The sequence below is a fragment of the Rhodococcus sp. WWJCD1 genome, assembly GCF_002258735.1.
Taxonomy (GTDB): Bacteria; Actinomycetota; Actinomycetes; order Mycobacteriales; family Mycobacteriaceae; genus Rhodococcoides.
The window spans coordinates 1-56,115 of record NZ_NOXY01000023.1 but is presented as its reverse complement, the minus strand read 5'-3'; the positions used below and the strand labels follow the sequence as shown (position 1 = coordinate 56,115).

Annotated in this window: 56 protein-coding genes, 1 tRNA gene, 1 rRNA gene and 1 riboswitch (1 of these 59 only partly in view); of the genes, 25 read left to right on the top strand and 33 right to left on the bottom strand. The window is 63.6% G+C overall.

Going from position 1 to position 56,115, the window contains the following annotated elements; genetic code table 11:
• The 3 genes from CH286_RS16665 to CH286_RS16655 form a co-directional block, all read left to right on the top strand.
• Positions 1-493, top strand: partial view of a class I SAM-dependent methyltransferase gene (locus CH286_RS16665; RefSeq protein ID WP_094609801.1) — the 3' portion only. Its footprint begins 95 nt before the window's first position; the window shows 493 of its 588 coding nt (coding positions 96-588); its start codon lies beyond the left edge, outside the window; its stop codon occupies positions 491-493.
• Positions 494-1,209: 716 nt separating this feature from the next.
• A complete protein-coding gene (locus CH286_RS27660) occupies positions 1,210-1,527 on the top strand; it encodes a hypothetical protein (RefSeq protein ID WP_141215855.1) in 318 nt (105 codons plus the stop codon).
• Complete coding sequence (locus CH286_RS16655; RefSeq protein ID WP_094609799.1) at positions 1,524-2,330, top strand: hypothetical protein; 807 nt, start codon at positions 1,524-1,526, stop codon at positions 2,328-2,330. The genes CH286_RS27660 and CH286_RS16655 overlap by 4 nt, the downstream gene beginning before the upstream one ends.
• A gap of 741 nt (positions 2,331-3,071) precedes the next feature.
• Here the strand turns inward: CH286_RS16655 and CH286_RS16645 are convergent.
• Positions 3,072-3,142: transfer RNA gene (locus tag CH286_RS16645), tRNA-Cys, on the bottom strand.
• Positions 3,143-3,248: 106 nt separating this feature from the next.
• Here CH286_RS16645 and CH286_RS16640 point away from each other — a divergent pair.
• The 3 genes from CH286_RS16640 (at position 3,249) to CH286_RS16630 (ending at position 6,087) form a co-directional block, all read left to right on the top strand.
• Positions 3,249-4,592 (top strand): DUF2254 domain-containing protein, encoded by a 1,344-nt coding sequence (locus CH286_RS16640; protein WP_094609810.1) that lies wholly within the window; start codon positions 3,249-3,251, stop codon positions 4,590-4,592.
• A 35-nt stretch (positions 4,593-4,627) separates the two neighbouring features.
• On the top strand, positions 4,628-5,164 hold the full coding sequence (locus CH286_RS16635) for a MarR family winged helix-turn-helix transcriptional regulator (protein ID WP_032402876.1): 537 nt from the start codon (positions 4,628-4,630) through the stop codon (positions 5,162-5,164).
• A gap of 98 nt (positions 5,165-5,262) precedes the next feature.
• A complete protein-coding gene (locus CH286_RS16630) occupies positions 5,263-6,087 on the top strand; it encodes a hypothetical protein (RefSeq protein WP_037154550.1) in 825 nt (274 codons plus the stop codon).
• Positions 6,088-6,099: 12 nt separating this feature from the next.
• On the opposite strand, the gene CH286_RS16625 is transcribed toward CH286_RS16630, so the two are convergent.
• The 7 genes from CH286_RS16625 to CH286_RS16595 form a co-directional block, all read right to left on the bottom strand.
• Positions 6,100-6,876 (bottom strand): enoyl-CoA hydratase, encoded by a 777-nt coding sequence (locus tag CH286_RS16625; RefSeq protein ID WP_037154553.1) that lies wholly within the window; start codon positions 6,874-6,876, stop codon positions 6,100-6,102.
• Positions 6,873-7,781, bottom strand: coding sequence for a 3-hydroxyisobutyrate dehydrogenase (gene mmsB / locus CH286_RS16620; protein ID WP_032402879.1), 909 nt, complete (start codon positions 7,779-7,781; stop codon positions 6,873-6,875). Before mmsB ends, CH286_RS16625 begins: the two co-directional genes overlap by 4 nt.
• Positions 7,778-8,836, bottom strand: coding sequence for an enoyl-CoA hydratase/isomerase family protein (locus tag CH286_RS16615; protein WP_094609797.1), 1,059 nt, complete (start codon positions 8,834-8,836; stop codon positions 7,778-7,780). Before CH286_RS16615 ends, mmsB begins: the two co-directional genes overlap by 4 nt.
• Complete coding sequence (locus CH286_RS16610) at positions 8,833-9,972, bottom strand: isobutyryl-CoA dehydrogenase (protein WP_037154562.1); 1,140 nt, start codon at positions 9,970-9,972, stop codon at positions 8,833-8,835. Before CH286_RS16610 ends, CH286_RS16615 begins: the two co-directional genes overlap by 4 nt.
• Positions 9,973-9,978: 6 nt before the next feature.
• Complete coding sequence (locus CH286_RS16605) at positions 9,979-11,487, bottom strand: CoA-acylating methylmalonate-semialdehyde dehydrogenase (RefSeq protein WP_032402882.1); 1,509 nt, start codon at positions 11,485-11,487, stop codon at positions 9,979-9,981.
• A gap of 78 nt (positions 11,488-11,565) precedes the next feature.
• Positions 11,566-12,318: an SWIM zinc finger family protein gene (locus CH286_RS16600; RefSeq protein ID WP_032378907.1), complete on the bottom strand. Its 753-nt coding sequence runs from the start codon at positions 12,316-12,318 to the stop codon at positions 11,566-11,568.
• A complete protein-coding gene (locus CH286_RS16595) occupies positions 12,318-15,170 on the bottom strand; it encodes a DEAD/DEAH box helicase (RefSeq protein WP_094609796.1) in 2,853 nt (950 codons plus the stop codon). The genes CH286_RS16600 and CH286_RS16595 overlap by 1 nt, the downstream gene beginning before the upstream one ends.
• Before the next feature lie 103 nt (positions 15,171-15,273).
• Between CH286_RS16595 and CH286_RS16590 the strand changes: the two genes are divergently transcribed.
• The 3 genes from CH286_RS16590 to CH286_RS16580 all read left to right on the top strand — a co-directional run bounded on the left by CH286_RS16590 (position 15,274) and on the right by CH286_RS16580 (position 17,836).
• Entirely contained in the window at positions 15,274-16,179 is a 906-nt protein-coding gene (locus tag CH286_RS16590; protein WP_094609795.1) for an NADP-dependent oxidoreductase, read from the top strand.
• 96 nt (positions 16,180-16,275) lie between these two features.
• Entirely contained in the window at positions 16,276-16,998 is a 723-nt protein-coding gene (locus CH286_RS16585; protein ID WP_441347126.1) for an HNH endonuclease family protein, read from the top strand.
• A 10-nt stretch (positions 16,999-17,008) separates the two neighbouring features.
• A complete protein-coding gene (locus CH286_RS16580) occupies positions 17,009-17,836 on the top strand; it encodes a shikimate 5-dehydrogenase (protein ID WP_094609794.1) in 828 nt (275 codons plus the stop codon).
• A gap of 18 nt (positions 17,837-17,854) precedes the next feature.
• Here the strand turns inward: CH286_RS16580 and nagB are convergent, their stop codons facing one another.
• From nagB to CH286_RS16565, 3 genes are read right to left on the bottom strand one after another with little or no spacing between them, the layout of a single operon-like run.
• Positions 17,855-18,643: a glucosamine-6-phosphate deaminase gene (gene nagB, locus CH286_RS16575; RefSeq protein ID WP_032402887.1), complete on the bottom strand. Its 789-nt coding sequence runs from the start codon at positions 18,641-18,643 to the stop codon at positions 17,855-17,857.
• Positions 18,644-19,825 (bottom strand): N-acetylglucosamine-6-phosphate deacetylase, encoded by a 1,182-nt coding sequence (locus CH286_RS16570; protein ID WP_094609793.1) that lies wholly within the window; start codon positions 19,823-19,825, stop codon positions 18,644-18,646.
• Positions 19,822-21,069, bottom strand: a complete 1,248-nt coding sequence (locus tag CH286_RS16565; RefSeq protein ID WP_052077587.1) for a PTS transporter subunit EIIC — start codon at positions 21,067-21,069, stop codon at positions 19,822-19,824. Before CH286_RS16565 ends, CH286_RS16570 begins: the two co-directional genes overlap by 4 nt.
• 179 nt (positions 21,070-21,248) lie before the next feature.
• Between CH286_RS16565 and CH286_RS16560 the strand changes: the two genes are divergently transcribed.
• Together CH286_RS16560 and CH286_RS16555 are read left to right on the top strand one after the other, a co-directional pair.
• On the top strand, positions 21,249-21,479 hold the full coding sequence (locus tag CH286_RS16560; protein WP_032378914.1) for a glucose PTS transporter subunit EIIB: 231 nt from the start codon (positions 21,249-21,251) through the stop codon (positions 21,477-21,479).
• A complete protein-coding gene (locus CH286_RS16555) occupies positions 21,476-21,940 on the top strand; it encodes a PTS sugar transporter subunit IIA (RefSeq protein WP_032378915.1) in 465 nt (154 codons plus the stop codon). The genes CH286_RS16560 and CH286_RS16555 overlap by 4 nt, the downstream gene beginning before the upstream one ends.
• Positions 21,941-21,942: 2 nt before the next feature.
• Here the strand turns inward: CH286_RS16555 and CH286_RS16550 are convergent, their stop codons facing one another.
• Positions 21,943-22,689, bottom strand: coding sequence for a GntR family transcriptional regulator (locus CH286_RS16550; RefSeq protein ID WP_032379495.1), 747 nt, complete (start codon positions 22,687-22,689; stop codon positions 21,943-21,945).
• Positions 22,690-22,868: 179 nt separating this feature from the next.
• On the opposite strand from CH286_RS16550, the gene CH286_RS16545 reads away from it, so the two are divergent.
• Positions 22,869-24,086, top strand: coding sequence for a benzoate/H(+) symporter BenE family transporter (locus CH286_RS16545; RefSeq protein WP_032402890.1), 1,218 nt, complete (start codon positions 22,869-22,871; stop codon positions 24,084-24,086).
• 10 nt (positions 24,087-24,096) lie between these two features.
• Complete coding sequence (locus tag CH286_RS16540) at positions 24,097-24,570, top strand: acyl-CoA thioesterase (protein ID WP_094609792.1); 474 nt, start codon at positions 24,097-24,099, stop codon at positions 24,568-24,570.
• 4 nt (positions 24,571-24,574) lie between these two features.
• Here CH286_RS16540 and CH286_RS16535 read toward each other — a convergent pair whose 3' ends face one another.
• The gene (locus tag CH286_RS16535) at positions 24,575-25,600 is read right to left on the bottom strand and encodes a phosphotransferase family protein (protein WP_094609791.1); all 1,026 of its coding nucleotides are present in this window, start codon (positions 25,598-25,600) and stop codon (positions 24,575-24,577) included.
• Positions 25,601-25,704: 104 nt separating this feature from the next.
• Positions 25,705-26,031: a hypothetical protein gene (locus CH286_RS16530; RefSeq protein ID WP_141215854.1), complete on the bottom strand. Its 327-nt coding sequence runs from the start codon at positions 26,029-26,031 to the stop codon at positions 25,705-25,707.
• Between the two features lie 581 nt (positions 26,032-26,612).
• On the opposite strand from CH286_RS16530, the gene CH286_RS16525 reads away from it, so the two are divergent.
• Entirely contained in the window at positions 26,613-27,326 is a 714-nt protein-coding gene (locus CH286_RS16525; protein WP_094609789.1) for a hypothetical protein, read from the top strand.
• A gap of 52 nt (positions 27,327-27,378) precedes the next feature.
• On the opposite strand, the gene CH286_RS16520 is transcribed toward CH286_RS16525, so the two are convergent.
• The 3 genes from CH286_RS16520 to CH286_RS16510 are packed head-to-tail and all read right to left on the bottom strand — an operon-like array spanning position 27,379 to position 30,241.
• Positions 27,379-28,800: an NAD(P)(+) transhydrogenase (Re/Si-specific) subunit beta gene (locus CH286_RS16520; RefSeq protein WP_032402893.1), complete on the bottom strand. Its 1,422-nt coding sequence runs from the start codon at positions 28,798-28,800 to the stop codon at positions 27,379-27,381.
• A complete protein-coding gene (locus tag CH286_RS16515; RefSeq protein WP_032378920.1) occupies positions 28,800-29,123 on the bottom strand; it encodes an NAD(P) transhydrogenase subunit alpha in 324 nt (107 codons plus the stop codon). Before CH286_RS16515 ends, CH286_RS16520 begins: the two co-directional genes overlap by 1 nt.
• Positions 29,123-30,241 carry a Re/Si-specific NAD(P)(+) transhydrogenase subunit alpha gene (locus tag CH286_RS16510; protein WP_032378921.1) on the bottom strand — a complete coding sequence of 373 codons (1,119 nt, stop codon included), beginning with the start codon at positions 30,239-30,241 and terminating at the stop codon, positions 29,123-29,125. The genes CH286_RS16515 and CH286_RS16510 overlap by 1 nt, the downstream gene beginning before the upstream one ends.
• A 253-nt stretch (positions 30,242-30,494) precedes the next feature.
• Here CH286_RS16510 and CH286_RS16505 point away from each other — a divergent pair, with 253 nt between their 5' ends.
• Entirely contained in the window at positions 30,495-30,935 is a 441-nt protein-coding gene (locus CH286_RS16505) for an HIT family protein (RefSeq protein WP_094609788.1), read from the top strand.
• Complete coding sequence (locus CH286_RS16500) at positions 30,932-31,576, top strand: Type 1 glutamine amidotransferase-like domain-containing protein (RefSeq protein ID WP_094609787.1); 645 nt, start codon at positions 30,932-30,934, stop codon at positions 31,574-31,576. Before CH286_RS16505 ends, CH286_RS16500 begins: the two co-directional genes overlap by 4 nt.
• Before the next feature lie 7 nt (positions 31,577-31,583).
• Here the strand turns inward: CH286_RS16500 and CH286_RS16495 are convergent, their stop codons facing one another.
• A complete protein-coding gene (locus CH286_RS16495) occupies positions 31,584-31,895 on the bottom strand; it encodes a hypothetical protein (protein WP_032378924.1) in 312 nt (103 codons plus the stop codon).
• Positions 31,896-32,127: 232 nt separating this feature from the next.
• Between CH286_RS16495 and CH286_RS16490 the strand changes: the two genes are divergently transcribed.
• Positions 32,128-33,510, top strand: coding sequence for an FAD-binding oxidoreductase (locus CH286_RS16490; RefSeq protein WP_032378925.1), 1,383 nt, complete (start codon positions 32,128-32,130; stop codon positions 33,508-33,510).
• On the opposite strand, the gene CH286_RS16485 is transcribed toward CH286_RS16490, so the two are convergent.
• The 10 genes from CH286_RS16485 to CH286_RS16440 form a co-directional block, all read right to left on the bottom strand.
• Positions 33,511-34,821 (bottom strand): aspartate aminotransferase family protein, encoded by a 1,311-nt coding sequence (locus CH286_RS16485; protein ID WP_094609786.1) that lies wholly within the window; start codon positions 34,819-34,821, stop codon positions 33,511-33,513.
• The gene (locus tag CH286_RS16480; RefSeq protein ID WP_094609808.1) at positions 34,822-35,964 is read right to left on the bottom strand and encodes an ABC transporter substrate-binding protein; all 1,143 of its coding nucleotides are present in this window, start codon (positions 35,962-35,964) and stop codon (positions 34,822-34,824) included. It abuts the gene before it with no gap.
• A 9-nt stretch (positions 35,965-35,973) separates the two neighbouring features.
• Entirely contained in the window at positions 35,974-36,717 is a 744-nt protein-coding gene (locus CH286_RS16475; protein WP_037154589.1) for an ABC transporter permease, read from the bottom strand.
• On the bottom strand, positions 36,714-37,493 hold the full coding sequence (locus CH286_RS16470; RefSeq protein ID WP_032378929.1) for an ABC transporter ATP-binding protein: 780 nt from the start codon (positions 37,491-37,493) through the stop codon (positions 36,714-36,716). Before CH286_RS16470 ends, CH286_RS16475 begins: the two co-directional genes overlap by 4 nt.
• On the bottom strand, positions 37,490-38,425 hold the full coding sequence (locus CH286_RS16465) for an ABC transporter permease (protein WP_094609785.1): 936 nt from the start codon (positions 38,423-38,425) through the stop codon (positions 37,490-37,492). The genes CH286_RS16470 and CH286_RS16465 overlap by 4 nt, the downstream gene beginning before the upstream one ends.
• On the bottom strand, positions 38,422-39,453 hold the full coding sequence (locus tag CH286_RS16460) for a TIGR03842 family LLM class F420-dependent oxidoreductase (protein WP_037154594.1): 1,032 nt from the start codon (positions 39,451-39,453) through the stop codon (positions 38,422-38,424). Before CH286_RS16460 ends, CH286_RS16465 begins: the two co-directional genes overlap by 4 nt.
• Before the next feature lie 3 nt (positions 39,454-39,456).
• Positions 39,457-40,878 (bottom strand): dihydropyrimidinase, encoded by a 1,422-nt coding sequence (hydA, locus tag CH286_RS16455; protein ID WP_032402903.1) that lies wholly within the window; start codon positions 40,876-40,878, stop codon positions 39,457-39,459.
• Positions 40,878-41,717 carry a nitrilase-related carbon-nitrogen hydrolase gene (locus CH286_RS16450; protein WP_197914655.1) on the bottom strand — a complete coding sequence of 280 codons (840 nt, stop codon included), beginning with the start codon at positions 41,715-41,717 and terminating at the stop codon, positions 40,878-40,880. Before CH286_RS16450 ends, hydA begins: the two co-directional genes overlap by 1 nt.
• Positions 41,718-41,836: 119 nt before the next feature.
• A complete protein-coding gene (locus CH286_RS16445; RefSeq protein WP_094609784.1) occupies positions 41,837-43,354 on the bottom strand; it encodes an ATP-dependent DNA ligase in 1,518 nt (505 codons plus the stop codon).
• Between the two features lie 129 nt (positions 43,355-43,483).
• Positions 43,484-45,061, bottom strand: a complete 1,578-nt coding sequence (locus tag CH286_RS16440; RefSeq protein ID WP_094609783.1) for a carboxylesterase/lipase family protein — start codon at positions 45,059-45,061, stop codon at positions 43,484-43,486.
• Between the two features lie 98 nt (positions 45,062-45,159).
• Between CH286_RS16440 and CH286_RS28235 the strand changes: the two genes are divergently transcribed.
• The 6 genes from CH286_RS28235 to CH286_RS16410 all read left to right on the top strand — a co-directional run bounded on the left by CH286_RS28235 (position 45,160) and on the right by CH286_RS16410 (position 50,754).
• Positions 45,160-45,801, top strand: a complete 642-nt coding sequence (locus CH286_RS28235) for a hypothetical protein (protein WP_255182680.1) — start codon at positions 45,160-45,162, stop codon at positions 45,799-45,801.
• A 118-nt stretch (positions 45,802-45,919) separates the two neighbouring features.
• On the top strand, positions 45,920-47,317 hold the full coding sequence (locus CH286_RS16430; RefSeq protein ID WP_094609782.1) for a sugar porter family MFS transporter: 1,398 nt from the start codon (positions 45,920-45,922) through the stop codon (positions 47,315-47,317).
• A 64-nt stretch (positions 47,318-47,381) separates the two neighbouring features.
• Positions 47,382-47,481, top strand: a riboswitch (TPP riboswitch).
• The gene (locus CH286_RS16425; protein ID WP_032378937.1) at positions 47,475-48,197 is read left to right on the top strand and encodes a TenA family protein; all 723 of its coding nucleotides are present in this window, start codon (positions 47,475-47,477) and stop codon (positions 48,195-48,197) included. (Overlaps the previous riboswitch by 7 nt.)
• Positions 48,194-49,207, top strand: a complete 1,014-nt coding sequence (locus CH286_RS16420; protein ID WP_037154609.1) for an ABC transporter substrate-binding protein — start codon at positions 48,194-48,196, stop codon at positions 49,205-49,207. Before CH286_RS16425 ends, CH286_RS16420 begins: the two co-directional genes overlap by 4 nt.
• The gene (locus CH286_RS16415; protein WP_032378939.1) at positions 49,185-50,021 is read left to right on the top strand and encodes an ABC transporter permease; all 837 of its coding nucleotides are present in this window, start codon (positions 49,185-49,187) and stop codon (positions 50,019-50,021) included. The genes CH286_RS16420 and CH286_RS16415 overlap by 23 nt, the downstream gene beginning before the upstream one ends.
• Positions 50,014-50,754 carry an ABC transporter ATP-binding protein gene (locus tag CH286_RS16410; protein ID WP_094609781.1) on the top strand — a complete coding sequence of 247 codons (741 nt, stop codon included), beginning with the start codon at positions 50,014-50,016 and terminating at the stop codon, positions 50,752-50,754. The genes CH286_RS16415 and CH286_RS16410 overlap by 8 nt, the downstream gene beginning before the upstream one ends.
• Positions 50,755-50,802: 48 nt before the next feature.
• Here the strand turns inward: CH286_RS16410 and CH286_RS16405 are convergent, their stop codons facing one another.
• Entirely contained in the window at positions 50,803-52,080 is a 1,278-nt protein-coding gene (locus CH286_RS16405; RefSeq protein WP_094609780.1) for an LCP family protein, read from the bottom strand.
• 20 nt (positions 52,081-52,100) lie between these two features.
• Entirely contained in the window at positions 52,101-52,757 is a 657-nt protein-coding gene (locus CH286_RS16400) for an FMN-dependent NADH-azoreductase (RefSeq protein ID WP_052077590.1), read from the bottom strand.
• Between the two features lie 65 nt (positions 52,758-52,822).
• Here CH286_RS16400 and CH286_RS16395 point away from each other — a divergent pair, with 65 nt between their 5' ends.
• Positions 52,823-53,185: a helix-turn-helix domain-containing protein gene (locus CH286_RS16395; RefSeq protein ID WP_032402910.1), complete on the top strand. Its 363-nt coding sequence runs from the start codon at positions 52,823-52,825 to the stop codon at positions 53,183-53,185.
• Between the two features lie 15 nt (positions 53,186-53,200).
• Here the strand turns inward: CH286_RS16395 and CH286_RS16390 are convergent, their stop codons facing one another.
• Positions 53,201-53,521 (bottom strand): hypothetical protein, encoded by a 321-nt coding sequence (locus CH286_RS16390; protein WP_032379500.1) that lies wholly within the window; start codon positions 53,519-53,521, stop codon positions 53,201-53,203.
• 230 nt (positions 53,522-53,751) lie between these two features.
• Positions 53,752-54,522 (bottom strand): hypothetical protein, encoded by a 771-nt coding sequence (locus CH286_RS16385; RefSeq protein ID WP_032402911.1) that lies wholly within the window; start codon positions 54,520-54,522, stop codon positions 53,752-53,754.
• 186 nt (positions 54,523-54,708) lie between these two features.
• Here CH286_RS16385 and CH286_RS16380 point away from each other — a divergent pair, with 186 nt between their 5' ends.
• Complete coding sequence (locus CH286_RS16380; RefSeq protein WP_037154620.1) at positions 54,709-54,993, top strand: GNAT family N-acetyltransferase; 285 nt, start codon at positions 54,709-54,711, stop codon at positions 54,991-54,993.
• A gap of 1,025 nt (positions 54,994-56,018) precedes the next feature.
• Here the strand turns inward: CH286_RS16380 and rrf are convergent.
• Positions 56,019-56,115, bottom strand: a 5S ribosomal RNA gene (gene rrf / locus CH286_RS16375); the annotation flags it as partial.

The window sequence follows — 56,115 nt, the reverse complement described above, 5'->3', positions numbered from 1 at the left end:
CGGTGAGGCCCGCATGGTCGACGCGTTGGTCTCCCCCGCGTCGAGCATTCTCGATGCCGGATGCGGTACCGGCAGACTCGGTGCCGAACTGGCTCGCCGCGGACACCGGGTGACCGCAGTGGATCTCGATCCGGTCCTGGCCGAGGCCGCGCGAGCGCACCCCGAACTCGACGTGCATGTCGCCGATCTGACGACGCTGGATCTCGGACGGACATTCGACGCAGCAGTCGCGGCAGGCAACGTTCTCGTCTACATGAAGCCGGGCACCGAACGGGAAGCGCTGGAACGTATCTGGGCCCACCTGACCGACAGCGGGGTGTTCGTCACGGGCTTTGCCACTGATCGCGACTACACCGTCGACGTGCTCGACGAGGATCTGGCGGCCGTCGGTTTCGTCGTCGAGCATCGATTCGCGACGTGGGATCTGCGGCCCTGGCGCGCCGACGCGGACTGGGCCGTCACCGTGGCACGAAAGCCCGCGCTGCTGGCCTGATGGGACACGAATCGAGACCTACCATTGCTGGTCGACCTCGATCGAACAGAGCGAGCGACGGGATCCGAACCCGTGTGAACGGCTTTGCATACCGGTTGACCTATCTAACGCACCGGTAGCGCCAGCTACATAACCACAGGCCAGCACGTCAATCCGTGACGCGGCTCCACGGCCCAGCTCAATCGGTACCTCCGCCCTCCCCCCGCGAAACGCAACGTGACGGTAGTTTCCACGGATTCCGAGGCTTGCCCGTCCTGGAACAACGATGAGCCAGAAACTCGCGACATTTGCGTACGGACTGCGTGGTTTGTCGCATTGACGTGGGACAATCTCTCCGATCCTGGTCACAGCCGGGAAGGTGGGATATCCGACACGAGTGAGGCAAAGCTTTGGACGTAGGACAAGTACTCAAGGATGCCTGGCAAGCCGTGGAGGACTCGGGTGTCCCCAACGAACTTCACCGGTACGCATTCGAGCGCGCATTGGACCTTCTAGTCGCACCTGCCCCAGTGCAGTCGGCCGAACCGGCTCCGCCTAACAACACTCCGACGACTCCGCCTAACGGAAACGGCGGTAGCGCCGCACAGGTGGGAAATGGACCTGGAGCAGACGAGGGCAACGATGAAGACAGGTTCTACGCCAAACTCGCAACTGCGACACAGGTTCCTCGGTTGCGCCTAGAAGGTTTGGTTCACCTTGAGGACGGCGAGCCCAAGATGGCAGTGCACACGAGCACGCTGCCAAAGGGCAAGAAGCCGGGCCAGCTATTCATCGCCCGGGTAATTCTCACGGCGCGATTCGTCTGGTTGTCTGAAACAGAGGTCGCTGTCAAGACCGTACGCAGCGAGTGCGATCGATATGGCGTTCAAGACAGCAACTTTGCGGTCAACTTCAAATCGCTGAATGGGGCGGGGATCACGATCTCAGGATCCGGCGCCGGACAGAAGGCAAAAGTTCGACAGTCATACATCGATGGTTTCGCGCAGTTCCTGCGCGACACACTCGGAACCGAAGAAGGAACGGCCACTTCTTGACGAAGCGTGTTAACAGTATCCTGGGCGATATTCGCCTCGGTTTCCAGAGCACAGGGATACCGAATCAGCTGATTGACGCCCTATTTGATGCCTATACAGAGGCCAAGCGCCGTTTTTACCTCGGCGATCACCGACCGAACGAGGTCGAAGGTGGGCGCTTCGTGGAGGCTGCAATTCGCATTCTGGAACTTAAAGTTTTCGGGGCAAGTACGCCTATCGGAAAACAGCTCCCCGCGGTAGACGGTTTGATCAGAAAGCTAGAAAGCACTGGCGGTCACGACCCCGCACTGACTATTCATATACCCCGTCAACTATTGCCGCTATACACCATTCGGAACAAGCGAGACGTTGCCCACCTGGGTCCTGATATTAGCCCGAATTTGCAAGATGCGACCGCCGTTGTGAACGGAATGGACTGGATAATGGCGGAATTTGTCCGCCTTTACCACCAGGTAAGCAATACCGATGCGCAGCGCATCATCAATGACCTGGTGACCCGAGAAGTACCCGCAATACAGGTCTTCGGCTCGTATCCGAAGTTACTGAAACAGATAACTCTCCCCGAACACCTACTTGTCTTGCTGTACTGGCGTGGAACTGAAGGTGCGACCCGCGAAGAACTTTCGACCTGGACCGCCAAGGCCGCTACCCGGGCTGCAACCGCTGGCGAAAAAGCAAACGTGTCAAGGGCCCTCCGTCGTTTGGACGGAAGTTCCGAAGTGCATATTGATGGACTAAGCGCTCAAATAACCCAGAAGGGTCAAAAGCGGGTAGAGGTTCAACGGCTGATAGAACCGATCTAGCCTGCCCGTATCGGCAGGACGTTGTACGCGACAGCAGTCTGGCCGACGGCTCCCAGTGCGGCCATCGCATTGGTGTTGTCGTCCTCGAAGAGGTGGGCAAATACGCTGAGCCGACCTCCGGCTGCACCTCCCCCGAGCGACGACCCGGCTTCCGCTCACCCTCTGCGAGAGGGCCGTGCTCCTCAAGCACCGTACGACGTCCGTGCTCCGCGCCGGGAGCGTCGGGCGATTCTCCGGCGGTAGCTCCAACTCCCCGATCTGCAGTCCGGCGAGCTCGGCAGCGCGTAGGCCCGTCCACGCGGTGACGTGCACAGCTACGTCGTATGGCCACTGCATGGCGTCAAACAATGGGAAATTTGACCCGCCGTGAGGAACTGCGCCCGGTCCACCACCCCGTCTACCGACGATGTCGTGGAGGCGACCGCCGTCAGCTCGGGTGAGCAAGGTGACGTGCGCACAGGGATTGGCATGAAGCAGACCGTCGGGAATGGCCTGTCCAGCACCTGCTTGAGAACGAAGTACTGATGTAGAACCGTACTGGATCGCTTGCCCTCGGCCGTACGGCGTGCGATCCACTCGGAGTCCAGCACTCGAGTGATCTTGTTGAACGGGTACCCGCTGAACGTCTTGTCCAGATTGGCTCCGCCGGAGCACCACGGCAACACGGCACACCCAACCGCCAGATAGTCCATGGAACAGAAAACATGGAACCGCCAGATCGTGTGTCTGGCGGTCCCTTCGAGCGAGCGACGGGATTCGAACCCGTGTGAACGGCTTTGCAGGCCGGTGCCTAGCCACTCGGCCACACCCGCATCACCGATGACGATGCCGTGTCGGCCGACCGAAGCCTACGGTTGCGATCATCGTGATTCGAACGCCGAAGGGTTGATTCGGACACGCCGGGGAAGACTGTCGCTCATGAAGGAACACATGGCCAAGTTGCGGGAGTCGTTCTGGTTCATTCCCGCAGTCCTGGGAGTCTTTGCGCTCCTACTCGCGCAAGCACTCGTCAGCCTCGACCGCTACCTACTCGACGCCCGAGTGGATCTGACGGGTTCGCTGCTCTATCACGTCGGGGCCAGTGGCAGCCGGGATATTCTCGGCGCGATCGGCGGCTCGATGTTGGGTGTGGCCGCGACGTCGTTCTCCATCACCATCTCCGTACTCGCCACTGCCAGTTCGTCGTACGGCCCCCGCCTGGTACGCAACTTCATGGCCGACCGGGGAAATCAGGTGGTACTCGGCATCTTCGGGGCAACGTTCCTGTACTCGCTGATGGTCCTGCGCTCGATCCGATCGATCGAATCCGATGGTTCGGTGTTCGTCCCCGACATTGCCGTCAACGTTGCCGTGGCGCTCGCGGTCGTCGACGTCGGTGTACTCGTCTACTTCATCCATCACATCGCGCAATCCATCCAGGTTGCGACGCTGTCCGCCCGGGTTCGCGACGAGCTTTCCGAGTCCGTCGACGCGCTGTATCCACTGGAGCAACCCGAGGACGCGGCATCGGCGGACGGTATCTCCAGGCCACCCGTCTACACAACGGTTCTCGCCGAGGAGTCCGGGGTGATCATCGACATCGACGAGGACGCGCTGCTGGGCATCGCGGCCGACAACGGCACGCTGATCGAGATTCATCGGGTGCCGGGCGATCACGTCGTTTCCGGCGAGCCGCTCGTCGACATTCTTGCCGACCGCTCGGCCGACATCTCCCCAGAGTCGATCGACCGCGTCCGTGAGTCTTTCGACATCGGTACCAGCAGGACGCCTCGCCACGACATCGCGTTCGCCGTCGAGCAGATGACGGAGATGGCGGTCCGGGCGCTGTCCACCGGGGTGAACGATCCCTACACGGCACGCAACGCCATCGACGATCTCTCGGTCGGACTCGTGGCGGTAGTCCAACGCCCAGTACCCTGCCGTGCACGGCGCGACTCCGACGGCACCGTGCGACTGATCATTCGCCGCGTGGCCGTCTCGTCGCTGATCGACCACGCGCTCGATGCAGTGCGCATCTACGGGACCGGCAGTCCCATGGTGGTCCAGGCCGGAATCCGCCTCGCCGAGAGAGTCGGCCGTGCTGCGCGCTCCACCGATGATGTCGACTCCGTGCTGGCGCAATTGAGTCTGCTGGACGCAGCCCTGACCGTCGACGAGACCGACAACGCGCGCACAGCCGATGCCCGCGAGCAGATTTCACGGACCCGAGCAGCGATCACCGATCGAGTGCCGCTCGCCGTACTTCGCACCGTCATTCGGTAGACGCACGAACCGGACACCGTGGGAGGATGGTATGTATGCCAGCACCTTCGCCGCTTCCCCTCGACCCCATTGCAGAGGCCCACCGTCAGTGGACCAAGCACGGGTGGTCCGATGCCGCCGACGGTATGGCCGCTGTCACCTCGCTCATGCGCGCGCAGCAGATCATGCTGGCCCGGGTCGAGGAAGCGTTGAAGCCGACGGGACTGACCTTTTCACGGTACGAACTGCTGACGTTGTTGACGTTCACCAAGAACGGCGCGCTACCGATGGCGAAAGCCAGTGCTCGACTGCAGGTGCACCCCACCAGTGTGACCAATGCGGTGGACCGCCTCGAATCCGTCGGATACGTGCGCCGCATTCCTCACCCCAGCGATCGACGCACCACATTGGTCGAAATCACCGAGCAGGGGCGCACGTTGGCGGTCGAAGCCACCGAGCGCCTGAACACGCTGGTATTCGCCAAGCCCGGGCTCGCGCGTGACAAGCTGATGGCCCTGGTTCGGATCCTTGCGGAACTGCGTTCGGATGCAGGCGATTTCGACAGTGATGACATCACCACATCGTTTCGATAATGATCGTGACTCGTCACAAGTAAATGGAACACCCGTACCGTTCGTGGTGAAATGGCACTGCGCGCAGGGCGAGGCGGATCTGTCGAAGGGCGGGGCGGGTGCTGGTGTTGGGGGTCGGAGCGGGTGCACACGGTGCACGTGCGATTCTGACGTATCTGGACAGTCCGCATCGCACACCGATCGTGTCGAGAACGGTGCGCCGCGCGCCCGGCCAGCCCTTGGCCACGACGATCGCCACCGGAGTCGACGCTATCCATTCCATCGCGGCGACAATGTCGCTGCCGGTGCAGTTCTCGGCCATCGCGTACCGGGTGGCCACCGATCCCGGTTCGGTCGCTACCCGCGGCACCGCCCGCACGGCGTCACTCGTACCGGAAACCGCTGCGCAAGTGCGTTATCTGCGTTTCATCGGGCTGGTACCGAACCACGGGGTCACCGCCCTGTGCGATATCGGTAGCACCGGAACCACAGTCACCGTAGTCGATCTCGCGTCGTCCCGGACGCTGATGACGCGGCGTACCGCCACGTTCTGCGGAGACGATCTCGATCACTCGGTCCGTCGACTGCTCTCCGCCAACGGGGTTCGCGTCGGAATAGATGCCAGCCGATCCATCAAGGAGCAACTGAGCGTCGACCCTGTCGTCAGCACGGCGGATCCGTCCGGGACCGCCCGTCACGTACTGACGCGGCGCGACTTCGACGATCTGATTGCCGGCCCCGTTCGGTATGCGGGCATGCTCGTCGAGCAGACAATCGAATTGTCCGGGGCCAGACCGCAGTCGATCGTCGTCGTCGGCGGCGGCGCGAACATCACCTCGATTGCGCGGTCACTGGAACTGCGGACCGGTCTGCCCACTCTTGTGCCGTCGATGCCCGAGTTGGTGTCGGCCCGCGGTGCCGCCCTACTGTCTCCCGACAGGTAGGGCGGACCGGCCCTAGCGGTGCTGGAAGTTCGGCGTCCGCTTCTCGATGAAAGCCGACATGCCTTCCTTCTGGTCCTCGGTTGCGAAGGCAGAATGGAACACCCGGCGCTCGAACAGAACGCCTTCGCTCAAACTCGACTCGAACGATCTGTTCACCGCTTCCTTCGCCATCATGACGATCGGGAGCGACATTTCGGCGATGGTGGTCGCGGTCGCGATGGCGTCGTCGAGGAGGTCCGCGGCCGGCACGATGCGCGAGACGAGCCCCGCGCGCTCGGCTTCCTCGACCTTCATGTTGCGACCGGTCAGACACATCTCCATGGCCTTGGCCTTGCCCACCGCACGCGTCAACCGCTGTGACCCGCCGATTCCCGGAATGACGCCCAGCTTGATCTCGGGTTGCCCGAATACCGCTGTGTCCGAAGCAATCAGCACATCACAGAGCATGGCGAGCTCGCATCCACCGCCGAGTGCATAGCCGGACACCGCCGCGATCAACGGCGTCCGCGCCGATGCCAATCGGTCCCACGCCGCGAAGAAGTCGTCGAGGTAGACGTCCATGTACGACTTCGGCTGCATCTCCTTGATGTCGGCACCGGCCGCGAAGGCTCGCTCGGATCCGGTGATCAGAATGGCACCGATCTCGGAGTCTGCATCGAGTTCCTCGACCACCGAGACGACCTCACGCATCAACTGGGAGTTCAGCGCGTTCAACGCCTTCGGGCGGTTGAGCGTGATGATGCCGACGCGTCCTCGACGCTCGAGCAGGATGGTCTCGTACTCGGTCACTGGCCGGCTCCGTTCGAGCGTTCGCGGATGTCGTTGATGATGCCGGAGAAGTCCACGTCGGTTCCCCCGCCGGACGTTTCCTTGAACCGCGCGTAGAGTTCGGCTGCGCGCAGGCCGAGCACTCCCTCGACCCCGTTGTCGCGCAGAGCATTCGCAGCCAGACCCAGGTCCTTGTCCATGAGCGCCGCAGCGAATCCGGGCTTGTACTCGTTGTTTGCCGGGCTCGTCGGAACAGGTCCGGGCACCGGGCAGTTGGTGGTGAGCGCCCAACATTGACCGGACGCAGTCGATGCCACGTCGAACAGTGCCTGGTTGCTCAGGCCGAGCTTCTCCCCCAGCACGAAGGCCTCGCTGATGGCGATCATCGATACTCCGAGGATCATGTTGTTGCAGATCTTGGCGGCCTGGCCGTTGCCCGCTGCGCCGCAGTGCACCACCTTACGGCCCATGACATCGAGAACTGCTGCGGCAGAGGAGAAGTCTTCCTCCGAACCGCCCACCATGAAGGTGAGCGTTCCTGCTGCGGCTCCCCCGACTCCACCCGAGACCGGCGCGTCGAGACTGCGATGACCGGCCTCGCGAACCAGCGTGTGCGCGGCGTGGGCGTCGGCGACGTCGATGGTCGAGGAGTCGATGAACAGCGTTCCCGGTGCGGCCGCGGGCAGCAGGTCGGCATAAAGGCCGAGGACGAGCCTGCCGTTGGGCAGCATCGTGATGACGATGTCGGCATCTGCGACCGCAGCGACTGCCGACTCCACCACAGTGACGCCGTCTTTCGCTGCTTGTTCGAGCGCCGCAGGCACCAGATCGAAGCCTTGCACGGTGTAGCCGGCCGCAGCCAGATTGGCGGCCATCGGTCCGCCCATGTGGCCGAGACCGATGAAGCCGATCGTTTTCTCGCTCATGACTGCTCACCTTCTGTGTGTGCTCGGGCGAGGCCGAGTTCGGAGTCCCCCAGGGGCGCGAAGTATCGGTCGATGTCCTCGGCTGTGACGTCCGCCGATGTGGCCGGCTGCCACTGCGGATTGCGATCCTTCTCGACTACCTGTGCACGGATACCCTCCACCAGATCGTGACTGCTCAGTGACGCGACCGACACGCGGTACTCCTCGTTCAGCACGGCCTCGAGCGACGGCAGCGTCGCAGCCCGACGCAGAGACCGCAGTGTCACCGCGAGCGACACCGGCGACTTGGACGCGATGTCCTTGCTTGCCTGCTGCGCCTCCGGTAACGGGCTGGCGGCCAGGGCGTCGACGATGCCTTGCACATCGTCGCCCGCATAGCATTCGTCGATCCAGTCCTGCTGACCGGCGATTGCGGACTCCGGCGCAGGCTCGCTGAACGTCGCAACGGCCTCGCCGACGCTGACGGTTTCGAGAGCCGCGTAGAACTTCTCGAGCTTCTCCGACGGAACGTAATGGTCGGCGAATCCGACCGCGATGGCGTCGGCCGCGTTCATTCGTGCCGTGGTGAGCGCGAAGTGGGTGCCGATCTCGCCGGGTGCGCGCGAGAGCAGGTACGTGCCACCGACATCGGGGACGAAGCCGATGCCCACCTCGGGCATCGCGATCTTGGAACGCTCGGTCACGATGCGAGTGTTCGCGTGCGCCGACAGTCCTACTCCTCCGCCCATGACGATGCCGTCCATGATCGCGACGAAGGGCTTCGGGAATCGGGCGATCGCGGCATTGAGCACGTACTCGTCGCGCCAGAAGTCCTTGCTGCCGCTACCGCCGTCTTTGGCGTCGTGGTAGATCGAGACGATGTCGCCACCGGCGCACAGCCCCCGTTCGCCGGCACCGGTCAACAGGACGGCGTCGACGGTGTCGTCGGTTGCCCACTGCGCCAACGTCGGAGCGATCTGTTGCACCATCGCGTGTGAGAGGGCGTTGATGGCTTTCGGGCGATTGAGCGTGATGCGACCGATCCCGCCGGACACCTCGAGGAGAACGTCACTCACGCCGCACCCACGATCGAACGAGCAACGACGACGCGCATGATCTCGTTGGTACCTTCCAGAATCTGGTGGACCCGTAGGTCACGGACGATTTTCTCGACACCGTACTCGGCGAGGTAACCGTATCCGCCGAGAAGCTGCAGCGCGCCGTTGGCGACGTCGAATCCGGTATCGGTGCCGAAACGCTTGGCCATCGCGCACATTTCGACCTTGTCGGCCGCGTCGTTCTGCAACCCGTCCGCAGCTCGCCACAGCAGGGTTCTGGCGGCTTCGAGTTCGGTCTTGAAATCCGCCAACCGAAACTGCAGGGCCTGCGAGTCGAGCAGTCGCGCACCGAATGCATTGCGGTCGGCGAGGTACGCAACTGCCTTGTCGAGAGCGGCCTGTGCGCCGCCGATCGAGCACGCGGCGATGTTGATGCGTCCGCCGTTGAGCCCGTTCATCGCGATACGAAATCCGTCGCCCTCCCCGCCGAGCAGATTCGCAGCCGGAACGCGAGCACCTTCGAAGATCACCTGGCGGGTGGGTTGAGCGTTCCACCCCATCTTCTTCTCGTTCGCTCCGAACGACAGTCCTGCGGTGTCCTTGGGCACGATGAACGCCGAGATGCCGCGGGGACCCGGCTCTCCGGTGCGGGCCATGACGACGTACACCTCGGAAGTGCCTGCGCCGGAGATGAACTGCTTGACGCCGTCCAGCACGTACTCGTCACCGTCGCGGACGGCTTTGGTACCGAGCTTTGCCGCATCGGATCCAGCGCCGGGTTCGGTGAGGCAGTAGCTACCCAATTGGTCCATCGAGCACAGTCCCGGAAGCCATCGCTGCCGTTGCTCGTCGTTTCCGTAGGTGTCGACCATCCACGCAACCATGTTGTGGATGGAGATGTACGCCGCGATGGACGGGTCCCCGGTGGCGAGTTGCTCGAAAATTCGTACGGCGTCGACTCGGGTCAAGCCCGATCCACCGACGTCCTCGCGAATGTAGATGCCGCCCATCCCGAGTCCGGCGGCCTTGCGCAGAACGTCCACCGGAAAGTGCTTCTGCTGATCCCACTCGACGGCGTTCGGTGCGAGGAACTCGTCCGCGAAGTCGCGAGCTGTGTCGTTGATGGCACGCTCGTCCTCGTTCAACGTGAACATGGCCGATCAGTCCATGTTCGGAATGACGAAGTGATTCTGCGCAGCTGCTTCCTTGGTGCCCGACGGCCAACGCTGGGTGACGGTCTTGGTCTTGGTGTAGAAGCGGATCGAGTCCGGTCCGTGCTGGTTCAGATCGCCGAATCCCGAACGCTTCCAACCACCGAACGTGTGATACGCGATCGGCACCGGAATCGGCACGTTGACGCCGACCATGCCGACCTGGACGCGGGAGCAGAAGTCGCGAGCGGTGTCGCCGTCGCGGGTGAAGATCGAGACGCCGTTGCCGTACTCGTGCTCGGTGGGCAGGCGCAGCGCATCCTCGTAGTCCTTCGCGCGGACGACGATCAGTACGGGTCCGAAGATCTCTTCCTTGTAGATCCGCATGTCGGTGGTCACCTTGTCGAACAGTGTTGCGCCCGCGAAGAATCCGTTCTCGTGGCCGGCCAGGCTGAAACCGCGCCCGTCCACGACCAGTTCGGCACCCTCGTCCACGCCGATCTGGGTGTAGTCGTTGACTCGCTTCAAGGCATCGCTGCCCACGAGCGGGCCGAAATCCGCGTTCTCGTCGTCGCTGCGGCCGATCTTCAGCTTCGCCACTCGCTCGGTGAGTTTGGCGACGAGCGCATCTGCGGTCTCCTCGCCGACCGGAACCGCGACGGAAATCGCCATGCACCGCTCGCCTGCCGAACCGTACGCGGCTCCGAGCAGTGCATCGGCCACCTCGTCGAGATCGGCATCGGGCATCACCAGGGCGTGGTTCTTGGCTCCGCCGAAGCACTGTGCGCGCTTGCCCTGCTGGGCTGCGGTCTCGTAGATGTACTGGGCGATGGGGGTCGAGCCGACGAAACCGATGGCCTTGACCCGATCGTCGGTGAGCAGCACGTCGACAGCGTCCTTGCCGCCGTTGACGACGTTGAACACGCCCGGCGGGAGTCCTGCCTCGAGGAACAGCTCGGCGAGCTTGAGCGGCACGGACGGGTCCCGCTCGGAGGGCTTGAGGATGAACGCGTTACCGCAGGCGATGGCAGGGCCTGCCTTCCACAGCGGAATCATTGCAGGGAAGTTGAACGGGGTGATGCCTGCGACGACGCCGAGCGGCTGACGCATCGAGTAGACGTCGATGCCGCCACCGGCCCCCTCGGTGTACTCACCCTTGAGCAGATGTGGGACGCCGACGGCGAATTCGACGACTTCGACGCCACGCTGGATGTCGCCCTTGGCATCGGCGATCGTCTTGCCGTGCTCGGAGGACAACAGACGCGCGAGCTCGTCCATGTCGCGAGTGACCAATGCGAGGAATTTCATCAGCACGCGTGCGCGTCGCTGCGGGTTCCACGTTGCCCACTCACGTTGGGCCTGTTCGGCGTCGGCGATCGCAGCCTCGACCTCGGACACATCGGCGAGGGGGACACGAGCCTGCACCTCGCCGGTATTCGGATCGAAGACATCCCCGAATTTTCCGGAGGTTCCGGCTACGTGCTTGCCGCCGATGAAGTGTGTGAGTTCGCGAGCCATGGAATCAGTCCGTCCTCGAGCCTGGAAATTGAAGTACGCCCATCCTATAGTCGGATGTCCACGTAAGTCCAGATTCCGTCACATTCGGTCGTAGAACTGCCTCAGGTCAGCGCACGCTCGGCTGACCTCCGCCTCGTTGGACCCGTCGGCGCGGAAAACTCGACGCAGGATCAACGGGTCGAGGTCGTCCATTGCGGGTGCGAACGTCACCTGAGGAAGGTCGGGGAACGACGCACGATCGGCGAACCAGTCGTCGGCATCGAACTCGTCGCCTCCGTCGCCCACGCCCTCGATCAGTTGGTCGAGATCTACTCCGCGCAGCGTCAGGATGGTGGCCGCGGACGCGTCGATGTGTTCGGCTGCGATGTACATCAGCGCTGCCGCGTGCTTGCACGGCCACCCGTCGTCGGGGCACGTGCAATCGAAATCGAGCTGGCCCTTGTCGTGTGGCAGCAACATCGAAGCCAATGCCTGCGGAATGGCATTCGATGCCAGTTCGGCAAGCATCCCGGGATTCGATCGCACCCGATCGACGAGCGCGGCCACCTCACCGGAGGTCAGCGGTTCGACCGTGACCGAGGCCGAGAAGGGCTCCAGTTGGCTGCCCTGCACCTCGCCGTAGATCTGCCCACGTTCGACGCCGAGAGTGAGAACCTGACCCTGACGCGCGTACGTTCTCCCCCGCGCGATACGACCCGGATCGGCCAGGTCCTCCATTGCAGCGACGAAGTGTCTGCCCCACCACGTCTGCCCGAAGGCCCCTCGCTTGTTCCGAGACTCGATGCCGCCCTTTGCTTGTCGACGCTTGCCGTACTGCGAGAAGTCGACCATCACTCACCCACCGCATCTTCGCTGAGCCGGAACAGCTCCTGCAGTTCCGCGGTGTCCATTTCGGTCACCCAGCTCTCCCCGGTGCCCACTGCCAGATCTGCCAGGCCCTGCTTCGAGACGAGCATCGAGTCGATTCGCTCCTCCACGGTGCCGACACACAACAGTTTGCGCACCTCGACGTTCTTACGCTGCCCGATGCGGAAGGCCCGGTCCGTCGCCTGGTTCTCGACCGCCGGGTTCCACCAACGGTCCAGGTGCACAACATGATTGGCGGCTGTGAGATTCAGTCCGGTACCACCCGCCTTGAGCGAGAGCATCATGATCGGCGGGCCGTCGTCGCTCTGGAACCTCTCCACCATCGCATCGCGCTTGGTCTTGCTCACTCCGCCGTGCAGGAAGGGCACTTCGGCTCCGAAACGATCAGCGAAATACGGCGCAACGAGTTCGCCGAACTCCCTGAACTGCGTGAACAACAACACCTTTTCGTTGTCGCCCAGAATCGAATCGAGCATGTCCTCGACCAGACCGATTTTGCCGGACCGGTGCTGACCTTTCTTGAGCACCGACGAACCGTCGGACAGGAAATGGGCCGGGTGATTGCACACCTGCTTGAGTCGAGTGAGTGCGGACAACACCGCGCCCTTGCGTTTCATACCCTTCGCATCGGCGATCTGCGCCATCATCTCGTCGACGACCGCCTTGTACAGCGCAGCCTGCTCGGCGGTGAGGTTGGCGCGCACTGTCATCTCGTTCTTCTCGGGCAGATCCGAGATGACCGTCGGATCGGTCTTGACGCGTCGCAGAATGAACGGCGACGTGATCGCCCGCAGACGTGAGACGGCGTTCTCGTCGTTCTCGCGCTCGATGGGTACCGAGAATCGCTTACGGAAATCGGACGGCCTTCCCAGCATTCCCGGATTGGCGAAATCGAGAATGGATCTGAGCTCGTCGAGACGGTTCTCCACGGGCGTACCGGTGAGAGCCAACTTGTGTTCCGCCGGGATGGCGAGCGCCGCTTTCGCTTGAACGGTGCCGGCGTTCTTGATGTGTTGCGCCTCGTCGAGCACCACGCGCCGCCACGTCTGTTCCGAGAGCTGCGCGCGGTCCTTGGCCATCAGCGCATAGGTGGTGACGATCAGGTCGTGCTGGGCGATCTCTCGGTCGAGCTCGTCGCCCTTCGACCGAGCCGGGCCGTGGTGCACGAGGACCCGCAGTGCAGGCGTGAACTTCGCAGCCTCACGTTGCCAATTGCCGACCACCGACATCGGAGCCACCAGCAGTGTCGGCTTCGGATGTTGCTCGTGGGCAAGGAGTGTGAGCACTTGCAATGTTTTGCCCAGACCCATGTCGTCGGCGAGCACCGCTCCGAGACCGAGCCGACTCATGAATGCGAGCCAGTCGAGTCCTCGCTGCTGGTAGGGCCGGAGCACTGCATTCACGCCATCGGGCACGGGGATTTTCTCGGGCACCGCACCGGGCTCGAGCAGCGTGGCCGCCCAGCCGGTGGCACGAATGTCCTGGACCGGGGCCGGCGGCGGATCGGCCAGGGTCATCTCGCGCATCAGCGTGCTCAACGGGGTTCCGTCGCCGTGATGCTCCGCGACGTATTTCGCTGCTCGCGCCAGCTGACCGCCGTCGGCCAACACCCACTGACCCCGAAGCCGAACGAGATCACCCTTGGACACGGCGAGTCTGTTCATCTCGGCTTCGGTGAGCACCATGTCGCCCAGTTGGAGCTGCCAGTCGTAGGACACCAACTCGTCCATGCCGACCGCGCGATCAGCAGCAGCTTTGGTCACTGCAGGTGACTCGACGCGCAACCTCATCGATGGATCCAGCCTGGTCCATGCGCGCGGCAGCAACACCGTCGTTCCTGTGGCCTGCAGCGCCGTAGCACCGTGTTCGACCAGATCGATGACGACCGAGGTGGGGAGCAGCAGATCCAGGGTGCCTTCCTGGGAGGGCAGATCACGCAGCCTCGGGTACGCGGCAACCGCGTCGCCGAGTTTGCGCACGGCGATCGACAGCAACGTGGCATCGACCTTGCGGCTCATCGGCACCGGCCGCGGCGCTTCGCCGTCTGCCCGCAAACACACCTGCAAGGTCCACATCGATTCCGCCGACTCGTCGACGATGCCATGGGCCACTGCGACTTCGGGACCGTCGACCTCGTCGTCATCGGGTTCGAGCAGGCGCAACACCAGGGACGGTTCGTCCACGGTCAGGCTTGCCCGCCACTTCTCCAACAGGGTCGAGATCTGTTGAGTGCCATCGCTGTACGGGTCGTCCCGAACCAGAGCCGACAGCAGCGGATGTTCCGAGTCGGGTCTGCCCAGAAGCGATCTGACGATCGGATCGGTGAGCTCGTCGACCATGTCGTCGAGAATCTTCCTGGATCGCTCGTTCGCTCGCTGCACAGACGGCATCGACACGGCGAGTTCGCTGAGCCAGGCTCGCTGACGCTCACCGCCGACCAGACGCCACCGTGGCCACCACTGCCCGTCGATCAATTTCAGCGCAGGAACAACCCGCCCACCGCGGACCCAACGTTCGATTCCACGGGTGACGTGCGCCAGAAAACGTAAGTCCCCGGAGATCAGCGCGTGGTGGGATGGCGTTCGCAGCAGCAGGTCTGCCGCATCGTGCGGCGCGAGCGCGACGGCCGGAATCTGCACCGGAGTTTTGGCGATCGCAGTGTGTCCAGCGGTCGGAAACGACACCGCAGCTCGATGGCGAAACGTTCGGGTGAGTACCTGCGCATGAGCCGAGGGCAGGTCGGGTTCCTCGCCGGTGGTGATCTCGTCGTCCCACAGCATCAGCCCCGCACCCGGAGACCACAGACCGTGCAACATCGGTCCATCCAACCAGGACACACCGACATCACCTCGGTGAGGCAGGCCGACGAGGCTGCTCGACGCGGTGCCGATCCGTTCGAGAATAGGGCACAGTGGTCACATGATCGCGTACGGCTTCAGCGAATACGGCGGACCCGAAACCGAGTCCCTCCTCGAGTTACCCGTTGCCGAGCCCGGACCGGGCCAGATTCTCGTCGCGGTGCACGCGGCAGGGGTGAATCCCGCAGATTGGAAGGTGCGGAAGGGCACCCGCAAAGACACGGTGCAGATCACTCTGCCGGCAGTGCTCGGGCGGGAAGCGTCGGGCACCGTCGTGGATGTCGGTGCCGGTGTGACCGACTTTTCGGTGGGCGACCACGTCTTCGGGGCAACCGCGTCGGGACACGGCGGCTACGCGCAGTACACCGTGTTCAATGCGTCGAGCACCGCTCACAAGCCCGAGACGGTCTCCTGGTCCGCGGCGGCCACTCTGCCGGTCGCGGCGGGAACCGCGTACGACGCGCTACGCCAGTTGGCCACGAGTGCCGGCGATACCGTTCTCGTGCTGGGCGCGGGTGGCGGTGTGGGTTCGGCCGTACTGCAACTCGCTCGGGCGGACGGAATCGCCATCGTGGCAGTGGCGAGCGCGGGCAAACGGGAGTGGATCGAGAGCCTCGGTGCCCGGTTCCTCGAATCCGGCAGTGATATCTCGTTCGCGGTCACCCGGCCGGTGGACGCCATCGTCGATCTCGTCGGCGGAGAGACGTTGCGTGCGGCGGCGAGTGCCGTCGGGTCGGGCACACCGATCGTGAGCGTCGCAGACCCGGTGCTGGCGTCCGAATGGGGTGGTTCGGGAGTCGATCGCGATCGCACGACCGCTGCGTTCGCACGGTTGGCAGACCTGACCGCGTCGGGCGTGCTGACTCCGCGCATCGACAACATCTTCCCGCTCGAGCGCGCAGGTGAGGCCCTCGCCCTCGTCGAGAACGGGCACGTGGCCGGCAAGGTTGTCGTCGAAGTCCGCTGAATTCACCCTGGCAGCCGAATTCCGCAAGTGTGTCGGTACCGTCCGGCACACTGCTGCCGCGAAGGCCGACTGCGGGAGAACGACGATGGGGCGTGTGTGAGAAAACTGTGGGTAGCGGCGGCGCTGGTGGTCGCCGCGGTGGTGATGGCTACTTTCGGATCGTGCGACCGATCCGTCATCCCCGGCTTCTCCCCTGCCGCGCCCGCACCTGGCAGCCCCACCCGGGTGCAGATCGAGCAATTGCTGGACCAGGTTCGAGTGGTCGCCGCGCGGCCCGACGCCCTCGGGTACGAGCGTGGATGCAAGAGCGGCGAAGGCTGCGTGTTCGGACCCGCCTGGACCGACGATTACGACGGGCCGGGCGGCCACGACGGTTGCGGAACTCGCGACAACGTACTGGCGCTGTCGATGACGGAGATCGAGTTCCGCGCAGGCACCCGTGACTGCGTCGTCCTGTCGGGTTCGCTCGCAGACCCGTACTCCGGTGAACGGCTGCAGTTCACCAAATCCGATGCCGGGAAGATTCAGATCGACCACGTCTATCCCCTGTCGGCTGCCTGGGACATGGGGGCGAACATGTGGTTGCCCGACAAGCGCATTCGGTTCGCCAACGACATCGCCTTCAATCTGCTGGCGGTCAACGGAGCCGACAACCAGACCAAGAGCGACAAGACACCGTCGCAGTGGATGCCGCCCAATCCTGCGTACCACTGCTTCTACGCGGGCAAGTACCTCACGGTGGCCGCGCAGTACGAGCTACCGATCACCGAGGCCGATCGGGGTGCTCTGGTTTCGGTCGCGTCGACGTGCCAAGAGTAGTGTCGAGCCAATGTCAACGGCACCGTCGCGCAGCTTTCTCAACCGTGAGACCCAGCTCTGCATGTCTCTGTCCGGCCGACCGAGCAACTTCGGAACACGCTTCCACAATTATCTGTACGACGAGTTGGGCCTGAACTTCGTCTACAAGGCATTCACCACCACCGATCTTCCCGCCGCCGTGGGTGGCGTTCGCGCGCTGGGCATTCGAGGCTGTGCCGTCTCCATGCCGTTCAAGGAAGATGTCATCGAACTGGTCGACGTGATGCACGAGTCGGCGAGCGCAATCGAATCCGTCAACACCATCGTCAACGAGAGCGGCGTTCTGCACGCCTACAACACGGACTATCAGGCCGTAGCGAACCTGCTGGCAACCCATTCCGTGTCGCCCGAGTTCTCGGTGGCCGTCACCGGCAGCGGCGGCATGGCAAAGGCTGTGGTTGCAGCACTACGAGATTCGGGTTTCACCCGCGGCACCGTCGTCGCCCGTAACGCGAGCACCGGCCCGGCCCTTGCCGAGACCTACGGCTACGAATGGTCTGCCGTGGCAGTGCCCGCAGATCTGTTGGTGAACGTCACCCCGCTCGGCATGGCCGGAGGGCCCGGAGCCGATTCCACACCGTTCACCGCCGAACAGATCGGCGCGGCGCAGGCCGTGTTCGACGTGGTCGCCATGCCGTCGGAGACGCCGCTGATCGTGGCAGCCCGAGCGGCGAACAAGCCCGTGATCACCGGTGCCGAGGTCATCGCCCTGCAAGCGGCGGAGCAATTCGTTCTCTACACCGGGGTTCGGCCGTCGGACGAGCAGATCGCCCGCGCATCGGAGTTCGCCCGCAGTTGATTCACACCCGCAGTTGATTCACAAGTGTTGCCACCCAGGCTTGTTGGCGTAGGCGTATCGGTAGTACTCCGCCAGAGCCAGGGACGACGCTGCAGCGTCGTCCAACAGCACGCTCACGTGAGGGTGCCACTGAATCACCGATGCCGGGCAGTGTGCCGACAACGGCCCCTCGACAGCCGCAGCCACAGCTTCTGCCTTCGATTCGCCCGTCGCGATCAAGACGAGGTGACGCGCTTCGTCGATGGTGCCGAGGCCCTGCGTCAGCACGTGATGTGGCACTGCATCGGGCGAGTCGAAGAAGCGCGCATTGTCGGTACGGGTCTGTTCGGTCAGCGTCTTCACCCGAGTCCTGGACCGCAACGAGGACCCGGGCTCGTTGAAGCCGATGTGCCCGTCTGTCCCGATTCCCAGGATCTGAACATCGATGCCGCCCGCCTCCGCAATCGCCGCGTCGTACCGCTGCGCCTCCGCTGCGATGTCGTGCGCTTCGCCGTCGGGCGAGAACACCGCGGCGTCGTCCAGATCGACGTGGTCGACGAAGTTCTCGCGAATGAACGAAAAGTACGACTGCTCAGCACTTCTCGCGAGACCGATGTATTCGTCGAGCAGAAACGCTCGACAGTGCGAGAAGGACAGTCCCTCGTCGCGATGACGTCTCGCCAATTCGCGATAGGTGCCCACCGGCGTCGATCCGGTTGCCAGGCCCAATACGGGGGTTGAGACGTGGGTTGTCCGAACCGTTCGCTCGACGATGTCGGCGGCCGTTCGATCCACCGCGTCCACTCCGTCGAGGATCACTATCTCCATCTAGCTGTCCTCCTCTATCGCGATTCCGCCCCGGATGACCTGCACCGGCTCGAATGTCGCGTCGACCACCAACACGTCGGCTCGCATTCCCTGCTGTAGCCGGCCGGTATCCGCACCCAGACCGATCGTCGCCGCCGGTGTCGACGACCCCGCCCGCACTGCCTCGACCAGCGACACACCGGCGTCCTGCACGGCCCGGCGCACCAGGTCCAATACCGTCGCGGTGCCACCCGCGATCGGTGCTGTCTCGGGATCGGTGTCACGAGACAATCGTGCGACCGAGTGATGGACGGTCACGTCCAGTGGCCCGAGTCGATAGCGGCCATCGGACATACCGGCGGCGGCCATCGCATCGGACACCAGCGCGATCTGCTCAGCACCGACGAGATCGAATACCGCGCGCACCGTCTCGTCGGCGAGATGCACTCCGTCTCCGATCAATTCGAGCACCATGCCTCCACGCGCCGCGGCGGCCAAGCATTCGCTCACCGGTCCCGGTGCTCGGTGGTGCCAGGTCGGCATTCCGTTGAACAGGTGCGTGGCCGTGATGGGCCCGCTCCCCAGAGTTCGGATACCGCGGCGGGTGGTGAGAGCGTCGGCGTCCGTGTGCCCGATGCTCGGCACGATGCCGTTCTCTCTCAGCATCTGCGCAACGGCCGCAAACCCGTCGACCTCGGGTGCGAGAGTCATCGACCGCACCGCTCCCCTGCCCGCGCCGATGATGTCCGCCAGTAGACCCGGATCACCGCTGAGAAGCGAGTTCGGATCCTGTGCGCCGCAACGGGCGACCGACAGGAACGGACCCTCGATGTGTACCCCGGCGATGTCACCGGACTCGTACAGATCGGCCAACAACGATGTCTGGCCGATCAGCCGTTCGGGCGGTGCCGACACCAGAGAGGCAAGCATCGTCGTGGTGCCGCGGGATCGGTGGTGCCGCACCGCCGTCATGAGATCGGCAGCTGCGGAATCGGGGAACGACGCCCCCGCGCCGCCGTGGCAATGCACATCGACCAACCCTGGGAGAATTGTCGAATCGGATTGCGGTACAGCGTCACCGGTCCAGAGTCGAGTAGGTCCGACCCACGAGATGCGGTCTCCCGTCAGCACGACCGTACCGTCCTCGATAACCTCCTCGCCGGTGACGACCCGCCCTCGCAACGTCGTGGAGTGCTCGGTCATGCCTGTGTCGGTTCGGCCACCGCATCGTCCTCACGGCCGGGGGTACGTAGGTTCCACTTCTTGATGACGAAGCTGAACAGGAAGTAGTAGATCACCGCGTACACGAGACCGATGGGGATCAGTAGCCATGCCTTGGTGGCGATTCCGTAGTTCAGCAGGTAGTCGATGCCACCGGCGGAGAAGAAGAATCCGTCGTGTATTCCGAGGGCATTGGTCAGTGCCATCGAGGTTCCGGTCAGGACTGCGTGAATGATGTAGAGCGGCCAGGCGACGAACATGAACGAGTACTCGAGCGGCTCGGTGATTCCGGTGACGAAGGCAGTCAGGCCGGTGGACAACATGATTCCACCGACGATCTTCTTCTGCGACGGCTTGGCATTGCGGTAGATCGCGAATGCCGCAGCGGGAAGTGCGAACATCATGATCGGGAAGAATCCGGTCATGAACACTCCAGCGGAGGGGTCGCCGGCGAAGAACCGGTTGAGGTCGCCGCGCACCAGCTGCCCGCTCGCATCCTGGTAGTCGCCGACGAGGAACCAGACCACGGAATTCAGAATGTGGTGCAGTCCGGTCGGAATCAGCATGCGGTTGGCGAAACCGTAGATGCCGCTGCCCACCACGCTGTGGTCGGCGACGGTATTGCCGACCCAGTTGAGCGCACTGTAGAAGAGCGGGTAGACGAACGACATGACAACGGCGACAACAAGACCGGTGATCGCCGTCAGGATCGGCACAAGCCGGCGGCCGCTGAAGAAGCCGAGATAATCGGGCAACTTCTGACGGTAGAACCGCTGCCAGAGGATTGCCGAGAGCAGACCGATGACGATGCCCGCGAGAACACCGTAATCGATCACTGCCGGGTCACCGTTGGCATCGACCTTCCCGTCGAGCACCACCGGTGACATCGCCGTGAAGACACCGTTCATCACCATGTATCCGACGACCGCAGCGAGCGCTGTCGAGCCGTCCGACTTCTTGGCCCAGCCGATCGCTATACCGACGGCGAAGATCAGGGGAAGCCAGGTGAACACAGCCTGACCAGCGGCCGAGATGACGGCGGCGGCGGTCTCCAGCGCGCTGAATCTGCCCAGCAAGTCGTCTTGGCCGAGCCGCAGCAAGATTCCTGCAGCAGGCAGAACGGCAATGGGAAGCATGAGACTGCGACCGAACCGTTGCAGCCCGGCCAATGAACGGGAGTCCTTCTTCGTCTCGGTATCGACCGAGTCCGTGTTCTTCGGGGTCATGGCGACCTTCTCTTCGAGGCTGGTCCGTCAAGGGTGGATTTCACTGTTGTGACCGAGTGCCATCAGGGGTACTGTCCGGTCATTACCAGTTGTAGTTTGACCAGGTGGCAAGCTCGTGTCAACCCAGACTTGTGATCCAACCGACAGGATCGCAGCCGAGAAGAGAGTAGGAACAGAACATGTCCAAGGCGGACGCGATCGTGAAGGGCCTCGGCGGTGCCGACAACATCGTCGAGATCGAAGCGTGCATCACTCGGCTTCGCACCGAAGTGAAGGACGGCTCGTTGGTCGACGAGGCTGCACTCAAAGCGGCGGGTGCCCACGGGGTGTTCCACAAGGGCACTGCCGTTCAGGTCATCGTCGGCCCCGAAGCGGATACGCTCGCAGAAGATATCGAAGACATTCTGTGAACGACGCCACCCTGATCCTCAGCCCCGTTGCCGGCCAAGTGATCTCGCTTGGCGAGGTGCCCGATCCGGTGTTCTCCGCGCAGATGGTGGGTTCCGGTGTTGCACTGCGGCCGGCCGCGAGCGACGGTCCCGTCGAGGTTCGTTCTCCGGTCGCGGGCAAGATACTCAAGCTTCATCCGCACGCGTTCGTCGTCTTCACCGACGACAAGGCGGGCGTCCTGGTGCACATCGGTATCGACACCGTGAAGATGAAAGGTGAAGGCTTCGATCTCGTTGCAGCCGAGGGAGATCGAGTGCAAGCGGGCGATCTCGTCGTCACCTACGACCCTGCCGCGATCGCAGCAGCGGGTTACTCCGATGTGGTACCCGTCGTCCTGATGGATTCGAAACCGGATTCGATCACGAGCGCGCACATCGGCACCGATGTGGCGACGGGTGATCCCCTGTTCGAGCTGCCCTGATCTCACCGACGCGGCGTGGTGCGTCGCCGCCCTTCCACCTCCATCGACAGCTGGTATCGATCGCATCGGTACCAGCTTTCCGTGTGTTCGAGGGGCTCGTCACCGCTGAAGGAGACTCGGTCGAAATACAGCACCGGCGCACCACGCTTGGTGCCCAGCAGGGTCGCCGTATCACTGTCGGCCGCGGTCGCTTTGACGGTCTGTTCGGCCCGGTCGATGGTCAAGCCGTAGTGGGTGTGCACGGCCTCGTACACGGACCTGCTCAGATCGTGTTCGATCAGGCCGGGAAGCAGGGCCGCACGAAACCATCCGTCGTCGACGCTCACCGGCTCCGCGTCGGCCAATCGAAGGCGCTTGACGTGGTAGGTCTGCTCCCCGACAGCCAGGCCGAGGGCACGAACGGTTGCCGCCGAGGGGTTTTCGAGTCGGGCGAAAAGCACAACCGTCGTCGGTGTCAGTCCCTGCGCGCGCATCTCCTCCGAGAACGACGCCAGATGCAGGCGAGATTGCACGGTCCGGCTGGCCACGAACGTGCCTTTGCCACGCACGCGGACCAGATGGCCGTCGTTGACGAGTTGCCCGATCGCTTCCCTGACGGTGATACGGCTGACGCCGTAGTCCTCCATCAGCTTGCGTTCGCTCGGCATCAAGTCGCCCGGCTGTAGCTCCTTGGTGCAGCGGTGCAACAGAATTGCGCGCAACTGTTCGTGTTTCGGGACCTGACTGTCCCTCAGATGTACGGGCATCACCACTGCGCCGGCCTTTCGGTCAATCGCCGAGCCAGCGGTACGGACTGGTCCGGTCCAACCGAAGACTACGCGACGTCGGTACCACCTCGACAGCATTCCGCTACCCGAGGAACATCGCGGCCTTCGTCCGCTGGGAAAAGATGCGACAGACCGCGGCCCACCGTGCATGATCGACACTCGTGACCGCTGCCGATTCCGCCTACGGACCGACTCCACTCTCGACTCCCATCAGTGCCGGAATCGTGGCCTCACTGGTGGGCTTCACGAGCTCCTTCGCCGTCGTGCTGACCGGCCTGCGTGCGGTCGGTGCCACCCCGGCAGAGGCGGCGTCCGGATTGTCGGCGCTGTGCGTGACGCAGGCACTGGGCATGATGTGGCTGGCCCGCCGATACCGACAGCCCATCACCTTGGCGTGGTCGACGCCCGGTGCGGCGCTGCTGGCCGGAACCGGCGTCGTGGCGGGAGGGTGGCCCGCCGCCGTCGGCGCGTTCGTCACGGTCGGGATCCTGATCGTCCTGACGGGCCTGTGGCCCCGACTGGGTGCGCTGGTCTCGAGAATTCCAGTGCCTCTTGCCCAAGCAATGTTGGCCGGTGTTCTTCTACCCCTGTGCTCGGCACCGGTGGCCGCGTTCGCCGACTCCCCCGCGCTGATAGCGCCGGTGGCGGTCGTCTGGCTCGTGGTTCTCCGTTTCAGCACCCGCTGGGCAGTGCCCGCAGCGTTCGTTGCCGCGGCCGCTGTCATCGCCGCAGACCTGATCGGTAGCGGCACCTCGATCGCGACGTCCGATCTCGTTCCCGGAATCGACTGGACGGTTCCGCACTGGACCTGGCAGGCCACGATAGGGATCGCGGTTCCGCTGTACATCGTCACGATGGCGTCGCAGAACATTCCTGGCACCACGGTCATGGCGTCGTTCGGATTCCGAATCCCGTGGCGTGCGTCGATGACGGTCACCGGAACCGGCACCGTCCTGGGTGCATTCGCCGGCGGCCACACGATCAATCTCGCGGCGATCAGTGCGGCGTTGTCGGCCAATCCCGGCGCACATCCGGATCCGAAGCGGCGATGGATCGCGGCGTTCTCCGCCGGTTGCTCGTATCTGGTTCTCGCTCTGCTGGCCACGGCTCTGGCGACCCTGGTGGCCGCAGCACCGGCCGGAGTGGTGGAAACCGTTGCCGGACTTGCCCTGCTGGGAACCCTCGCCGCGTCGCTGTTCGGAGCACTCGAACACGCCTCGGACAGGGAAGCGACCGTTCTGACGTTCCTCGTCGCCGCATCCGGCCTGACGTTCGCAGGAATCGGGTCCGCCTTCTGGGCGTTGGTCGTCGGGCTCGTCGTGCGGACGATCCTGCGGCGGCAGTCCCCGATCGCTACTGCGCCCGAGGAGACTGGCTAAGGTCTCGTTCATGGCGGATCAGGTGAACGAAAGTGCGGAGTTGTCTCGTGCGTCGGATTTTCCGGCAATGTGGCCGGTGCCGACGCGGTGGGACGACAACGACCATTACGGCCACGTCAACAACGTCACCTACTACGCGTATTTCGACACTGCCGTCAACGGCTGGTTGATGGAGACGACGGGTGTGGACATTCGAGAACTCCCGGCGATCGGTGTGGTGGCGGAAACGTCGTGTCGTTACCTGTCCGAGTTGAGTTTTCCGGATCGCCTTCAGGTCGGCCTGGCCGTCGAGAAGTTGGGTACCCGCAGCATCGTGTACTCGCTCGCGCTGTTCCGGGAAGCCAAAGACGATGCGCTGGAACTGGCAGCCCGGGGTCGTTTCGTGCACGTCTACGTCGACGGCGTCACGCGCAGACCTGTCGCGATCCCACCCGAGATCGAAAGCGCAGCACGCACTCTGGTGATCGGAACCTCCGCGAGCTGACGGTCTACAGGCCGATCTCGTCGGCGGTGTTCACCGCACGGGTGACGATGTCGTCGATGAGAGTCGTGGTGGGCCCGCCCGCGATCGCTCTGTTTCGTGAGTCTGCTTCCATTCGTCGCATGACGCCTTCGGCGATGATCGCGAGCTTCCACAGCGCCAACACCTGCCAGAATCCGACGTCGGAGACATCGCGCCCCGTGTGCTGAGCGTACGACTCGACGAGCTCGGCCCTGGTGGGGAATCCGGGCAAAGTCGATGCCATGAACGGGCCCGCGACCCCGTCGTCGGCTTGCGGCCAGTAGGCCAGCAGTCCGCCGAGGTCGGCCAGCGGATCCCCGAGAGTGCACAGCTCCCAGTCGACGACCGCAGCGACTCGACCGTCGTCGCGGGAGGTGATGACGTTGCTGAGGTGAAAATCTCCGTGCACCACGGTCACTTCGTGCTGGTTCGGAATGCCGGCTGCGAGTCGGGCTGCGAGAGAATCGATGCCAGGTACGTCCCGGGTGCGCGAGGACTCCCATTGCTTGGTCCATCGGGCCAGTTGACGAGCGGCGTAGGGCTTGTGGCTTGCCAGGTCGGCCAGACCGGACGACTCGAGATCGACGCGGTGAATATCGGCGAGCGCTACGGTCAGCCCGAGCCCGACTCGGCGACGGTGGTCGATGTCGAGTTGCTCGGCCACCGCGACCGAATCGACCACAACACCGTCCACGAAACTCATCAGCACCAGAGGAACATCGGAGATCGACGAATCCTCGGTCACCGCAATCATTTTCGGAACCGGCACCGCAGTGTTCTGCAAACCCGAAAGAATTCGATGTTCGCGCACCACGTCGTGCGCCGAGGCCAGCAGGTGTCCGAGCGGTGGCCGACGAAGAACCCAGGCGGACCCTCCCGCGTCACGCACCTCGAACGTGAGATTCGACTGCCCGTTTCCGATTCGACGATAGGTCAGCGGGGACGTAGCGCCGATTCCCAATCCTGCGATCCAGGTCGACACCGCATCTTCGTCCAGTCCCACTACGCCCATCCAGTGCCCTCATTTCGCTGCGCGACGAAAGATCGTCGACTGCCGTCATCCAATCGGATGATCGTAGCGAAGCGCAGCCCTTTCGAGGGCCGAGACACCGAGAGTCAGCTGGCGCGTTCGAAGGCCGAGATCAGCGCCGGAGTAGCGATAGCGGCTGCAGGCACCGACGCGCCGTGACGCCTGACGGCGATCTCGTCCACTTCACCGACAAGCAAAGCAACCAGCGCGTCCGGCTCCGCGTTCCAGACCGAGGAAATATTGCGCACCTCGGCCGGGGCGAAGAGTCCACTGCTGGCCAACGCATGGATCCACTCGGTCACGGCGTCGGCGGTAGGCTCGGGCATGACGGACCGATCGAGAGAGCCCGCTTGGAACTCGTTGCAAAAGAACGCGCGGACCATATCGAGCTGTCCCTGAGACATTGCGGTCATGTTCTTCTCCTTCGAGTTTTCGGCGTCCGATACGTGGCGATACCCGCGTTCGACGGGTACTCGAGACCGTGTTCAGATCGTTATCAAGTTGCCTGTAACGGCGGAACACGGTTTTCCGATGCGGCTGAAACTACGCCCTTTTGGTCGGTCTCGCCCTAGGTGAGCTGGACTATGTGACTATCGTCACACAGATCTACCCATCCAATCAACGTCTTGCAACGAAGTCATAGTTCGCGTTACGAATTACTGTGACCGGGGACAACGGACAGAACTTTGCCCAGGTAGACGGCCCGATGCCTCTGAGAGCGCTGGAGTCGATCGTTCAGAACCGGACATATGCCCGGGATGAAGCCCGAGCCGGATACAGGCTCGAACACTGTTCCAGCGCGCGAAAACATTCCTCTCACCCGCATTGAGGCCATTCTGCCGACCTGCAGCGGGTTCGAGCGAGGTCATCCTCGACGGGAGACCGACACCGAGTCCTGAAGTGGTGCTGTGATCGAAACGTTACCGCGAAACCATCAGGGCGTTCTCGAGTTCCTCACACGCGGCGTTCAGGCTGATCGGGCACTGTGGCTGTCATGTCACCGTCGAGCCTCGAGAGCGGACCGATCCAAGCATCCCGTCGAACAGGAAGCACCACAGCACTCGGCGGTATCTCGGCACATCTGCGCCGACGAGCGATCGCCGCGCGAGCGGCAGTGTCGGGTTTCTCGGCAACCGCTCTACTGGTGCTGGTGATCTCGACACCGCAGGTGCCATCGCCCGCGTCTGCGGATACGTCGCCGGTCGCAGCACTGGCCACCGCCGCGCTCGATGCGATCGACGTGACCACGGTGTTGATTGCCGTCGCCGTCCTCGCCGCGGTCGCGTTGCTACGGAAACTGCCGTACGGAATCGGGGTGGTGATCGCCTGCACCATCGGGGCAGTGGTGACCGGCGAGCTCGCTCGTGAATTCGCCGGAGCGTCCGTCTCGTCCACCGCGCTCCCCTACGGGCAGCTCGTTGCGACGGCAGCATTGCTCGGTGCCGCGTCCATGGTGGCCTCCACAGCGTGGCGACCCGTGGTCCTCGGTCTGGGTAGTGCGGCGACACTTGCGGTGGCAGCGGCGGCCCTGATCACCGGAGCTGCATCGATCGTCGGGATCGCGAGCGCACTGCTGGTCGTCTTCGTGTGGTGGCCTGCATGCTCGATCGTCATGCTCTACTCCCCCGATGCCGCTGCTCGCGAAGCGCGCAACCCGCTGGATACGGCAGCGCTGGCCGTCCAACGCAAGATGGGACGCTTCCGTTGACATCGAGAACCGATGCCTGAAGCGTCCCACCTGGTCGGAGCTGAGGTCGTAGCTAGAGAGCCTTGAGCTCCTCGGTCACCTCCGAGACCGACTTCTTTGCGTCACCGAACAACATCGACGTGCCCTCGGCGAAGAACAGAGGGTTCTCGATGCCCGCGAATCCGGACGACATCGATCGCTTGAGAACGATGACCGACTTCGACTGATCGACGTTCAGGATCGGCATCCCGTGAATCGGGCTCGACGGGTCGTTGCGCGCCGCGGGATTGGTCACGTCGTTCGCGCCGATGACCAACGTGACGTCGGTGCGGGAGAACTCGTCGTTGATGTCGTCCATTTCCTTCATCGCGTCGTACGCGACGTCGGCCTCGGCGAGCAACACGTTCATGTGACCCGGCATGCGACCGGCGACGGGGTGAATGGCGTACTTGACCTCGACGCCCTTCGACTCCAGCAACTTGGCCATGTCCTTGACCGCGTGCTGCGCCTGCGCAACAGCCAGACCGTATCCGGGTACGACGATGACCTGGTTGGCGTAGGCCATCTGGATCGCGGCGTCGGCTGCGGACGTTGCCTTGACCGTTCCGCCGCTTGCACCGGCCGGACCGGCAGCAGCATCGCCGCCGCCGAATCCACCGGCGACGATCGCCGGGATGGAACGGTTCATCGCCTTGGCCATGAGGTTGGTCAAAATCGTGCCGGACGCACCGACGATCATGCCCGCGACGATCATTGCCGTGTTGTTCAGCGCCAGACCGGCGGCCGCCGCCGACAAGCCCGTCAGAGCGTTGAGCAGCGAGATGACCACCGGCATGTCCGCGCCGCCGATCGGCAGCACCACTGTCAGGCCGAGGATGCCCGCGAGCACCAGAACCGCGACGATCCACCACTGCGATACTCCGCCGCCCGGAGTGGCGTTGATGCCGATGACCACCGCAGCGGCAACCGCACCGATGAGCAGCAGGGCATTGAGCGGCTGCTGCAGCTTGCCGATGGTGATGGGCGAGCCGGGCAGAGTTTCCTGCAGCTTGAGGAATGCGATGAGCGAGCCCCAGAACGAGATCGAACCGATGATCGCCGCGAACAGCGAGCCGATGACGATGTGCACCGTCGGCGATTCACCGTGGTTGAAGCTCGAGAACCCGGACGTGTCGAGGAACTCGGCCCACGCGATCAATGCGACAGTGCCACCGCCGACGCCGTTGAACAGCGCCACCAGCTGCGGCATCGCAGTCATCTTCACCTTGCGTGCCGGCGGGATTCCGAGCGCGACGCCGACGACGAGTCCGACGATGATCAGGATCCAGTTCTCGGTGTCGCGAATGGAGATGAGCGTCGCCACGACGGCGACGAACATGCCGACTGCAGCGATCTGGTTGCCGCGCACGGCGGTCTTCGGGCCGGTCAGACCCATCAGGCCGTAGATGAACATGCCGAAGGCGACGATGTAGAGAATGTTGACGAGATTGTCCATCAGGAGTCAGCACCCTTCGAGGTCTCGGCAGGCACCGGCTTGGACTTGAACATGCCGAGCATGCGGTCGGTGACCACAAATCCACCGATGACGTTCACTGTTCCGAACACAAGCGCGACGAACAGAATGACCTGCAGGCCGATCGAGGGGTCCTCGACCTTCCCGAGTACGACGAGGGCACCGAGCACCACGATGCCGTGGATGGCATTGGTTCCCGACATCAGTGGGGTGTGCAAGGTGTTGGGCACCTTGGAAATCACCGCGAAGCCGACGAACCCGGAGAGCACCAGGATCGCGATGTTCGCGAGCAGCGGGGTGTACATCAGTTCTCCTTCTCACGTGTCACGCAGGCACCGGCAAGGACCTCGTCCGAAAAATCGGGGGCGAGCTTGCCGTCGACCAACATGAGTTCGAGCAGTGCCGAGATGTTCTTCGAGTACAGCTCGCTGGCGTGCTCGGGCATCGAGGCCGGGAGGTTCAACGGGGAGCAGATGGTGACGTCGTGCTTGACGACGGTCTGACCGGGCTCGGTGAGTTCACAGTTTCCGCCCGTCTCGCCGGCAAGGTCGACGACGACACTGCCGGGCTTCATCCCTTCGACAGCTGCGGCGGTGACCAGCCGGGGCGCGGGTCGGCCGGGTACCAGTGCAGTGGTGATGACCACGTCGAAGCCCTTGATGGCTTCTTCGAGCGCCTTCTGCTGTTGCACACGCTCGTCTTCGGTCAGCTCACGCGCGTATCCGCCCTCACCGGCTGCGTCGATCCCGAGATCGAGCCACTGTGCGCCGACGGATCGAACCTGATCTGCCACCTCAGGACGCACGTCGTACCCGGTCGGTCGGCCGCCGAGACGCTTGGCGGTAGCCAACGCTTGCAGACCCGCCACCCCGACGCCGAGGACCAGCACGGTCGCGGGCTTGACGGTGCCCGCGGCGGTGGTCAACATCGGGAAGAATCTGGTCGATTCCGAGGCCGCCAACAGCACGGCCTTGTAGCCCGCAACGTTGGCCTGCGAGGACAGCGCGTCCATCACCTGGGCGCGCGAGATACGGGGAATCGCTTCCACGGCAAAGGCCTGCACGCCTGCAGCCTTCAATGCGCCGATGCTGTTCTCCGCGTTGCGCGGTGCCAAGAATCCGATGAGCGTCGAACCGGACGTCAGCTTGGCAATCTCGGCATCGGACGGCGGCGCGACCTTGACGACGACATCCGCCGACCATGGATCACCGATCGTCGCTCCGGCGGCAACATACAGTTCGTCCGGAATCAGAGCGCCGAGACCGGCACCCGATTCCACGACGATCTCTACGCCCTTGCCCGTCAGGGACGCAACGATCTTGGGCACCAGAGCGACACGACGCTCGCCCTCCCCCGATTCCCGAACCACACCGACGACTGTCGTGGATCCCGAACCCTTCTCCGTGCTCTGCGATGTATCCAAATCTCCGTCTTCCTGCGTTGAATGGTGTCCACATGTCGGCCAACGGCCCCGAACTTGCGACGAGTGGACGAACCCATGCGACAAGGCACAAGGTCCCTGATAGTAGCCAGAGGAAACAGACCGCGGGTAGCCCGGAACATTGTCCGATTCGTTCTGAATCGAGTCCGTTCGACATTCCCCGACTACGGGACGCGCATTTGTGTTGCACGTCACACTGGTCTATCGCTGATGATCGGACCCTACAGTGACACCCGTGGAATCTTGCATCTTCTGTGCCATCGTCGCGGGGGACGCGCCCGCGCACCGCGTATTCGAGAACGACCACACCGTCGCCTTTCTCGACATTCGGCCGATCAGTCGTGGTCACCTCCTCGTCGTTCCGCGCGAGCACGCCACCGACCTGAACTCGAGCCATCCGGACGCGGCCGCCGAGGTGTTTCGCGTCGGGCACACCCTGGCGCGCGCGGTGCGGTACTCGAACCTGCGCGCCGATGGAGCAAACCTTGTGATCAACGACGGCAAGGCTGCCTTCCAGACGGTCTTTCATCTGCACCTTCACGTAGTGCCGAGGTGGCACCGTGATCGAATGCGGTTCGCGGCCGGATTCGTCACGCGTCGCCTGCGCGAGCCCGATCGTGTCGCGGACGCCGTCCGCGTCGGGCTGACTCGGCTGAACGGAGAACCGCCGGCGTGAAACTGTTCCTGTCGTCGTACCGATTCAGCGGTCACTCCGCCGCCTTCGTCCAACTCACCGGGCCGCCCTCGGATCTCGCCGTCATCGCGAACGCGTCGGACGCGTGGCCCGCCGCGGCGCGCGAATCCTCGCTCCGCAGCGAGTTCGGTCCGCTGCGCGCTCTCGGGTATCGACCGGTAGAGGTGGATCTACGCGAATACGCGGGTCGGCCGGCAGCGTTCGAGCGTGCCCTCGAAGGATTCGGTGCGGTATGGGTGCGCGGCGGCAACACGTTCGTCCTGCGCGCCCAGCTCGCCCGCTCGGGCGCAGACGACATTCTGAGCGAGCGTGTTCGCGGGAACTCGATCGCCTACGGCGGCTACAGCGCAGGTGCATGCGTGGCGGCTCCGTCACTGATCGGAGTCGAGGACGCGGACGACCCCGACGAGGTTCGACCCGCCACTGGCATCGATACGGTATGGGACGGACTGAATCTGGTCGACTTCTCGATCGTCCCCCACCTGAATTCCGTTCTGGACGAAAATGATTCGGGATGGGCTACTCTGCAACGCTTGCGCCGCGATGGCGTGTGCTGTCACGGTCTGACCGACGAACAGGCCATCGTTGTCGATGATTCGGGGACACGGATTCTGGGTGGCTGAACGCAGATCAACCCAGACGGGCCAGTGGAGCCAGCCGGTCGAGTGACGACCACGCCAGGGAGCATCGTCGTGCGGTCATCTCGTCCGCGTCGAGGACGAGCATGTCGAACAACTGGCGCGGCGCCGCCCGCCACGAGTCCGCAATGTGCGACACGGTGGCTTTCTCGAACAGCCCGGAGTGCGCCAAGGCCTGGACCCACTCGTCGATTTCACCTCGATGGATCCGCTCGATGGTGTCGTATTCGACTCCGCCACCCAGGAATTCGTACGAGAACATCGCCGCCACGTAGTTCCAGGAGTCACTTCCGGGATCGATCATGGTGCAGCCTCCTTGTCGACTCGCGTCACACGGGGCGCGAGGTTCGCTGCGCTGGACGCTAGCGTGGCGAACTACAAGATTGCGTGTCGACGACGCATCGATCTGGTAACGCCTGAGGCTGGTGTTACTGATGTGACTCGACATCGGCGAAGGCATCCCTCGTCCGCGCCGCACCCGAGGCCATGACAGACTCGAGTGGCGACGGTCACATTTTCGACGTGAGGAGAACCGGATGTCGGTGACGACGGATGCAGATGCCCGACTGACCGAACTCGAATCCCTGCTTCCTGCCGGTGCCGTGGTCACCGACCCGGACATCACCGAGGGATACCGACGCGATTGGGCCAAGGACCCCGACGCAGGTACCCCGCTGGCCGTTGTGCGCGCTCAGTCGACCGAGGACGTTCGTGCCGTCATGCGCTGGGCCACCGAACACAACGTGGCGGTCGTTCCGCGCGGTGCCGGTTCGGGATTGTCCGGCGGTGCCACCGCTGTCGACGGCGGAATCGTGCTCACCACGGAGTTGATGCGCGAGATCACCGTCGATCCGGTGACCCGCATAGCCGTCGTACAACCCGGGCTGCTCAACGCCGAAGTCAAGAAGGCAGTCGCCGAACACGGTCTGTGGTACCCACCGGATCCGTCGTCGTTCGAGATGTGTTCCATCGGCGGCAATGCGGCCACCAACGCCGGCGGGCTGTGCTGCGTTAAGTACGGCGTCACCACCGACTACGTTCTCGGACTCGAGGTCGTCCTCGCCGACGGAACTGCCGTCCGGCTCGGCGGACCACGCTTGAAAGATGTTGCCGGACTGTCACTTGCGAAGCTCTTCGTCGGATCCGAGGGCACCCTGGGCATCATCACCGAGATCACCCTGCGACTGATCCCGGCACAGCCTCCGGCCAGCACCGTGGTCGCCTCGTTCGCGTCGGTGCACGATGCAACGACTGCGATTCTGGCCATCACCCGTACCTTGCGGCCCTCCATGCTCGAATTCATGGACCGCGCGTCCATCGGTGCCGTCGAGGACGCCATGAACATGGGACTCGACCGCGAGGCAGCAGCGATGCTGATCGCTCGGTCCGACTCACCAGGTGCCGATCGGGGGCGCGAAATCGAGATCATGGCGGCCGCGTGCACCGAGGCCGGTGCCTCGGATGTCTTCACCACCGACGACCCCGACGAGGGTGAGGCCTTCGCTGCCGCACGGCGATTCGCCATTCCCGCCGTCGAACGACTCGGCAGCCTGCTGCTCGAGGATGTCGGTGTTCCGCTGCCTGCCCTCCCGGCCCTCGTCGATGGAATAGCTGAACTGTCCGCGAAATACGACGTACTGGTTGCCGTCATCGCGCACGCCGGAGACGGCAATACCCACCCGCTGATCGTGTTCGACCCCGAGGACGCAGACATGACCCGCCGAGCCAACGTCGCCTTCGGCGCGATCATGGATCTCGCAATTTCGTTGGGCGGCACCATCACCGGAGAACACGGCGTCGGTCGCCTCAAGAAGGCCTGGCTGCCCGATCAAGTCGGAGAAGACGTCATGGAACTGACCCGCCGCATCAAGACCGCTCTCGACCCGGCGGGCATTCTCAACCCGGGTGCTGTGCTCTGATCACCCGTCGACGGTGAACCCGTCTGCCACCGTCAGAACCTCGTCGAGGATTTCCAGTCCCTGACGAATTTCGTCCTCGGACGTCGTCAGCGGCGGCGCGATCTGGAGTCGATTTCCGGCGACGAAGGGCCACAGACCCCGTGACTTCGCCGCGGCGGTCACCGTGCCCATTGCCGCCGCATCCTTGCCCGACGCGGCGAAAGGCACCAGCGGCTCTCGGGTCGTGCCGTCCTTGACCAGCTCGACGGCCCAGAAGAATCCCTTGCCGCGCACCTCGCCCACACTGGGATGAGATTCGGCCAGCTTGGACAGGCCCGCACCCAGTACGTCCTCGCCGACGTGACGCACGTGCGGAAGGATTTTGTCGCGCTCGAACACTCCGATGGATGCCACGCCCGCGGCGCACCCGAGCACGTGGCCGGAGTAGGTCAACCCGCCCGGATAGGCTTTGTGGTCGAACTGCGAGGCGATCTTCTCCGAGATCACGACCCCGCCGAGGGGTACGTATCCGGAGTTGACGCCCTTGGCGAACGTGATCAGATCCGGTGTCACATCCCAGGCCTGGCATGCGAACCATTCGCCGATTCGCCCGAACCCGACCATCACTTCGTCGGCGATGTAGACGATCCCGTACTTGTCGCACAACGCCCGAACGCCGGCCAGATATCCGGGCGGCGGGATCAGCACACCGTTGGTGCCGATGACCGATTCCAGGATCAGTCCGGCGATGTTCTGCGCACCTTCGAGCACGATGACCTGTTCGAGGTGTGCCAGTGCTGCGGCCGTCTCCTCTTCGGGAGTCGTTGTGCCCCAGGGCGACCGGTACGGATACGGCCCGAAGAAGCGTACGACGTCGACATTGGTCGGCTCGGTGCCCCATCGCCGCGGCTCACCGGTGAGACCGATCGCGACCCCGGTTCCTCCGTGATACGACCGATACGCGGCGAGCATCTTCGTGCGCCCGGTGTGCTGTCGCGCCAGCCGCACCGCATGTTCGACGGCTTCTGCGCCTCCGGTCGTGAAGAACACCCGGTTCAGATCACCCGGGGCTCGTTCGGCGATCAGCGTGGCGAGTTCACTGCGCTTGTTGTTGGCCACGGTCGGAGAAATAGTGGTCAGCACCTGGGCCTGTTCGACGATGGCGGCCACCACGTCGGGGTGTTGATGCCCGAGATTGACGTTGACCAATTGGGAAGAGAAGTCCAGATATCGCTTGCCCTTGTCGTCCCAGAACCACGACCCCTCGGCTCCTTCGACGGTGATCGGGTTCAGTTCGGCCTGCGCCGACCAGGAGTAGAACACGTGATCCATCTACTTGCCGCCTTCCTCCAGTGTGACCTCCATCGGAGCGTACGACTCTCCGGTGACGTCCACACCGTCGGCCTTCAACAAATCCAATGCCTTGCCGACGTACTCGTTGGTGTAGGCCTCGGCATCGGGATCAGCGGTGAGCACCGTCGAGCCCTCGGCGTTCTTCGTGGTCTTCGCGATGTCCACGGTTTGCTGCCAGGCGGCCTCGTCGATCATCCCGATGCCTTCACCCGACGGCCAGATCAACTTGTTGACTTCGTTGACCTGCCAGAGCTGATGGCTCGCGCCGAGTGTGGACCCCGCAGCGACGGTGATGTCGCGGCACTTCTCGACGTTGTCTCGGCAGAAGATCCAGCCCTTCAGCGAGGCCGCCAAGAATTTGACGGTCTGATCCTGGTAGGCCTCGTCCGAGAGCTTGTCGGTATTGGCCCAGATCGCGTCCTGCAACATGGCAACCCCGTCGTCGTTCCAGTTCAGCGAACTGAAGTCGTCCGCCGTGTACAGCGCTCCGGTTGCAGGGTTCACGGTCTCGAGCAGCTGGGCGTACTCGTTGTACGACATCGCTTGGGCGGCAGCAATGTCGCCGGACAGTAGGCCGTTCATGTCGAACTGCTGCTGCACCAACGTCACGTCGGATGGACTCACCCCGGCTTGGGTCATGCCTGCGAACAACTCGAATTCGTTGCCGTAGCCCCAGTTTCCGACGGTCTTGCCGCGAAGGTCGGCGGGTGAGGCGATGTTCTGATCCTTGAACGAGACCTGCAACGTGCCGGATTTCTGGTAGATCTGAGCGACGTCGGTGATGCCCGCCCCGGCCTCGCGGGAAGCGAGCGCTTTCGGCACCCAGGCAACGGCATAATCGGCCTGTCCCTGCGCCAGCACGGTCTGCGGAACGATATCCGTTCCGCCGTCCAATATTTCGACGTTCAGTCCTTGCTCGGCGTAGAAGCCCTGATCGACGGCCGCCAGATAGCCCGCGAACTGGCCCTGTTTGAACCACTGCAATTGCAGCTTGATCGTGGTGTTCCCGTCGCCACCGGCATCGGTTTCGGTCGTGGTGGTGGTGGTGCTGCAGGCCGAGGCGACTACCGCCAGTGCCATGACGACGGCCAGCAGGCGTCGGGGGGTTCGAGTGATCTTCACGTTCAACTCCTAGGTACGACGGCGGGACACGAGCTTCTCGAGCAAGAGAACGACCAGAAAGAAGAGCAACCCGACTGCGATGGCACCCACGACGTAGGCCCATGCCCGGGGGTAAGCGGTGTTCGCAGCGGCGGAGGTGATCCGCGACCCCAAACCGTTCTGCAGTCCACCGAAGTACTCGCAGATGATGGCAGCGATGACAGCATTCGGAGCCGCAACCCGCAACCCGGTGAAGATGTGTGGCACCGCGGACGGAAGGCGAACGATGCGCGTGAACTGCCAGCCGCCGACCGCATACGATGTCATCAAATCCTGATGCACCGGCGATACCTGACGGAGTCCTTTTGCCGCACTGACGAATACCGGAAAGAACACGACGATGGTCACGACGAGGCGGCGGGGTAGATCCGTGGTCGAGGAGAACATCGAGTTGAACACCGGAGCGAGGGCGACGATGGGAACCGCTGCGGCACCCGCCGCCAGCGGAGTGAGAAGCTCGTCGACGATGCGAAGGCGAACGGCCACCATCGCTGCGACAAGACCGAGTACCGATCCTGCGATCAGTCCCACCAACGCATTGGTTCCGGTTGCCACACTTGCCGATCCGATGTTGCCGACGTTACGAGCGAACTGCTCGGCAATCGCACTCGGTGAGGGAAGGAGGAACGACGGTACCCCGGCGACGACGGTCAGCAGCTGCCACAATCCGAGCAGGACAACGCCGAACACCACCGGCGGCAGCCAGACCTTCATCGGAGATCCGCACCGCGAATTATGCGCCCGTGCAGCGCATCCCGAACCGAGGTGATGGCAGCGAAGAAACCCGTCGATTCACGTGGGTCACCGTCGGAGTCGAACGTGTCGATCGTGAGCGTGTCCACGATCCGGCCCGGCCTGGGCGACATCACGACCACTCGATCGGACAGATACACCGCTTCGGGAATGGAGTGGGTCACGAACACCACCGCTGCACTGGACTCCTCGGCTATGCGCAACAGATCGTTCTGCATCTTCTCGCGCGTCATCTCGTCGAGAGCGCCGAACGGTTCGTCCATCAGCAGCAGTCCGGGCGTTCGGGCCAATGCACGAGCGATCGCCACGCGTTGCTGCATGCCGCCGGACAACTGACTGGGAAAGCTGTCGGCAAAATCGGTGAGTCCCACGAGTTCGAGCAGTTCGCGTACCCGTTCCGCGCGTTCTCGTTTGGACACCTTGTGCAGCTCGAGCGGCAACGCAACGTTCGACTGTACAGTTCGCCAATCGAGCAGCCCTGCCTGCTGAAATGCGATGCCGTACTTCTGTTCGACACGAGCTTGCCGTGCCGTCAGACCGAACACCGACACCGCACCGGAGGTGGGTTGCTCGAGATCTGCGATGACGCGAAGCAGCGTCGACTTGCCGCAGCCGGAAGGGCCTATCAGGGATACGAATTCGCCGGGAGCGATCGACAGCGACACATTGTCCAGCGCTGTCACTCCCCCATCGAACGTCTTGCCGACACTCTCGACGTCAACGGCATGCACGGTCATGAATCCGCCCTTCGCGCAGGAGTACGGCCCGCATATCGACCCAGCGCGATATCGAGCAGGGCCACCAATCCGGTGACCACGAGTCCGAGCACCGCTGCACCCAGAACAGCTGCGTACAGACGAGACGCGTCACCTGTCGCCTGTTGCGAGAACACGATGATCTGCCTGCCGATACCGCCGGTGGTTCCGGTCGAGATCTCGGCAACGACAGCACCGATCACAGCGGCCGCGGCAGCCAGCCGCAGAGACGGGATCAGGTGCGGCACCGAGGCCGGGAGCCGTAGCCGCAGAAGCGTGGTCCACCATCCGGCCGCGTAACTGTGCATCAGATCCAGGGATGCCCGGTCGGGTGCACGTAGGCCGCGCAGCATCCCCACCGCCACCGGGAAGAACGCGAGATACGACGCGATGACGGTGATACTCATCCATGGCTGCCAGGCGTACCCGCCGATGGCGATCTTCCCGCCCCAGCCGGCGACGAGCGGTGCCAGCGCAATCAGCGGCACCGTCTGGGAGACGATCACGTAGGGCAAGACGGACCGCTCCACCCACACGAATCGTTGCATGGCCACAGCCAGCACCAGTCCGACCACCGCCCCCAGAACGAATCCGAGCACCGCAAGGCCGAAAGTGAACAGTCCGCTCGAGACGATCGCAGCGCCGACACTGCGTGCCCCGGCAACGTTCACCTCCGGCTCGGTCAGCGCCGCCAGCACCGACCACACATGCGGCAGAGCGCCGTCGTCGGTGCGCGGCAACACCCGCACACCGCCGACACTCACGCCGTTCTCGGGGACGAGCACTTTCACCAGCTCCCACAACACCAGAAGCAACACGATTGCGGCCACCGCCATGACCGGTCGACGAAGCCCTCGCGCCGAGCGGGCGGGAGTAGGAGCTACCACCGCCGCCTGATCGAGAACACCGGTCACGACGTAGCCGTCACGGACTTGCGGATCTGCGGAATGATGCTCTCTCCGTAAGCCTCCAGCGTCGCAGCCTTGGCGTCGTGCTGGAGGTAGACCGAGAACTGGTCGACCCCGAGTGCCTCCAGCTCCTTCAGCTTGGCGATGTGATCGGCCGGGGTGCCGAGCAGGCAGAACCTGTCGATCACCTCGTTCGGAACGAATTCTGCGTGCGAGTTTCCTGCTCGACCGTGCTCGTTGTAGTCGTACCCGGTACGCGCTGCGATGTAGTCGGTGAGTGCCTGTGGAACACCACCGCCATCGCCGCCGTAACGCGAGACGATATCGGCGACATGGTTACCGACCATCCCACCGAACCACCGACATTGGTCGCGGGCATGTTCGAGGCCGGCCTCGGTACCGTCGGTGACGTAGGCGGGCGCTGCCACACAGATCGAGATCGAATCCGGATCGCGGCCCGCCTGCTCGGCCGCGGCACGCACTCGACCGATCGTCCAGGCAGCAATATCCGGATCGGCCAACTGCAGGATGAAGCCGTCCGCTACCTGCCCGGTGAGCTCGAGGGCTTTGGGTCCGTACGCCGCCACCCACACCTCCAGCCTCGAGTGCTCTGCCCACGGGAACTGCACTGTCGTCTCACCGACCCGGGCACTCCGCCCGTTCGCAAGACTGCCGATCACCTCGATCGACTCTCGAAGCGCAGCAAGCGTTGTCGGCTTACCGCCGAGAGCGCGAACCGCGGAATCGCCACGGCCGATACCGCACACCGTGCGATTGCCGAACATGTCGTTGAGCGTCGCGAATGTCGATGCCGTCACCGTCCAATCGCGCGTAGCCGGATTGGTGACCATCGGGCCCACCGTCACGCGCCTCGTCGCGGCCAGAATCTGGCTGTAGATGACGTACGGCTCCTGCCACAGCAAGTGCGAATCGAAAGTCCATACGTGCGAAAACCCATGTGTCTCGGCCTGCCTGGCCAGATCGATCACACGGGACGCCGGCGGATTGCACTGCAGCACTACCCCGATGTCCATGGCTCAGATCAGATTCTGTGACAGATCGCGGCGGACGAAGCGGCCGTGTCCCGCACTGCCGGAATAGGATCCGCCGTCGACGATGATTCGCCCGCGAGAGATCACAGTGTCCACGTGGCCGTCGATCTCGAAACCCTCGTACGCGGAGTAGTCCATGTTCATGTGATGGGTCTTGTCGACTCCGATGCTGGTGTGCCCGTTCGGATCGTAGATCACGATGTCGGCATCGGCTCCGGGGCTGATGACGCCCTTCTTCGGGTACATCCCGAACATCCGGGCCGGGGTGGTGCAACAGACGTCCACCCACTTCTCCAGGGTGATCTTCCCGCTCTTCACACCCTGGAACATCAAATCGATCCGATGCTCCACCGAGCCGATTCCGTTGGGAATCTTGGAAAAATCGCCGATACCCATCTCCTTCTGGTCCTTCATACAGAACGGGCAGTGGTCGGTACTGACGGTCGCCACGTCACCGGTGCGCAGGTAGCGCCACAGTTCGTCCTGATGCCCCTCGGCCCGCGACCGCAGAGGCGTCGAGCAGACCCACTTGGCCCCCTCGAAACCCGGCGCACCGAGTTGTTCTTCCAACGACAGATAGAGATACTGCGGACACGTCTCGGCAAATACGTTCTGCCCGTTGCCCCGAGCCTGCGCAATCTGCTCGAGAGCCTGCTTGGCCGATACGTGCACGACGTACAACGGCGCGCCGGTGACGTCGGCCAGCATGATGGCTCGGTGCGTCGCCTCTTCCTCCAGCTGCCACGGCCGCGACGTGCCGTGGAAGTACGGAGCCGTGTCTCCGCGGGCGATCGACTGCGCCACGAGGACGTCGATGGCAATGCCGTTCTCCGCGTGCATCATCAGCAGTGCACCCGTTTCGGCCGCAGACTGCATGGCGCGCAATATCTTGCCGTCGTCGGAGTAGAAGACGCCCGGGTACGCCATGAAGAGCTTGAAGCTGGTGACACCCTCGGAGACCAACTCGCTCATCGCTTTCAGTGAATCGTCGGTGACGTCGCCGATGATCTGATGAAACCCGTAGTCGACGGCGCACTTCCCCGCAGCTTTCTCGTGCCACTGCGCCAGAGTGTCCTGTACGCGCTGGCCGGGAGTCTGAATCGCGAAGTCCACGATGGTGGTCGTACCGCCCCAGGCCGCTGCGCGTGTTCCGGTTTCGAAGGTGTCGGATGCGAACGTGCCCCCGAACGGCATCTCCATGTGGGTGTGCCCGTCGACCCCGCCCGGAATCACGTACTTGCCGGTGGCATCGACGACGATGTCCGCTGAGGTCTTCAGGTCCGCGGCCAGTGACACCGAGCCCGGAGCCAGCACCGCGACGATGGTCTCACCGTCGATGAGCACATCCAATTCCTGTGCGCCGGTGGTGGATACCACGATTCCACCGTGCACGAAGGTGGTGGCCATCAGGGTTGCACCAGTGGGCCGTAGGCGTCGGGTCGGCGGTCACGATAGAAGGCCCATCGGTCGCGGACCACCTTGATCAAGTCCATGTCCAGGTCTCGAACGATGATCTCGGACTCGGAATCCGACGCTACCTCGCCGACGAATTTGCCCTCGGGGTCCACGAAGTAGCTGGTCCCGTAGAAATCGTCGTCACCGTATTCGGATTCGATTCCGACCCGGTTGATCGCGCCCACGTAGTACTCGTTCGCGACGGCAGATGCGGGTTGCTCGAGCTTCCACAGGTAGTTCGACAGTCCGCGCGACGTAGCCGAGGGATTGAAGACGATCTCGGCACCGGCAAGGCCCAACGCCCGCCAACCCTCGGGAAAGTGCCGGTCGTAACAGATGTACACGCCGATTCGGCCGACCGCGGTGTCGAACACCGGCCACCCCAGGTTTCCGGGTCGAAAGTAGAACTTCTCCCAGAATCCGTTGACATGGGGAATGTGGTGCTTTCGATACTTGCCGAGATAGGTGCCGTCGGCGTCCACCACCGCGGCGGTGTTGTAGAGAAGGCCGGGCTGCTCCTGCTCGTACACCGGCAGAATCATCACGATGCCGAGCTCTTTCGCCAATGCGGCGAAGCGGTCGACGGTGGGCCCGGGTACCGATTCGGCGTATTCGTAGAACTTTGCATCCTGCAGTTGGCAGAAGTACGGACCGTAGAAAAGTTCTTGGAAGCAGACGACTTTCGCGCCTTGCTCGGCGGCGGACCGAGCAAACCCCTCGTGTGCCGCGATCATCGATTCTTTGTCACCGGTCCACTTGCTTTGGACCAGTGCAGCTCGAACTGTGGACATCATTGGCACTCCATATCTCGCTGGCTTGCACCCTCAAGATATTTTGCGCCGTGTTACGGGATCGTTCGTGCGGTTTCGTACGTATTAATCGTCGGCGGTGCGCAGAGGTGGGATGCTGATCAGTTGGACTTCGGCAGCAGCGCGCGAACCGCGTCGATGGTGTCGGCGGTCGCCAGGTTCTTGTCGGGTCGGTATCGCAGTACTCGCGCGAATCGCAGAGCAACGCCGCCCGGGTAGCGCGAGCTGACCTGCACGCCGTCGAGCTCGATCTCGACGATCAGTTCGGGGCGCAGGTACACGGTGTGCTCGTCGCGCTCTCGCTCATGTTTGGGGAATTCGTCGGTCTGCCATTGCAACAGAACGTCGGTCAGGCCCTTGAACGTCTTGCCGACCATGATCGGGTCACCGCCGTCGGGATCGCGAGCCCCGAGGTGCAGATTCGACAGGTAACCCGTGCGGCGGCCGTACCCCCACTCGGCTCCGAGGACGACGAGGTCGAGGGTGTGCTCGGGTTTGACCTTCTGCCAGCTCTTTCCGCGGCGGCCTGCGGCATACGGTGCACCGAGAGCTTTGAGCATGACCCCCTCGTGCCCGGCGTCGAGTGCGGCATCGAAGTGGGCCGCTGCTTCGTCCGCATCTGGCCGAACGGCACTGGGAATTCGGTGCCCCGGTGCTACCCGGTCCAGTGCGGCCAGGCGCTGCTCCAGCGGGGCATCGAGCAGGTCCACACCGTCGAGGTGCAGGCAGTCGAAGAAGTAGGGCTGCAGAAGGAGCTCGTGTGCGCTCTCGGCACCGAACCGACTCATCGTTTCCTGGAAAGGCCTGGGGCGCCCGCTGTCGTCGAGCGCGAGGGTCTCCCCGTCCAGGACCACGGAATCGCACGGCAGCTCGAGAACGAGTTCCACCAACTCGGGCACACTCGCAGTGATGTCGCGCAGAGTTCGCGTGTAGATGCTCACGTCGGTTCCGGAACGGTGCACTTGAATACGAGCGCCGTCGAGCTTGTATTCGACGGTGACATCACCGTTCAGCTGCTCCCACGCCGCGCGAAGAGATTCTGCGGGCGAGGCCAGCATCGGGCGGACCGGTCGTCCCACCTCGAGCCGGAACGCGTCCAGCGCCTCGACGCCACCGGTGATCGCGGCAACCGCGGTGGCGGACAGGCGCCCCGAGAGCATGAATGCGCGACGCACCGGAGCCTGCGGAAGGTTCGTGGCGGCAGCGACCGCGTCGACCATGATTCCCTCGAGCGCCCCCTGCCGAAGTTCACCGGTGACGAGCCTGATCAGGAACTGCCGCTCCTCGGCGGTGCAGCGTGAGAACAGGTCCGTCAACAGCGCTACTCGCCGCGCGGCCGATCCCGCCCCCGACGTCGATGCGACCGCGGAGATCGCGTCGTCGACCTCGGTGACCGTCAATGTCGAGGCTTCGGCGGAGGTGACATCGAGATCGGCCAGAGTGCGCCAGCCGACTCCTATTCGCCCCTGCCGCAACTCCCCCGACAACCACGACACAGCGGGTTCGATGTCACCGGCCTCCGCCTCGGCGAGCAGTGCGCTCAGCTGCTCGATCTTGACCTTGCGCGAGCGCGTCGCGGCCACGGCACGGGAGGCTTCGACAATCCTGGACATCAACACTCACCGAACATAACTGCAGCCACCGTCAGGTTGCTGACATCCAATTGTTACCGCTGAGACTCCTGCGGCTGGTGTTCTTGCTGTTACGTTCGATTCATGCCTGTGGAGCGACCAAAGGCAGGCGACGTGTCAGCTGAATCCCAGCACACGGTCGCCCCAGGCAGCGCGCATGTCGCCGTCGGGGTCCTCGACAAGGGCGTCGGACGTGTCGATCACCAACGTCCATCGCGTTTTTTCGGTGTACGGAGCCCAATGCTTGGACGCATCCAGCGCAGCGGGCACGCCGTACCGTGCGAAAGCGAGCCACCGTCTCTGCATCCGCGCCGCCACCGCCATCGCCGGTTTACGGCCGCCGAGCCAGAACGTGGGGTCTCGGTTCAGTGTCCCGAAGTTGCCGAAGACGTACGGCAGTTCGGTTGCGTGTCCGGCCCCCACGCGAGCGGCCTTGAGCATCGGCGTCGCGTGATCGAATCGGTACATCCACGTCGGCGAGTGCCTGCTGTGTGCGTCGGCGATCCACATGCTCGGCATGACGAATCCCGCATCACGCGACATAGCTTGCGCGCCGGCCGGTTTGTCCCTGTCCGGGTACGCCGCCATGATCTCGGCGACGCGATAGGCCGGCAGATCGGCGTGATCGTGGGCAATGGCCCGGAACATCTCCGAGACGGTGTCGGAGGTGATCGGCATCAGCGGGGACTTCATGAACCGAAAGATCGACGGCTCGTCGTGGTTGGTGCCGATGATCAGTGGGATCTTGTGCGAGAGGCCCTTCTGGAACGCCGCCACCGGGTAACGCGGAACGATATCCCCATCCACGACCGGCGAAAGACCCAGTGTTCCAGGAACTCTCGTGGGAATTTCGTAGCAGAGCGTGTCCCCCGCAGTGACCAGCCTACTGAAATGCATGTCGAACAACTCGCCGATGTCTTCCCTGGCGACACCCACCAGTTCCAGGAATCTCGACGCCACTGCGGCACCTCGATCGGGGCCGTACACCGACGTCGCAGGAGCACTCTGCACGATCGCTTGCTGAAACAGGCCCTCGGCCTTCGGAGACGTCATCAACGTGGTGACCGATGCGCCCCCGGAGGATTCACCGAACACAGTGACTCGATCGGGATCGCCGCCGAACGCGGCGATGCATTCGCGTACCCATTCGAGTGCTGCGATCTGGTCTCGCAGTCCGAGATTGGTCTCGAAGGTGTGCTCGTCGGTGGAGAACGACGAGAGGTCGAGGAACCCGAAGGCACCGAGGCGGAAGTTGACGGTCACCACCACCACGTCACCGTTCTCGCTCAGGTTCCGCCCGTCGTACACCCGCTGAGCGGACGATCCGAGCGAGTACGCGCCGCCGTGGATCCACACGAGTACCGGACGTTGCTCTCCGTCGGGCCGGGGTGCCCACACGTTGAGCGTGAGGCAGTCCTCGGAGATCGACAGCGACGGATCGATCGGCACCGGACTGTCGCGACCCTGTGGTGCCATCGCGCCGAACTCGAGACCGTCGAGCACTCCGGTCCACGGCTGCAGCGGCCGCGGCGATCGGAACCTGAGCTTCCCCACGGGCGGTGTCGCGTAGGGAATACCCCTCCACGCCACGATCGGCGATGCGTCGACGGCGACCGGATAGCCGAGGACGTCGCCGTACGGCGTGCTCACACACACGGTGGAGCCGGACGCGGTGGAGTCGGACGCGTTGCCCATCGAGCCTCCTGTTCGGTCGCTGCCCAACGTACCAACATCATCCCTGGGCTCGGCGACGCTACGTTCGGCGTCGACGCCCCCGAGCGAAGGAATCGACCATGAGAAGAATCGGATGTGCCGCAGCGGCAGTCGTGGCGGTCGGTCTACTGGCCGCCTGTGGTTCCGGTGGAGGCGACGGGCCGATGGCGACGATCGTCACCGACCGCCCCACCCCGATCACCGCGCTTCCGACCACGCCCCGCAGTACGCCGTCATCCACACCTGCTTCCACGACGCCGCCGACGTCCACCACGGCAACGCCGACGAGTTCGGCAGCGACTCAGGCCAATTCGACGGACTACGCCGGCAAAGCACCTGGCTGGTACTACTTTTCGAGCCCCAGCGGAAAATTCGAGTGCGGTATCGCCGTGCTGAACACCTCGATCGCCGGTTGCCACGGTTCGTTACCCGATTCGGCACCGAAGGTTCCCGGCAGTGGCGCTTCGGGGACTGCGGTGAAACCCAACGCAGTGCAACTGATTGCCGGATCACCGGCGAAGTTCGAGAGTCTGGGCGATCCCAAGTTCCATCGTTTCGACGGCCCCGCGGCGGCGCTGCCGTACGGCGAGGTGCTCACCATCCCTGGAAGCGGCTCGACCAACGGCCTGCAGTGCAGCGTCGACGAGCAGCTCGGGGTGACCTGTACCGATCAGGTCGGTCACGGATTCACCGTCTCGGCCGAAGATTTCGACCTTCGCTGACGGTCTCGTTCGCTCGGCAAATTACCAGGCGTAATGTCCGGGGACGGTACGACAATCCCTGCCGTACGGTCTCCCCAGCGGCCGACGCCCGTGCGCGCGGCCGGAAGGTGCGTCACTCATGAATCAGACCTCGGACCGCCACACAGCGAAGGTCATCGGCGTCAGCGTCGCCGCCGCTGTGGGCGGATTCCTGTTCGGTTTCGACAGCTCGGTCATCAACGGAGCCGTCGACTCGATCGAAGATCACTTCCTCCTCGGCTCGTTCACCACCGGATTCGTGGTCGCGATCGCCCTGATCGGATGCGCAGTGGGTGCCTGGTTCGCCGGCAGCCTCGCAGACCGTTGGGGACGCAAGAAAGTGATGCTGCTGGGCTCGGCCCTGTTCGTGATTTCCTCGATCGGTTCCGGATTGGCGTTCAGCGTCCCCGATCTCATGCTCTGGCGAGTACTCGGCGGGCTGGGCATCGGCATCGCCTCGGTGATTGCGCCTGCGTACATCGCCGAGATCGCTCCGGCCAAGTGGCGGGGAGCCCTTGCTTCGCTACAGCAATTGGCCATCACCATCGGCATTTTCGCCGCCCTGCTGTCCGACGCGCTTCTCGCGGGGGCTGCCGACGGGGCGTCCAACGACCTGTGGTTCGGCGTCGAAGCCTGGCGCTGGATGTTTCTCGTCGGCGTCGTTCCCGCACTGGTGTACGGGCTGCTGGCAACACTGATTCCGGAGTCCCCGCGCTACCTGGTGGGTCAGCATCTCGACGACGAAGCAGCGCGAGTGCTCGCCGAGATCACCGGCGAACTGCACCCCGACGAGCGCGTTCACGAGATCAGGCTCACGCTGCGCAAGGAGTCGCGTTCGTCGTTCGCCGATATCCGCGGGCCGAAGTTCGGCCTGCAACCGATCGTCTGGGTCGGCATCACGATGGCCGTGCTCCAGCAGCTCGTGGGTATCAACGCGATCTTCTACTACTCGACGACGCTGTGGCGCTCGGTCGGCTTCAGTGAGGATCAGTCGTTCACCACGTCGGTCATCACCGCAGTGATCAACGTGGTCATGACGTTCGTGGCGATCCTGTTCGTCGACCGCATCGGCCGGCGCAAGCTGTTGTTGGCGGGTTCGCTCGGCATGTTCGTCGGGCTGGTCATGGCATCCGTGGCCTTCTCGCAGTCGATCGGCAACGGCGACGACGTCACGCTGCCCGCTCCGTGGGGTGCCATCGCGCTGATCGGTGCCAACCTCTTCGTCATCTTCTTCGCGTCGACCTGGGGTCCGATCATGTGGGTCATGCTCGGCGAGATGTTTCCCAACCGCATGCGAGCCATGGCCCTCGGAATCGGTACCGCAGCCAACTGGATTGCCAATTTCGCTGTGACGCTTGCCTTCCCGCCACTGACGTCGTCGGTGGGCCTGTGGGTCATCTACGCCGGCTTCGCAGTGTTCGCCGCCCTGTCGTTCTTCTTCGTCAAGGCCAAGATCACGGAGACCAAGGGTATGGAACTCGAAGACATGCTGGGGTGAGCCGAGGACCGCAGATACAGGGGCGGCGGCATCGGCACCGGGTGACCGGTGTTACTGTCGCTTTCGTTCTGACACGGGGTGTGTCCGCCGATGCGGATGCTGAGATCAAACCCGCCGAACCTGATGCAGGTAATACTGACGAAGGGATGTCAAGGCGATGACGCCTGTTGTATCTGCGGACCCGGTCCGCTTCACCGATCTCCTCTGGGATGCCTCCGCGGACATTCGACGCGAGATCGACAATCTGGAATTCCTACGGCTTCTCGGTGCCGGAACGCTTCCGCTCGACGCGTTCCGTCGGTACCTCGAGCAGGACTCGCTCTATCTGAGCGGGTACGTGAAGTCGTTGTCCTTGCTGGCAGCACACGCACCGAACCCGCTCGCCGGGGCATTCTGGGCGAGCGCCGCCGCGAGCGCCATGGACGAGGCGTCGTCGCACGAGGCCATGCTGACCGGGGGTTCTCTCCCCTCGTCGACGGCTACGCCGGAGCCATCACCCGAGTGCCTGGGCTACACCTCGTATCTGATCGCGACCGCAGCAACCGAGCCGTATCCCGTGGCAGCTGCTGCGGTGCTGCCGTGCTTCTGGATCTATGCCGATGTCGGCCGCTCTCTCGCCGCGGCAGCGAAGGCGGTTCTCGATCGCGATCCCGATCACCCCTATGCGCGCTGGGTGGCCGCCTACGACGCACCCGAATTCCATGCCATCGTCGACGCTGCGAAGACGTTCGTGGACGACGCCGCCGCGGCCGCGACGCCAGATCAACGCGAGCAGATGATCGACGCCTTCGTCGTCGCGTCGAGATACGAACTGATGTTCTGGGACAGCGCTTTACATCCCACTCCGTGGCCTTCGGCCGAGAGTGCGGTGTACGCATGAGAACCACTCGAATCCTCGCCACGCTTGCAGCGGCGGTCGTGGCGACCACCGGACTGGCGGGATGCTCGGAATCGACCGACTCCGACACCATTCGCTTCGCCCTCGACTGGACCCCGAACACCAATCACACCGGCCTCTACGTGGCTCTGCAAGAAGGCTACTTCGCCGACGCCGGGTTGAACGTGGAAGTTCTGCCCTACAACAACACCGCAGCGGACACCCTCGTCGATGCCGGAAACGCCGAGTTCGGCATCAGCACACAGAGCTCGGGGGTGTTCGCCACGTCGGCGGGCGCCCAGACCGTATCTGTTCTCGCACCGCTGCAGCATTGGGCAACCGGCATCGGAGTTCGCGCAGATCGAGACGACATCCCGAGCCCGAAGGCACTCGACGGCAAGGTCTACGCCGGCTTCGGCGAATCCGGCGAGCAAGCCGGACTTCAGCAGGTCATCAAGAACGACGGTGGCACAGGCGAATACGAGACAGTGGTACTGGGAACCTCGGCATACGAGGCGGTGTATTCCGGTACCGCGGACTTCACCGTCTCCTACTTCGCGTGGGAGGGCATCGAGGCCGAGCACAGCGGAACCCCGATGAAGTACTTCGACTACACCGACTACGGATTTCCCGACGCCTATGCGCTCACCATCAGTGGCAACGAACCCTGGCTCGCTGCCCACCCGGACGAGGCGAAGAAATTCGTCCAGGCCCTGCAACGCGGGTACCAACTCGCTGCCGACGATCCCGACAGAGCTGCCCAGGACCTGATCGACGCCAACCCCGGAACCTTCACGGACGAGTCGCTCGTTTTCGAGAGCCAGGAAATGCTCGCGGCGAAGTACATGAAGGATCCCTCCGGCGAGGTCGGAAGACAGAGCCTCGACAAGTGGACGGCGTACTCGAAGTTCCTGTACGAGAGCGGCGTACTGGCCGATCAGAACGGCGCCCCGCTGACGACGGAGCCGGACTGGTCGACCTACTTCACCAATGACTATCTCGGCGATCGATAAGCCGGTCACCGCTGAGCGAGACACGTTCTCGTTCAGCGGGATCCGAGCCTCTGTTCGCTGGGCGTGGCCCGCGGTCACGGTCGTCGCCGCCCTGATAGCCGCATGGCAGGTCTACGTCCAGGTCAGCGGAATCCGCCCGCAGGTGCTGCCATCGCCCGGTCGCGTCGTCGTGCAGGGTTGGGCGCAGCGTGATGCGATCATCGAGAACGCGTCCGCGACCGTGCAGGTGACGCTCGTCGGTTTCGCGGTCTCCCTGGCTCTCGCCTGGATACTGGCTGTCGCGGTGGATTTCTCGCCCTGGCTCCGGCGCGCGTTCGTGCCACTCTTCGTCGTGTCGCAGACACTGCCGATCATTGCGATCGCACCGTTGCTGATCATCTGGTTCGGCTTCGGTTTGCTCCCCAAGGTTTTGGTGATCGCTCTGGCCACGTTCTTCCCGATGGCCATCGGGCTCATCGAGGGCTTCGCGGCAGCCGATCGCGATGCTCGATCTCTTCTCGTGAGCATGGGTGCCTCACGCTGGCAACAGTTTCGGTACGTACGGCTACCGTCGGCCCTCCCCCGGTTCTTCACCTCGTTGCGCATCGGCATCACCTACGCCGTCGTCGGGGCGATCTTCGCCGAATATGCCGGAGCCAGTGCAGGGCTCGGCATCTACATGAGCCAACAGAAGAACTCGTTCCGAACCGATCTGGTCCTGGCCGCAGTGGCCGTCACAGCCGTGATCAGTGTGGTCCTCTTCGTCTCCACGTTCGTGGTGGAACGATTGGTTGCTCCGTGGGCTCGCCACGGATCGGCGGGACTACATGTCTGACCCGATCACCACCGACAACTGCATCGACGTTCGCGGACTGACCAAATCGTTCGGCGACAAGCTTGTGCTCGACGGCGTTTCGTTCGGAGCGCAGAAAGGCGAGTTCATCTCGATCATCGGACCGAGTGGATCCGGCAAGAGCACGGTGTTCAACATGCTGGCCGAGCTGGACCGACCCGATTCCGGCACGGTGAACGTACCGCCGTGTGCCTACATGCCGCAAAAGGATCTGCTGTTTCCCTGGCGATCCGTGCTGGACAACACGACTCTCGGACTCGAAGTGCAGGGCGTCGCGAAGAAGGAAGCGCGAGCGCGGGCGCGGGAGCTGTTCCCGGTATTCGGCCTCGACGGCTACGAGTCGGCCAGGCCGTCCGAGCTCTCGGGCGGCATGCGCCAGCGAGCGGCGCTACTGCGCACGGTGGTGCAGGGTCGGTCGGTGCTGCTGCTCGACGAGCCGTTCGGAGCGCTGGACTCGTTGACCCGCAGTGACATGCAGTCCTGGTTGCAGCAGGTCTGGTCGGAGTTTCGATGGACAGTGCTGATGATCACGCACGACATCCGTGAGGCGGTCTACCTCTCCGATCGGGTCGTCGTTCTCTCCCCCAGGCCGGCCCATGTACGACGGCAGGTCGAGGTGCCCCTGCCCCGCCCACGCGGACTGGAGATCGTGACGACACCTCAGTTCGCTGCGGTGGAGAAGCAGCTGATGGATGTTCTGCTGAGCGCACCCTGACCTGTCCGGCGCGCGTTCAGTCGACGCAGGGCTCAGTCGACGCAGGGCTCAGTCGACGCAGGGAATGCCGCCGTCGCTGTGCACGCCCTCGTCTGGTGCCCCGGGCAGATCCTCGGTCGTATCCGGTGGGGCGATCGCGAGTGGCGGAGGTCCCGTCGTCGGGGCCGGTGCCTCGGTGATCGACGGTGTGGGCACCGGCGCGTTGCCGATCAACCGCGCAGCCTCGGCCCTGATGGAGTCGACGTCGACGAGATTGACGTCCTGACCGTTGATCGTGTCGTACCCCTTGATCGGCAGCGTGTAGAAGTCGATGTCGCCCTGCATGACCGCACCGGCTTGCCCGGCGAGCGTCATCGGATCCAACGACGCGTCGATGACGATGTCGTTCTTGGTTCCCGCCACCAGCGCTCGTAGTTCGCCGATATTCGCGAGAACACCGGAGGAGCTGAGCTTGGCCATCACCCCGGCAACAAAAGCCTGCTGCCGTCTGGTTCGATCGAGATCGCCGTTGTCGAGGCCGTGACGTTGCCGTACGAAGGACAGCGCCTGCGAGGCGCCCAGCTCTTGTGCGCCGGCTGGAAAGTTCGCCCCCGAATAGCTGTCGTCGACTGGATTGTTCAAGCACACCTGGATGGGGCCGACGGCCGTCGCCACGTCGTAGAAACCCAGGAGGTTCACTTCGGCAAAATGGTCGATCGGCACGTCGAGCAGGTTGCGGACCGCAGTCAACGTCGATCGCCGACCTGCCTCTCTCGCTCGCCGTTCACGCTCGGCCGGATCGGTGACGCCCTCGTCGAGCAACTCCGTATCGGCGTCGGCCTTGGCGAGGCCGTACGCCTCCTTGATCTTTCGCTTGCCGTACCCGGGGACGTCGACGTAATCGTCACGAGGTATCGACAACGCGGTCGCACGTCCGCCATCGGCCGGAAGATGAACCAGCAGTAGAGTATTGGTGTTGTAACCGCCGACATCGCTGTCTCCCGCGTGCAGTTCATCGGTGACGAACTCGGCGGGCAGGTCGTTTCCGTCCATGTCCTTGCGACTGTCGAGGCCGATCAACAGGATGTTGGTGTCCTGGCCGTTGCCGCCCGGATCGTTGTTCGCGATACCGTCGAGAGCGTCGGAGGTGGTCAGTCCGGTGGTCGCCTCGCGGTAGACCGCGAACCCGATGCCACTCACCGCAACCGAGGCGACCGCTGCAGTGGCAACGACGACCCGTCCGATCCGAAGCGCGAGACCACGATGACGCGACGCTGTGTGGATACGATGCCGACCCGATCCGCGGTTGCCGCGGGTGGTGTCGTTGCCTGGGCCGTTCGTTAGCACCTCGCCAGGCTACTCGGGTCCTACCTGGGCAAAGCCCCGCCCAATTTCAGAGCGAGTCCCTCGACGGCGACAAACGCAGCCTCGAGACTGGCTTGCGCCTGCGGAATCCGGGGTGCCAGCGCCGGCACTCGTGCAGCAAGCGTCAGATCGATCGGGACGAAGTGGACGTCCATCCCGAGCGCGACCCCGAGGACCTGCCGCAACTGGGCCGTGGTGTGGTCGGCCGACGCGCCGTCGGTACCGGGGGTGTAGTCGTTACCGCGGCTGGTCACCACAACAGCAGGTTTGCCGACGAGGGGTGCCGTATCGCCGTCGAACGGGACGGTGATGCCGGGAACGTGTACGTAGTCGATCCACGCCTTCAAGGTCGACGGGATCGACCAGTTGTACATCGGTGCACCGATGAGCACAACGTCCGCCGAGATCAGTTCTTCGATCAGTTCGATCTGGAGCGCCTCGGCGGATGCCTCCACATGTTCGTCGGCTGCGCGCAAGTGTGGTGCCCAGTGCAGCGCCGAAGTGGGTAGGTGCGGCAGCGGATTCAGATGCAGGTCTCGATGGATCACGGAGTGGTCGGTGCCGATCGAATGCCAGCCGTCCGAGAAGCGGGACGTCACCTGACGGCTGATCGAACGAACCGGGTCGGCAGACGAATCGAGATGCAACAACTGCGGCACTGAAACACTCCTTGTGAGTCGGGTGCTTCGAGCCTATGCGTACCGTCCGCTTCTATCCTGGTCGAATGGACTTCCGATTCGTCATGCCTGCTCTCGCCTCGCGCTCGGCCACACAACTCGCGGCCGCCGTACACAAGCGAACGGGTACGGACGTCGACGTCAGAATCGGAGATTCGGCGGTGCCACTCGACGACGCGGCACGCGGTGCTGTCCTCGAACTCCTCACCCAGCTGGCCACCGGCCGAGCAGTGGCAATCGGAACGGTGGACGAGTTACTCACGACCTCGCAGGCCGCGGCAGTACTCGGGGTCTCCGATACCTACGTCAGACGGTTGGCCGATGCGGGCGACCTACCTATCGAGATGCGCGGAACCCATCGACGATTCAGGCTCGAAGATCTTCTGCGGCAGCGCGATCGGTTCAAGTGACATCGTCGTGGAACATCAGCCGGCCTCACGCTCGATGTGCTCGGACTGGACGGTCATCAGATCACGAAACGCCTGCCCGGCGGCCATCCACAGTTGTTCGGAGTCGATGTAGTCGACTCCGCGGATCTCGACGTCACCCAGGTACGCTCCGACGTCCACCGACAACATTCCGATGACCGACGACACGTCGGCGTCGAGGTACGCGGACTGAGTGTTCTGCAGCTCGCGAAACTGGGCCGAGAAGAACTCGGCTGGGATTCTTCGATCGACGAACTGCGCGATGAGGAACAGGAAACGGGACGCGTGGGCTGTACCTGACCGGTAGGAATGCTCCATGGTGAATACCTCTCCCCACGGTCGACAGCACCCCTCGCACTGTCGACCGTTGAGCTCGCTGATACTCCGATTTCGATGTACGAACGAACTCTCGAACATCGATTCGACCCAGTGGCTAAAACAGGGAGCTCGTCCTACCAGCGCTAGATTAATCCGACCGTTGGCCCGTTTATGGCCGATGGAACAATTTGGTGAGGAATCACAACGAAGCCCGTCCGGCCTGCCGTTCTCTACTGAAACGATCCCAGCGGAGCGCGATCCGGAGTGTCCAACTGCCAGAACTGCCAGCCGTCGCGCTCTTCGACATCTCCGCTGATATGGGTGGCGACGGCACTGGCCGCGACGGACGGGTTGTCGAATCGTCGACCCTCCATCGGCCCGGCAGTGATCTCCAGTCGCTGGGTCTCGGGGTCGTAGCGGCCGCTCAGTCGATAGCCCTCGCAGTCGGCGACGACTCGCACACGGTTGTCGACGACTTCTTCCTCCACTGCGGCTTTCGCCGATTTGCGGGGTGCCTTCACCCGTGGGGTACGAACCCACGTCTGCTCGGGACCGACATCGAGCGTGGTGTCCAACGTGGAGCTCAGCCCCAACAGGTCCCACCGCTCACTGCCATGCGCCACCCGGTCCACCGCGATGGCGTGATGCCCAGTTCTGGTTCGAAGAGGCGAATCCTGAACCCACAGATCGACTTCTCCGCGAATATCGGTCGCCATCTCTTCCGACGACACCATGTAGAAGCGCGGCTCTTCGTTCGCAAGGTCGACGAACACCCAATACGACGATCCGGTGTCGTCGCTCTCGAGCGACTCGTCTTGCCTGCGAGCCTTCCAGTCCCCGGTCACTTTCGATCGCACTCGAACGATGCACGAGGACTTCCCGTCCATAGACCAGACCTGCACGGGGTTACGGCGAGACGTGGTCAGCCGCTCCGCACGTCCACCGCGCTGAGCGACGGTTCGAATGAATGCTTTGATTCCCCGGTCGGATGTGTCTTCCACGGATTGCCACCTTCAGCCTCGAGAGCGCCCCGTACTTATGAAGAGCGGTGTTGCGACGGGTGGCGCTTGCACGACTCGGTTTACCTCACCCTACTGCTTCGACCCACGCTCGAGTAACCGCCGAACACCCCGTCGGACGAGTGCCGGTTACGGTGAACAGAGCGAACTCGGCCAGGAGGTACCACCATGCAGGTGACGATCACGCACGACACTGCCGACAACCGGTTCGAGATCCACGTCGACTCTCAGCTGGCCGGCTATTCGGAGTACCTCGAATCCGACGGCGTCAGAACGTTCCATCACACCGTCACGCTCCCTCGCTTTCGCGGTCGAGGACTCGCAGCCACACTCACCGAGCACGCACTCGACGACACCAGCACGCAGGGACTCCGGGTGGTCCCTGCGTGCTGGTTCGTCCGCGACTTCATCGAGGCGGCGGGCGATCGATATTCCGATCTGGTCGAACATTGAGCCTCAGCTCATGGACGAGAACGTCCCGACGCGAAGGTGGGACTCGGAAGTCGGAACATCGCCGTCATTGGATGCCCCTTCGTCGACAACCCCAGCTTCTCGTGAGTTCCCTTCGCTAGCAGTCGGTTCCGATGCCCTTTCCGCCGCGACCCGACGCCGCTCGTAGTTCCGGACACCACGCTCGACCCGTTGTCGATGTTCGTTCAAGATTTGTTCGTAGTGGTACATCTGTTCTCCTACAACAAGTATGGATGCCGAACACAGAGATGTTCTGCGCGGCGAGGAATTCGAAGGGTGTCACATCACCTTCGGACCGAAGCTCTACTCAGAGAGCGTAATTGGCAATAATCGCAAACCGAGTGCAGACGACTCGTCGGCTTGCGTACTTCGATTCTGCTGCCATTGTCCACCTCCACGGTCTCTACGATGTGCCTGTGTCATGATCATGCACGGCCTGAGCCGCGAACTCCACCGAATTAATTCATCCGGTAGCGGGGACTGGGCAGTTGTCTCGAATGTCATTGCACGATAGATGATTTCGAGTGGGCATACAGGTCCGTCCGCGCTCAGCCTTACGATCGACGCTGCCGGCGTGCGATCTGAGCAGTGGAGATTCCGACACTGCCGAAGGCACAACCGTCGGATCCAACGTGTGCAGGTCGTCGCAGCTGCGTGTGCGTGTGTGTGTCAGGCGCGCGGGGATTGGCGTTCATCGGTGTGGCGAACCTGCACGCGTCTGGCGAATGCACTCGCGTTTGTCAGACGCTCACGGATTCGTCGGCGATTCCGCTCGCGCCTGACGAACGCGAGCGCGTTTGCCGAACTACTTCGCTGGGTTAGCCGGCGGAGTCTCGATCTGTTCGCTCCGATATGCAGTCTTCGGACATCGCACAAAATCGTGAGACATGGATGTTCGACGCCCGGGGAATCGGATGGGGCATCACACTCGAATACGTTGTGAGGGTAATAGTTTCGAAATGCGTAATGCCCCCGACCGTGAGGTCGGGGGCATTACGGGATGTTGTGTTCGGCGGTGTCCTACTCTCCCACACCCTGTCGAGTGCAGTACCATCGGCGCTGGAGGGCTTAGCTTCCGGGTTCGGAATGGGACCGGGCGTTTCC

Excerpts from the sequence above, each read along its gene's own strand:
- CH286_RS16490 (WP_032378925.1), top strand. The coding sequence starts at position 32,128 with ATGTCGGTGACGACGGATGCAGATGCCCGACTGACCGAACTCGAATCC.
- CH286_RS16380 (WP_037154620.1), top strand. The coding sequence starts at position 54,709 with ATGCAGGTGACGATCACGCACGACACTGCCGACAACCGGTTCGAGATC.
- CH286_RS16530 (WP_141215854.1), bottom strand. The coding sequence starts at position 26,031 with ATGACCGCAATGTCTCAGGGACAGCTCGATATGGTCCGCGCGTTCTTT.
- CH286_RS16515 (WP_032378920.1), bottom strand. The coding sequence starts at position 29,123 with ATGTACACCCCGCTGCTCGCGAACATCGCGATCCTGGTGCTCTCCGGG.
- CH286_RS16460 (WP_037154594.1), bottom strand. The coding sequence starts at position 39,453 with ATGGACATCGGGGTAGTGCTGCAGTGCAATCCGCCGGCGTCCCGTGTG.
- CH286_RS16440 (WP_094609783.1), bottom strand. The coding sequence starts at position 45,061 with ATGGGCAACGCGTCCGACTCCACCGCGTCCGGCTCCACCGTGTGTGTG.
- CH286_RS16415 (WP_032378939.1), top strand. The coding sequence starts at position 49,185 with ATGACTATCTCGGCGATCGATAAGCCGGTCACCGCTGAGCGAGACACG.
- CH286_RS16450 (WP_197914655.1), bottom strand. The coding sequence starts at position 41,717 with ATGTCCACAGTTCGAGCTGCACTGGTCCAAAGCAAGTGGACCGGTGAC.
- CH286_RS16565 (WP_052077587.1), bottom strand. The coding sequence starts at position 21,069 with ATGACCCCGAAGAACACGGACTCGGTCGATACCGAGACGAAGAAGGAC.
- CH286_RS16570 (WP_094609793.1), bottom strand. The coding sequence starts at position 19,825 with ATGACCGAGCACTCCACGACGTTGCGAGGGCGGGTCGTCACCGGCGAG.
- CH286_RS16430 (WP_094609782.1), top strand. The coding sequence starts at position 45,920 with ATGAATCAGACCTCGGACCGCCACACAGCGAAGGTCATCGGCGTCAGC.
- nagB (WP_032402887.1), bottom strand. The coding sequence starts at position 18,643 with ATGGAGATAGTGATCCTCGACGGAGTGGACGCGGTGGATCGAACGGCC.
- CH286_RS16495 (WP_032378924.1), bottom strand. The coding sequence starts at position 31,895 with ATGATCGATCCCGGAAGTGACTCCTGGAACTACGTGGCGGCGATGTTC.
- CH286_RS16390 (WP_032379500.1), bottom strand. The coding sequence starts at position 53,521 with ATGGAGCATTCCTACCGGTCAGGTACAGCCCACGCGTCCCGTTTCCTG.
- CH286_RS16540 (WP_094609792.1), top strand. The coding sequence starts at position 24,097 with ATGGCGGATCAGGTGAACGAAAGTGCGGAGTTGTCTCGTGCGTCGGAT.
- CH286_RS16470 (WP_032378929.1), bottom strand. The coding sequence starts at position 37,493 with ATGACCGTGCATGCCGTTGACGTCGAGAGTGTCGGCAAGACGTTCGAT.
- CH286_RS16635 (WP_032402876.1), top strand. The coding sequence starts at position 4,628 with ATGCCAGCACCTTCGCCGCTTCCCCTCGACCCCATTGCAGAGGCCCAC.
- CH286_RS28235 (WP_255182680.1), top strand. The coding sequence starts at position 45,160 with ATGAGAAGAATCGGATGTGCCGCAGCGGCAGTCGTGGCGGTCGGTCTA.
- CH286_RS16485 (WP_094609786.1), bottom strand. The coding sequence starts at position 34,821 with ATGGATCACGTGTTCTACTCCTGGTCGGCGCAGGCCGAACTGAACCCG.
- CH286_RS16395 (WP_032402910.1), top strand. The coding sequence starts at position 52,823 with ATGGACTTCCGATTCGTCATGCCTGCTCTCGCCTCGCGCTCGGCCACA.
- CH286_RS16520 (WP_032402893.1), bottom strand. The coding sequence starts at position 28,800 with ATGGACAATCTCGTCAACATTCTCTACATCGTCGCCTTCGGCATGTTC.
- CH286_RS16600 (WP_032378907.1), bottom strand. The coding sequence starts at position 12,318 with ATGGTCGACTTCTCGCAGTACGGCAAGCGTCGACAAGCAAAGGGCGGC.
- CH286_RS16525 (WP_094609789.1), top strand. The coding sequence starts at position 26,613 with ATGTCACCGTCGAGCCTCGAGAGCGGACCGATCCAAGCATCCCGTCGA.
- CH286_RS16425 (WP_032378937.1), top strand. The coding sequence starts at position 47,475 with ATGACGCCTGTTGTATCTGCGGACCCGGTCCGCTTCACCGATCTCCTC.
- CH286_RS16410 (WP_094609781.1), top strand. The coding sequence starts at position 50,014 with ATGTCTGACCCGATCACCACCGACAACTGCATCGACGTTCGCGGACTG.
- CH286_RS16535 (WP_094609791.1), bottom strand. The coding sequence starts at position 25,600 with ATGGGCGTAGTGGGACTGGACGAAGATGCGGTGTCGACCTGGATCGCA.
- CH286_RS16580 (WP_094609794.1), top strand. The coding sequence starts at position 17,009 with ATGTCAACGGCACCGTCGCGCAGCTTTCTCAACCGTGAGACCCAGCTC.
- CH286_RS16605 (WP_032402882.1), bottom strand. The coding sequence starts at position 11,487 with ATGGCTCGCGAACTCACACACTTCATCGGCGGCAAGCACGTAGCCGGA.
- CH286_RS16640 (WP_094609810.1), top strand. The coding sequence starts at position 3,249 with ATGAAGGAACACATGGCCAAGTTGCGGGAGTCGTTCTGGTTCATTCCC.
- CH286_RS16560 (WP_032378914.1), top strand. The coding sequence starts at position 21,249 with ATGTCCAAGGCGGACGCGATCGTGAAGGGCCTCGGCGGTGCCGACAAC.
- hydA (WP_032402903.1), bottom strand. The coding sequence starts at position 40,878 with ATGGCCACCACCTTCGTGCACGGTGGAATCGTGGTATCCACCACCGGC.
- CH286_RS16420 (WP_037154609.1), top strand. The coding sequence starts at position 48,194 with ATGAGAACCACTCGAATCCTCGCCACGCTTGCAGCGGCGGTCGTGGCG.
- CH286_RS27660 (WP_141215855.1), top strand. The coding sequence starts at position 1,210 with ATGGCAGTGCACACGAGCACGCTGCCAAAGGGCAAGAAGCCGGGCCAG.
- CH286_RS16610 (WP_037154562.1), bottom strand. The coding sequence starts at position 9,972 with ATGTTCACGTTGAACGAGGACGAGCGTGCCATCAACGACACAGCTCGC.
- CH286_RS16475 (WP_037154589.1), bottom strand. The coding sequence starts at position 36,717 with ATGAAGGTCTGGCTGCCGCCGGTGGTGTTCGGCGTTGTCCTGCTCGGA.
- mmsB (WP_032402879.1), bottom strand. The coding sequence starts at position 7,781 with ATGAGCGAGAAAACGATCGGCTTCATCGGTCTCGGCCACATGGGCGGA.
- CH286_RS16590 (WP_094609795.1), top strand. The coding sequence starts at position 15,274 with ATGATCGCGTACGGCTTCAGCGAATACGGCGGACCCGAAACCGAGTCC.
- CH286_RS16595 (WP_094609796.1), bottom strand. The coding sequence starts at position 15,170 with ATGTTGCACGGTCTGTGGTCTCCGGGTGCGGGGCTGATGCTGTGGGAC.